At 58.1% G+C, this 57671-nt stretch carries 50 protein-coding genes and 1 pseudogene (1 of these 51 only partly in view); 38 read left to right on the top strand and 13 right to left on the bottom strand.

From position 1 onward, the window contains the following. Window positions 1-110 precede the first annotated feature (110 nt). From ffh to rplS, 5 genes are all read left to right on the top strand, one after another. Window positions 111-1484, top strand: a complete 1374-nt coding sequence (gene ffh / locus WF513_RS12965) for a signal recognition particle protein (RefSeq protein WP_339079799.1) — start codon at window positions 111-113, stop codon at window positions 1482-1484. Window positions 1485-1734: 250 nt separating this feature from the next. Next, window positions 1735-1986, top strand: a complete 252-nt coding sequence (rpsP, locus tag WF513_RS12960; RefSeq protein ID WP_090239277.1) for a 30S ribosomal protein S16 — start codon at window positions 1735-1737, stop codon at window positions 1984-1986. Between the two features lie 5 nt (window positions 1987-1991). After that, a complete protein-coding gene (rimM, locus tag WF513_RS12955) occupies window positions 1992-2528 on the top strand; it encodes a ribosome maturation factor RimM (protein WP_339079798.1) in 537 nt (178 codons plus the stop codon). A 5-nt stretch (window positions 2529-2533) separates the two neighbouring features. Next, window positions 2534-3286 carry a tRNA (guanosine(37)-N1)-methyltransferase TrmD gene (gene trmD / locus WF513_RS12950; RefSeq protein WP_339079797.1) on the top strand — a complete coding sequence of 251 codons (753 nt, stop codon included), beginning with the start codon at window positions 2534-2536 and terminating at the stop codon, window positions 3284-3286. 40 nt (window positions 3287-3326) lie between these two features. Further along, window positions 3327-3677, top strand: a complete 351-nt coding sequence (gene rplS, locus WF513_RS12945; RefSeq protein ID WP_339079796.1) for a 50S ribosomal protein L19 — start codon at window positions 3327-3329, stop codon at window positions 3675-3677. Between the two features lie 177 nt (window positions 3678-3854). Here the strand turns inward: rplS and WF513_RS12940 are convergent, their stop codons facing one another. Further along, entirely contained in the window at window positions 3855-5669 is a 1815-nt protein-coding gene (locus WF513_RS12940; protein ID WP_339079795.1) for a sodium:proton antiporter, read from the bottom strand. Window positions 5670-5755: 86 nt separating this feature from the next. On the opposite strand from WF513_RS12940, the gene xerD reads away from it, so the two are divergent. The 4 genes from xerD (at window position 5756) to thrC (ending at window position 10378) form a co-directional block, all read left to right on the top strand. Next, complete coding sequence (xerD, locus tag WF513_RS12935) at window positions 5756-6652, top strand: site-specific tyrosine recombinase XerD (RefSeq protein ID WP_339079794.1); 897 nt, start codon at window positions 5756-5758, stop codon at window positions 6650-6652. 93 nt (window positions 6653-6745) lie between these two features. After that, complete coding sequence (dsbC, locus tag WF513_RS12930; protein WP_339079793.1) at window positions 6746-7471, top strand: bifunctional protein-disulfide isomerase/oxidoreductase DsbC; 726 nt, start codon at window positions 6746-6748, stop codon at window positions 7469-7471. A gap of 110 nt (window positions 7472-7581) precedes the next feature. Then, window positions 7582-8886: a homoserine dehydrogenase gene (locus tag WF513_RS12925; RefSeq protein WP_339079792.1), complete on the top strand. Its 1305-nt coding sequence runs from the start codon at window positions 7582-7584 to the stop codon at window positions 8884-8886. Window positions 8887-8953: 67 nt separating this feature from the next. Beyond that, window positions 8954-10378 carry a threonine synthase gene (gene thrC / locus WF513_RS12920; RefSeq protein WP_339079791.1) on the top strand — a complete coding sequence of 475 codons (1425 nt, stop codon included), beginning with the start codon at window positions 8954-8956 and terminating at the stop codon, window positions 10376-10378. A 67-nt stretch (window positions 10379-10445) separates the two neighbouring features. On the opposite strand, the gene WF513_RS12915 is transcribed toward thrC, so the two are convergent. Next, entirely contained in the window at window positions 10446-11642 is a 1197-nt protein-coding gene (locus tag WF513_RS12915) for a CaiB/BaiF CoA-transferase family protein (RefSeq protein ID WP_339079790.1), read from the bottom strand. A gap of 186 nt (window positions 11643-11828) precedes the next feature. Between WF513_RS12915 and gtfA the strand changes: the two genes are divergently transcribed. From gtfA to WF513_RS12855, 12 genes are all read left to right on the top strand, one after another. Further along, window positions 11829-13271 (top strand): sucrose phosphorylase, encoded by a 1443-nt coding sequence (gene gtfA / locus WF513_RS12910; protein ID WP_339079789.1) that lies wholly within the window; start codon window positions 11829-11831, stop codon window positions 13269-13271. Window positions 13272-13422: 151 nt separating this feature from the next. Beyond that, window positions 13423-13845: a hypothetical protein gene (locus tag WF513_RS12905; RefSeq protein ID WP_339079788.1), complete on the top strand. Its 423-nt coding sequence runs from the start codon at window positions 13423-13425 to the stop codon at window positions 13843-13845. Then, the gene (locus WF513_RS12900; RefSeq protein WP_339079787.1) at window positions 13811-14611 is read left to right on the top strand and encodes a GGDEF domain-containing protein; all 801 of its coding nucleotides are present in this window, start codon (window positions 13811-13813) and stop codon (window positions 14609-14611) included. The genes WF513_RS12905 and WF513_RS12900 overlap by 35 nt, the downstream gene beginning before the upstream one ends. Window positions 14612-14646: 35 nt before the next feature. Next, a complete protein-coding gene (locus WF513_RS12895) occupies window positions 14647-15186 on the top strand; it encodes a YaeQ family protein (protein WP_339079786.1) in 540 nt (179 codons plus the stop codon). Window positions 15187-15365: 179 nt separating this feature from the next. Then, window positions 15366-17078 (top strand): single-stranded-DNA-specific exonuclease RecJ, encoded by a 1713-nt coding sequence (recJ, locus tag WF513_RS12890; RefSeq protein ID WP_339079785.1) that lies wholly within the window; start codon window positions 15366-15368, stop codon window positions 17076-17078. A gap of 218 nt (window positions 17079-17296) precedes the next feature. After that, window positions 17297-18046, top strand: coding sequence for a tellurite resistance TerB family protein (locus WF513_RS12885; protein ID WP_339079784.1), 750 nt, complete (start codon window positions 17297-17299; stop codon window positions 18044-18046). A 173-nt stretch (window positions 18047-18219) separates the two neighbouring features. Then, window positions 18220-19315, top strand: a protein-coding gene (gene prfB / locus WF513_RS12880; RefSeq protein ID WP_339079783.1) for a peptide chain release factor 2 whose coding sequence is annotated in 2 segments (ribosomal slippage) — window positions 18220-18291 and window positions 18293-19315 — 1095 coding nt in all. Because the reading frame shifts where the segments join, the coding sequence is not laid out codon by codon here. Window positions 19316-19471: 156 nt separating this feature from the next. After that, window positions 19472-20974, top strand: coding sequence for a lysine--tRNA ligase (lysS, locus tag WF513_RS12875; protein ID WP_339079782.1), 1503 nt, complete (start codon window positions 19472-19474; stop codon window positions 20972-20974). A gap of 266 nt (window positions 20975-21240) precedes the next feature. Continuing rightward, a complete protein-coding gene (locus WF513_RS12870) occupies window positions 21241-21792 on the top strand; it encodes a hypothetical protein (RefSeq protein ID WP_339079781.1) in 552 nt (183 codons plus the stop codon). Window positions 21793-21809: 17 nt separating this feature from the next. Next, window positions 21810-23105, top strand: coding sequence for a flavohemoglobin expression-modulating QEGLA motif protein (locus tag WF513_RS12865; RefSeq protein ID WP_339079780.1), 1296 nt, complete (start codon window positions 21810-21812; stop codon window positions 23103-23105). Between the two features lie 100 nt (window positions 23106-23205). Continuing rightward, window positions 23206-23952, top strand: a complete 747-nt coding sequence (locus WF513_RS12860; RefSeq protein ID WP_339079779.1) for a TIGR00266 family protein — start codon at window positions 23206-23208, stop codon at window positions 23950-23952. Between the two features lie 107 nt (window positions 23953-24059). Further along, entirely contained in the window at window positions 24060-24365 is a 306-nt protein-coding gene (locus WF513_RS12855) for a hypothetical protein (RefSeq protein ID WP_339079778.1), read from the top strand. Between the two features lie 3 nt (window positions 24366-24368). On the opposite strand, the gene WF513_RS12850 is transcribed toward WF513_RS12855, so the two are convergent. Then, entirely contained in the window at window positions 24369-24710 is a 342-nt protein-coding gene (locus WF513_RS12850) for a pilin assembly protein (RefSeq protein ID WP_339079777.1), read from the bottom strand. A gap of 156 nt (window positions 24711-24866) precedes the next feature. Between WF513_RS12850 and ppc the strand changes: the two genes are divergently transcribed. The 6 genes from ppc (at window position 24867) to WF513_RS12820 (ending at window position 31238) form a co-directional block, all read left to right on the top strand. Continuing rightward, entirely contained in the window at window positions 24867-27503 is a 2637-nt protein-coding gene (ppc, locus tag WF513_RS12845; protein WP_339079776.1) for a phosphoenolpyruvate carboxylase, read from the top strand. 245 nt (window positions 27504-27748) lie between these two features. Next, window positions 27749-28396, top strand: a complete 648-nt coding sequence (adk, locus tag WF513_RS12840; protein ID WP_339079775.1) for an adenylate kinase — start codon at window positions 27749-27751, stop codon at window positions 28394-28396. An 83-nt stretch (window positions 28397-28479) separates the two neighbouring features. Beyond that, window positions 28480-29160 carry a tRNA (adenosine(37)-N6)-threonylcarbamoyltransferase complex dimerization subunit type 1 TsaB gene (gene tsaB, locus WF513_RS12835; protein WP_339079774.1) on the top strand — a complete coding sequence of 227 codons (681 nt, stop codon included), beginning with the start codon at window positions 28480-28482 and terminating at the stop codon, window positions 29158-29160. A gap of 134 nt (window positions 29161-29294) precedes the next feature. After that, window positions 29295-29636, top strand: coding sequence for a hypothetical protein (locus WF513_RS12830; RefSeq protein WP_339079773.1), 342 nt, complete (start codon window positions 29295-29297; stop codon window positions 29634-29636). Between the two features lie 37 nt (window positions 29637-29673). Further along, the gene (locus WF513_RS12825) at window positions 29674-30534 is read left to right on the top strand and encodes a DUF72 domain-containing protein (RefSeq protein ID WP_339079772.1); all 861 of its coding nucleotides are present in this window, start codon (window positions 29674-29676) and stop codon (window positions 30532-30534) included. An 11-nt stretch (window positions 30535-30545) separates the two neighbouring features. Beyond that, a complete protein-coding gene (locus WF513_RS12820; RefSeq protein ID WP_339079771.1) occupies window positions 30546-31238 on the top strand; it encodes an extensin family protein in 693 nt (230 codons plus the stop codon). A 72-nt stretch (window positions 31239-31310) separates the two neighbouring features. Here WF513_RS12820 and WF513_RS12815 read toward each other — a convergent pair whose 3' ends face one another. Beyond that, window positions 31311-32075, bottom strand: coding sequence for a hypothetical protein (locus WF513_RS12815; protein ID WP_339079770.1), 765 nt, complete (start codon window positions 32073-32075; stop codon window positions 31311-31313). 106 nt (window positions 32076-32181) lie between these two features. Between WF513_RS12815 and WF513_RS12810 the strand changes: the two genes are divergently transcribed. Beyond that, entirely contained in the window at window positions 32182-32976 is a 795-nt protein-coding gene (locus tag WF513_RS12810; RefSeq protein WP_339079769.1) for a class I SAM-dependent methyltransferase, read from the top strand. A 115-nt stretch (window positions 32977-33091) separates the two neighbouring features. On the opposite strand, the gene WF513_RS12805 is transcribed toward WF513_RS12810, so the two are convergent. Further along, window positions 33092-33730: a TetR/AcrR family transcriptional regulator gene (locus WF513_RS12805; protein ID WP_339079768.1), complete on the bottom strand. Its 639-nt coding sequence runs from the start codon at window positions 33728-33730 to the stop codon at window positions 33092-33094. 90 nt (window positions 33731-33820) lie between these two features. On the opposite strand from WF513_RS12805, the gene WF513_RS12800 reads away from it, so the two are divergent. Both WF513_RS12800 and WF513_RS12795 read left to right on the top strand, forming a co-directional pair. After that, complete coding sequence (locus tag WF513_RS12800; RefSeq protein WP_339079767.1) at window positions 33821-34942, top strand: efflux RND transporter periplasmic adaptor subunit; 1122 nt, start codon at window positions 33821-33823, stop codon at window positions 34940-34942. Window positions 34943-34947: 5 nt separating this feature from the next. Then, window positions 34948-38028: an efflux RND transporter permease subunit gene (locus WF513_RS12795; protein ID WP_339079766.1), complete on the top strand. Its 3081-nt coding sequence runs from the start codon at window positions 34948-34950 to the stop codon at window positions 38026-38028. A gap of 67 nt (window positions 38029-38095) precedes the next feature. Here WF513_RS12795 and WF513_RS12790 read toward each other — a convergent pair whose 3' ends face one another. Further along, window positions 38096-38773 carry a DUF4197 domain-containing protein gene (locus WF513_RS12790; protein ID WP_339079765.1) on the bottom strand — a complete coding sequence of 226 codons (678 nt, stop codon included), beginning with the start codon at window positions 38771-38773 and terminating at the stop codon, window positions 38096-38098. A gap of 382 nt (window positions 38774-39155) precedes the next feature. Between WF513_RS12790 and WF513_RS12785 the strand changes: the two genes are divergently transcribed. Continuing rightward, window positions 39156-41162, top strand: a complete 2007-nt coding sequence (locus WF513_RS12785; RefSeq protein WP_339079764.1) for a methyl-accepting chemotaxis protein — start codon at window positions 39156-39158, stop codon at window positions 41160-41162. 228 nt (window positions 41163-41390) lie between these two features. On the opposite strand, the gene plsB is transcribed toward WF513_RS12785, so the two are convergent. Continuing rightward, window positions 41391-43874, bottom strand: coding sequence for a glycerol-3-phosphate 1-O-acyltransferase PlsB (plsB, locus tag WF513_RS12780; RefSeq protein ID WP_339079763.1), 2484 nt, complete (start codon window positions 43872-43874; stop codon window positions 41391-41393). Between the two features lie 318 nt (window positions 43875-44192). Between plsB and WF513_RS12775 the strand changes: the two genes are divergently transcribed. Both WF513_RS12775 and WF513_RS12770 read left to right on the top strand, forming a co-directional pair. Continuing rightward, window positions 44193-45530 carry a porin gene (locus tag WF513_RS12775; RefSeq protein ID WP_339079762.1) on the top strand — a complete coding sequence of 446 codons (1338 nt, stop codon included), beginning with the start codon at window positions 44193-44195 and terminating at the stop codon, window positions 45528-45530. 191 nt (window positions 45531-45721) lie between these two features. Beyond that, a complete protein-coding gene (locus tag WF513_RS12770) occupies window positions 45722-46849 on the top strand; it encodes a GNAT family N-acetyltransferase (protein WP_339079761.1) in 1128 nt (375 codons plus the stop codon). 31 nt (window positions 46850-46880) lie between these two features. Here the strand turns inward: WF513_RS12770 and WF513_RS12765 are convergent, their stop codons facing one another. Genes WF513_RS12765 through WF513_RS12755 form a run of 3 tightly spaced genes read right to left on the bottom strand, consistent with a single transcriptional unit; the run spans window position 46881 to window position 49193 of the window. Next, window positions 46881-47435, bottom strand: coding sequence for a peptidylprolyl isomerase (locus WF513_RS12765; protein WP_339079760.1), 555 nt, complete (start codon window positions 47433-47435; stop codon window positions 46881-46883). Window positions 47436-47440: 5 nt separating this feature from the next. Beyond that, the gene (locus WF513_RS12760) at window positions 47441-48253 is read right to left on the bottom strand and encodes an alpha/beta hydrolase (protein WP_339079759.1); all 813 of its coding nucleotides are present in this window, start codon (window positions 48251-48253) and stop codon (window positions 47441-47443) included. Window positions 48254-48266: 13 nt separating this feature from the next. After that, complete coding sequence (locus WF513_RS12755; RefSeq protein ID WP_339079758.1) at window positions 48267-49193, bottom strand: LysR family transcriptional regulator; 927 nt, start codon at window positions 49191-49193, stop codon at window positions 48267-48269. A gap of 72 nt (window positions 49194-49265) precedes the next feature. On the opposite strand from WF513_RS12755, the gene WF513_RS12750 reads away from it, so the two are divergent. Together WF513_RS12750 and rarD are read left to right on the top strand one after the other, a co-directional pair. After that, window positions 49266-49580 (top strand): 3-phosphoglycerate kinase, encoded by a 315-nt coding sequence (locus WF513_RS12750; protein ID WP_339079757.1) that lies wholly within the window; start codon window positions 49266-49268, stop codon window positions 49578-49580. 373 nt (window positions 49581-49953) lie between these two features. Then, complete coding sequence (gene rarD / locus WF513_RS12745) at window positions 49954-50850, top strand: EamA family transporter RarD (RefSeq protein ID WP_339079756.1); 897 nt, start codon at window positions 49954-49956, stop codon at window positions 50848-50850. 10 nt (window positions 50851-50860) lie between these two features. Here the strand turns inward: rarD and WF513_RS12740 are convergent, their stop codons facing one another. Next, window positions 50861-51514: a 7-cyano-7-deazaguanine/7-aminomethyl-7-deazaguanine transporter gene (locus WF513_RS12740; RefSeq protein WP_339079755.1), complete on the bottom strand. Its 654-nt coding sequence runs from the start codon at window positions 51512-51514 to the stop codon at window positions 50861-50863. A 264-nt stretch (window positions 51515-51778) separates the two neighbouring features. On the opposite strand from WF513_RS12740, the gene WF513_RS12735 reads away from it, so the two are divergent. Further along, complete coding sequence (locus WF513_RS12735) at window positions 51779-53131, top strand: DEAD/DEAH box helicase (protein WP_339079754.1); 1353 nt, start codon at window positions 51779-51781, stop codon at window positions 53129-53131. Between the two features lie 239 nt (window positions 53132-53370). Beyond that, window positions 53371-53652 (top strand): annotated as a pseudogene (locus WF513_RS12730) (DUF1294 domain-containing protein); the annotation flags it as partial. A 41-nt stretch (window positions 53653-53693) separates the two neighbouring features. Here the strand turns inward: WF513_RS12730 and WF513_RS12725 are convergent. Beyond that, window positions 53694-54674 (bottom strand): zinc-dependent alcohol dehydrogenase family protein, encoded by a 981-nt coding sequence (locus WF513_RS12725; RefSeq protein ID WP_339079753.1) that lies wholly within the window; start codon window positions 54672-54674, stop codon window positions 53694-53696. Window positions 54675-54834: 160 nt separating this feature from the next. Between WF513_RS12725 and WF513_RS12720 the strand changes: the two genes are divergently transcribed. Continuing rightward, a complete protein-coding gene (locus tag WF513_RS12720; protein ID WP_339079752.1) occupies window positions 54835-55557 on the top strand; it encodes a transporter substrate-binding domain-containing protein in 723 nt (240 codons plus the stop codon). A 10-nt stretch (window positions 55558-55567) separates the two neighbouring features. On the opposite strand, the gene WF513_RS12715 is transcribed toward WF513_RS12720, so the two are convergent. After that, on the bottom strand, window positions 55568-57671 hold the 3' portion of the coding sequence (locus WF513_RS12715) for an LTA synthase family protein (RefSeq protein ID WP_339079751.1). Its footprint extends 119 nt past the window's final position; 2104 of the gene's 2223 nt are visible here — the last part of the coding sequence; its start codon lies off the right edge, out of view — the gene reads right to left on this strand; the stop codon is at window positions 55568-55570.

Raw genomic sequence — 57671 nt, 5'->3', positions numbered from 1 at the left:
GGCTCCAGCGCGGTGGCGATGAAACGTCACCAGGCCCGACTAGTCTTCGTTATAATCGGTGGCCTGTTGCAAGCCCACCCTCGGCTCGTTAGAGCCTGAAAGGAACGCGCATGTTCGAAAATCTGACTGACCGCCTCTCGCAGACCCTGCGAAACGTCACTGGCAAAGCCAAGCTGAGCGAAGACAACATCAAGGACACCCTGCGCGAAGTGCGCATGGCTTTGCTTGAAGCCGACGTGGCCTTGCCGGTGGTCAAAGACTTCGTCAATAAAGTCAAAGACCGTGCGGTCGGCACCGAGGTGTCGAAGAGCCTGACCCCGGGCCAAGCCTTCGTAAAAATCGTCCGCGCCGAACTTGAAGAGCTGATGGGTGCGGCCAACGAAGATTTAGCGCTGAATGCCGTGCCGCCGGCCGTGGTGTTGATGGCGGGTCTGCAGGGCGCAGGCAAGACCACGACCGTCGCCAAGCTGGCGCGCTTCCTCAAAGAGCGTAAGAAAAAGACCGTTATGGTAGTTTCGGCCGACGTTTATCGTCCGGCGGCGATCAAACAGTTGGAAACGTTGGCCAGCGACATTGGCGTGACTTTCTTTCCGTCCGATCTTAGCCAGAAACCGGTGGATATCGCCGTAGCGGCCATTAAAGAAGCCAAACTCAAATTTATTGATGTAGTCATCGTCGACACCGCCGGTCGCTTGGCGATCGACGCTGAAATGATGGCGGAAATCCAAGCACTGCACGCCGCGATCAACCCAGTAGAAACCCTGTTCGTGGTCGATGCGATGACCGGCCAGGACGCGGCTAACACGGCCAAAGCTTTTAATGATGCGCTGCCACTAACCGGCGTGGTGCTGACCAAGGTTGACGGTGATGCCCGTGGCGGCGCGGCGTTATCGGTGCGCGCCATTACCGGTAAGCCGATCAAGTTTATCGGCATGGGTGAGAAAACGGAGGCGCTGGAGCCGTTCCACCCGGACCGTATTGCCTCGCGCATCCTTGGCATGGGCGATGTGCTCAGTCTGATCGAGCAGGCTGAGCAAACCCTTGACCGGGAAAAAGCTGACAAGCTCACCAAGAAGCTGAAGAAGGGTAAGGGTTTTGACCTTGAGGACTTCCGTGATCAGCTGCAGCAAATGAAGAACATGGGCGGCCTCGGCGGCCTGATGGATAAGCTGCCGCAAATGGGCGGGGTTAATCTGGCGCAGATGGGCAGTGCTCAGGGCGCCGCTGAGAAACAATTTAAGCAGATGGAGGCGATCATCAATTCCATGACGCCCCAAGAGCGCCGTGACCCGGAAATCATCAGCGGTTCGCGTAAGCGGCGTATCGCCATGGGTTCTGGCACTCAAGTGCAGGACATTGGCCGCTTAATTAAGCAGCACAAGCAAATGCAAAAAATGATGAAGAAATTCACGGCCAAAGGCGGCATGGCTAAAATGATGCGCGGCATGGGCGGGATGATGCCGGGCGGTATGCCAAAGATGTAAGGACTGCGCGTCGGCAGCGATGCTGGCGCATGCCCGGTGAAAGGCCGGGACTTACGTTAAACCTGCCTGTTATGGGCGCTGACTGACCGGCTCGTACAACGGTTTTCTCGCCAGTCTTGATTGCGCAGCCTATTCGCCAGAAAAAGCCATTTGCAAAAATCCGGATATTCCTTAGAATATGCGGCCTTTCGGGCACCTACGCCCGCTGTGCATTTAGATTTGCAGCACCGACTACAGGAATTTCGTCCACATGCTAACCATTCGTCTTGCCCTTGGCGGCTCCAAAAAGCGCCCATTCTACAAAATCAACGTGACCGACAGCCGTAACCCACGCGACGGTTCGCACAAAGAAGAGATCGGTTTCTTCAACCCGATCGCTCGTGGTCAGGAAGTTCGCCTGTCCGTGAAGCAAGATCGCCTGGCCCATTGGCTGAGCGTTGGCGCGCAGCCTTCTGATCGTGTTGCTCAGTTGTTGAAGGACGCTGCTAAGGCTGCGGCCTGAGCAATATGAGCGCGACGCCTGCTTCTACCGATGACTTGATCGTTATCGGCAAGATTTACTCTGTACATGGCGTTCGCGGTGAAGTGAAGGTGTATTCCTTTACTGACCCTGTTGCAAACCTGCTGCAGTACAAGTCCTGGACGCTTAGGCGCGAAGGCAGTGTTAAGCAGGTAGAGCTGGTCAGCGGACGCGGGAATGACAAATTCCTGGTCGCGAAGCTCAAGGGTCTTGATGACCGTGAAGAAGCGCGTCTTCTCGCCGGTTTTGAGATCTGTGTGCCGCGCAACCTGTTCCCTGAACTAACCAGCGGCGAGTACTACTGGTACCAGTTGGAAGGTCTCAAGGTGTTCGACCAGGCAGGGCAATTGCTCGGCAAGATTGATCACCTGCTTGAAACCGGTGCCAACGATGTGATGGTGGTTAAACCTTGCACCGACAGCTTGGATGATCGTGAGCGCCTGTTGCCCTATACCGAGCAATGCGTGTTGTCGATTGACCTGAGTGCTGGCGAAATGCGGGTCGACTGGGATGCGGACTTCTAAGCCTGATGTCAAATCTGCGCGTTGAAGTCATTACGCTGTTCCCGGAAATGTTTGCCGCCATCAGCGAATACGGCATTACCAGCCGCGCTGTGAAACAGGGTTTATTGCAACTGACCTGTTGGAACCCGCGAAGCTACACCACTGACCGTCACCACACTGTGGATGATCGGCCCTTTGGCGGTGGCCCCGGCATGGTGATGAAGATCAAGCCGCTTGAGGATGCTTTGCTCGATGCTAAGCACGCCGCAGGTGAAAACGCGAAGGTGATTTACCTCTCGCCGCAAGGTCGCCCGCTGACGCAGTCAGCAGTACGCGAACTGGCAACTGTTGAGGCGTTAATCCTCATCGCCGGTCGCTACGAAGGCATCGATGAGCGCTTTATTGAAGCGTACGTCGATGAAGAGTGGTCGATTGGGGACTACGTCCTGTCCGGCGGTGAGCTGCCGGCCATGGTGCTAATCGACGCGGTAACGCGCCTGTTGCCTGGTGCATTGGGTCATGCAAATTCGGCCGAAGAGGACTCCTTTACGGATGGCCTACTCGACTGCCCGCACTACACCCGCCCGGAGGTGTATGCGGATAAACGTGTTCCTGAGGTGCTGCTAGGCGGCAACCACGAACACATCCGGCGCTGGCGTTTGCAGCAGTCCCTAGGTCGGACTCACGAACGCCGCGCTGATCTTCTGGAAAGCCGCTCGCTTTCTGGAGAAGAGAAAAAGCTGCTGGAGGAATACGTCCGCCAGCGGGACGATAATTAATGTATCGATGACGGGCCAAGGCCAGTCTTAGGAGCGCAGTATGACCAATAAAATTATTCAGCAGATCGAAGCTGAGCAGATGGGCAAAGTGATCCCGCCTTTTGCACCGGGCGACACCATCATCGTCCAGGTTAAAGTGAAAGAAGGTGACCGTCAGCGTCTGCAGGCGTTCGAAGGTGTTGTTATCGCCAAGCGTAACCGTGGTCTGAACAGTGCGTTCACTGTTCGTAAGATCTCCAATGGTGTTGGCGTTGAGCGTACCTTCCAGACTTACAGCCCGCTGGTTGAAAGCCTGGCCGTTAAGCGTCGCGGTGATGTGCGTAAAGCCAAGCTTTACTACCTGCGTGACCTGTCCGGTAAAGCAGCGCGCATCAAGGAAAAACTGGGCTAAGCCTCAGCTTTCCATCAAAAAGCAGCCTTCGGGCTGCTTTTTGCGTTTCTGCGGTCAGTGTTTTGCAGGCTCTGCGCCATGGCCAGGACAGGCTGCTTAACTGGTCGGCGCTGCTCAGGGCAATGCCGCAGCCCTTTACGCGTCGGCGCGCGTAAAAGGCGGCTGTCATGTGTCGGTCTACTCGCGAGCGCTTTCCTGCTCCTCTTCAATCAGTGCAACCAGCGTCCAGTCGGGGCCGGGCAGCATGTCAAACGGTTGGGTGGCGATATGTATCCAGCCGTTTGGCTCACACGCGAGCAACACTACCGCTCGCTCGCCATGCAGGTTTTGATAGGCCTGCCAGTCAAATGTACTGGTAAGGGTGGTGGTGCGAACTTCAGCGCTTTTACTCAAGCGGCTGGCAAATTGCGGAAAGCTCAGCGCTTGGCTGCCCAAAGGGCGGCCGCGCACGGTATCGCGGCTGCGGTGTTTATCGCTGCGTCGGCTGTCAGTGCCGCTGGGCAAGGTAAAGCGGCGGTTGGCGGCAAAGTCGTGACGAAAGTGCATACACGCCAAGGCATTCAACTCACTGGAAGGTGACAACGCCAGCAAATGGCCGAGGCCGACTAAGTCCAAGTGAGCTTCGGCATCTTGTGACGTGGGGTTGCCAAAGTAGGTCGGAAGTTTCTTCATGCGTGCAGTGCTGATGTTTTCCCAGCTGGAATCGCACAGCAACACGCGGTTGCCGAGGTCTTGCAGGGCCGTGCCGATCGCGCGTGCCACAGGATTAGCGCCGATGATAAGAAAACCACTGGGTGAAGGTTCCGCCACGTTCAGCAATTTAGCCAGCGGGCGTGCGGTGGCGCTTTGCAAGACCACAGTGCCGATAATCACAGCGAAGGTCAGCGGCACCAGTAATTCTGCGCCGGCATAGCCGAGTTCGCTGAGGCGGATGGCGAAAATCGCCGAGACGGCGGCGGCCACAATGCCCCGTGGTGAAATCCAAGCCAGCAGTGCGCGTTCGCGCCAGCTGAGGTTGGAACCAAAGGTGGACAACGCCACGTTGAGCGGCCGCGCCACAAACTGGATGATCAGCAGCAATACCAACACCGCCGGGCCAAGGGCGATTAGGGCGTTTAGATCGAGTCGCGCAGCCAGCAGAATAAACAAGCCGGAGATGAGCAGAACGCTGAGGTTTTCCTTGAAGTGCAGAATATGCCGCACATCCACGCCCTTCATATTGGCCAGCCACATGCCCATCAACGTCACCGCGAGCAGGCCGGACTCATGCATGATGGCGTTAGAGGCAATAAACGCCCCCAGCACGGTGGCCAGCACGGCAAGGTTGTGCAGGTAGTCCGGCAACCACTGGCGTTTTAAAACCTGGCCTAACCCCCAGCCTGCGGCAATACCTAGCAGGCTGCCGCAGGCGATGACGCCGGCGAAGGTGCCCATGCTGCTCTGCCAACCGTTGCCTTCACTGCTGGTGATAATGAAGCTGTACACGACCACGGCGAGCAGCGCGCCAATGGGGTCGATCACGATGCCTTCCCAGCGCAGGATGTTGGCGATCGAGGCTTTGGGTCGGACCACGCGCAGCATCGGCACGATCACCGTTGGCCCGGTGACCAGTGTCAGGGTGCCCAGCAGCAGCGCCATCTCCCAGCTAAAGCCAAGCAGGTAGTGCGTGCTGACCGCGATCACTGCCCATGTAGCCAGTGCGCCGATCGTTACCATGCGCCGGACTACGGTGCCAATTTCACGCCATTCGGATAGGTGAAGGGTCAGGCTGCCTTCGAACAAAATCAGCGCAACGGCCATCGATACCAGCGGGAAAAACAAGTCACCAAACAGCGCTTGCGGGTCAAGCCAGCCCAAAATGGGCCCGGCAAGGATGCCGGCGATCAACAAAAATAAAATAGCCGGTAACCGTAAACGCCAAGCCAGCCACTGGCAGGCGAGGGCGCTGGCGCCGATAGCGGCAAAGGCCAAAAGAATCTGTTGCTCGTTCATCAAGGGTCCTTGTCAGTCTGTGCCCTGGCTCTGTGTGGCCAAGCTGTGAAAGACTAACCCGCTTTAAGCCACCGCCATAGTTCAGCATGCCCGCCATCGACCACCCTCTGATTGATCGTTTTGTGGAAGCCTTGTGGTTGGAAAAAGGCCTCTCAGCCCATACGCGCTCGGCTTATCGCAGTGACTTGGCGCTGTTTAATGGCTGGTTGCAGGCCCGCGATGTGCAGTTGCCGGATGCCGGTCGTGAGTTGATTTTGGATCACCTCGCTTGGCGCATGAATGAGGGCTATAAAGCGCGCTCTACGGCGCGATTGCTCTCGGGCTTCCGTGGCTTTTACCGCTTTCTTTTGCGTGAGCAGCTGATCAACCGAGACCCGACGCTGCAGATCGATTTACCGCAGCTGGGTCGGCCTTTACCTAAGTCGCTGTCCGAGGCCGATGTTGAGGCTTTGCTGGCGGCTCCAGAGTTGGACGACCCCATTGGTCTGCGTGATCGCGCCATGTTTGAGGTGCTGTATGCCTGCGGCCTGCGCGTCAGCGAGCTGATTGGCTTGACCCTCGAGCAGGTGAACTTGCGTCAGGGTGTGCTGCGGGTGTTCGGCAAAGGCAGCAAGGAGCGTTTGGTGCCGCTGGGGGAGGAGGCCATTGCTTGGATTGAGCGTTACAGCAAAGAGGCGCGACCTTTTTTGCTCGATGGCAAACCCAGTGATGTGCTGTTCCCCAGTTTGCGTGGCGAGCAGATGACCCGGCAGACGTTTTGGTACCGCATCAAGCACCAAGCCAAAGTCGCCGGGATCGCCAAGAGCTTATCGCCGCATACGTTGCGCCACGCCTTCGCCACGCATTTGCTCAACCATGGCGCTGATTTACGCGTGGTGCAGATGCTTTTGGGGCACAGTGATCTCTCCACCACGCAGATCTACACCCATGTGGCCCGCGCGCGGTTGCAAGAACTGCATGCCAAGCACCACCCGCGAGGCTGAGCGCGCCGTCTGACCTGACGTGGTCGGTGAGTACGGGCTTCTATGGTAGGCTGCGCCACTCTCTCGTTTGATCGCCTTTTGTCAGGAGTTTGTATGCGCTGTAACCGCATTGTTGTCGCGTTGGCCCTTGGCTTGATCAGCAGCGTGGGCGTTGCTGCCGATGCCGACCAGGCTATTCGTAACTCCCTCAAGGCTATTGATCCAGCGTTGCCGATTGAGGCCATTGCTGAAAGCCCAATGCCGGGTGTTTATCAGGTCGAATTGGCCGGTGGCCGCCAGTTGTACACCAGCGCCGACGGCCAGTTTTTGCTTCAGGGCTACCTGTTTCAAGTCAAGAACGGCAAGCCGGTGAATTTGACTGAAGCGGCGCAGACTCGCGGCGTGGTCAAACTTATGAATGCCATCCCTGCCTCGGAAATGGTGGTGTTCGCGCCCAAGCAGCCGAAAACCCATATCACCGTATTCACCGACACCGATTGTGGCTATTGCCAGAAGCTGCACAGCGAAGTGCCTGAGCTGAATCGCTTGGGGGTTGAGGTGCGTTACTTAGCCTTCCCGCGTCAAGGCCTGGACAGTACAGCGGCTAAAGAGTTGTCCAATGTCTGGTGTGCGAAAGACCAACAGGACGCCATGAACCGGGCGAAAAGTCGTCAGGGCGTGGCGGATGTGCAGTGCGACAGCCCGGTTGCTAAGCAATACGCCTTAGGGCAAATGATCGGCGTTAGCGGCACGCCGGCCATCGTCTTGGCCAACGGCACCATCATTCCAGGCTACCAGCCGGCTGCGCAGTTGGCGAAAATCGCCCTTGAGTCCAAGTGATCTAAGCCTTACACCTGATTGACTAATAAACAGCCGCTTCGTATGGTGCGGCTCTTTTCTACGGCCGGGCTTGCTCCGGCCGTTTTACGCATGCAGATGGGGAGTTCAGTGTGAAACCGGTGAAAGTAGGCATCTGTGGGCTAGGTACCGTCGGTGGCGGTACGTTGAATGTACTCAAGCGCAATGCCGAAGAAATTGCTCGGCGTGCCGGGCGTGGTATTGAAGTCGCCCAGATCGCTATTCGCTCGCCCAAGCCGCAATACGATACGACCGGTATCAGCCTGACCAGCGACGTTTTCGAGTTGGTGAACAACCCCGAGATCGATATCGTTATCGAACTAATTGGCGGCTACACCTTGGCCAAGGAGCTGGTACTCAAGGCCATCGATAATGGCAAGCACGTGGTCACCGCCAACAAAGCGCTGATCGCCGTGCACGGCGATGAAATTTTCGCCAAGGCCCGCGAGAAGGGCGTGATTGTCGCCTTTGAAGCCGCTGTGGCTGGCGGCATCCCAGTGATCAAGGCGATTCGTGAAGGTTTGGCCGCCAACCGGATTAACTGGCTGGCCGGCATCATCAACGGCACCGGCAACTTTATTCTCAGTGAAATGCGTGAGAAGGGCCGTACCTTCGATGACGTGTTAGCTGAAGCGCAGGCGCTGGGCTATGCCGAGGCCGACCCGACCTTCGATGTAGAAGGCATCGACGCGGCGCATAAGCTGACTATTTTGGCCTCCATCGCCTTCGGTATTCCGCTGCAATTCGACAAGGCGTACACCGAGGGCATCACTCAGCTGACCACCGCTGATGTGAACTACGCCGAAGCGTTGGGTTACCGCATCAAGCACCTAGGCGTGGCGCGTCGCACCGAGGCGGGCATTGAGTTGCGTGTGCACCCGACGCTGATTCCGGCTGATCGCCTGATCGCCAACGTCAACGGTGTGATGAACGCGGTGATGGTCAATGGTGACGCTGCCGGCAGCACCTTGTATTACGGTGCGGGCGCGGGCATGGAGCCGACGGCATCCTCGGTCATCGCTGACCTGGTTGACGTGACGCGTGCGCTGACGGCCGATCCGACCAACCGCGTGCCGCATCTGGCCTTCCAGCCGGATTCGCTGTCCGATCACCCGATTTTGCCGATTGACGCCTGCGAGAGCGCCTATTACTTGCGCATCCAAGCTAAGGATCATCCCGGCGTGCTGGCCCAAGTGGCGAGTATCCTTTCGGCCGGCGGGATCAATATCGAGTCGATCATGCAGAAAGAGGTTGAGGAGCAGGACGGCCTCGTGCCGATGATCTTGGTCACCCATCGCGTGGTCGAAGCGCAAATCAATAAGGCGATCAGCGCCCTTGAAGCGCTTGAAGATGTGGTCGGCAGTGTTGTGCGTATCCGCGTCGAGCAGCTCAACTAATCCGCCTCCGGCCGCAGATGCAGCAGGCAGCTGCGGCTCTTAAAGATTCAACCGAAGGTTTGCCCCTATGCGCTATATCAGTACCCGTGGTCAGGCACCGGCCCTGAATTTCGAAGACGTGCTGCTGGCCGGTTTGGCCAGCGATGGCGGCCTCTATGTGCCGGAAAACCTGCCGCGCTTCACTCAAGAAGAAATCGCCTCTTGGGCCGGCCTGCCGTACCACGAACTGGCCTTTCGAGTGATGCGCCCATTCGTCACCGGTAGCATTGCGGATGTCGACTTCAAGCGCATTCTCGAAGAGACCTATTGCTCGTCAGAGAACGGCGTGTTTGCCCACGGTGCTATCGCGCCATTGCGCCAGCTGAACGGCAATGAGTGGGTGTTGGAGCTCTTCCACGGCCCCACTCTAGCCTTTAAAGACTTTGCCCTGCAGTTGCTCGGTCGGCTGCTTGACCACGTGCTGGCCAAGCGTAACGAGCGCGTGGTGATCATGGGTGCGACGTCCGGTGATACCGGCTCGGCGGCCATTGAAGGCTGCAAGGCCTGCGATAACGTCGACATCTTTATCATGCACCCGCACAACCGCGTGTCCGAGGTGCAGCGTCGGCAGATGACCACCATCTTCGGCGACAACATCCATAACATCGCCATCGAAGGCAACTTCGATGACTGCCAAGAGATGGTCAAAGACAGCTTCGCTGACCAGAGCTTCCTCAAGGGCACCCGTTTGGTGGCGGTCAACTCGATCAACTGGGCGCGGATCATGGCCCAGATCGTTTACTACTTTCACGCCGCTTTGCAGTTGGGTGGTCCGGCGCGCTCCATCGCGTTCTCGGTGCCGACGGGTAACTTTGGCGACATCTTTGCCGGCTACTTGGCGCGCAACATGGGCCTGCCCATTAGCCAGCTGATCGTCGCGACCAACCGCAACGACATCCTGCACCGCTTTATGAGCGGCAATCAGTATGTCAAAGACACCTTGCACCCGACCCTGACACCGTCCATGGACATCATGGTGTCGTCCAACTTTGAGCGTTTGCTGTTTGACCTGCACGGTCGCAACGGCTTGGCGGTGGGCGAGCTGATGGCGAACTTTAAGCGGGGGGGTGGCTTCAGCATTGAAGAAGACCGCTGGACAGAGACGCGCAAGCTGTTTGATTCGCTGGCCGTGGACGATGCGCAAACCTGCGCAACCATCGTTGAGGTGTTTAATGAGTGCGGTGAGTTGCTCGACCCGCACACCGCGATTGGTGTGCGCGCTGCCCGCGAGTGCCGCCGTAGCCTGGCCACGCCGATGGTGATTTTGGGTACCGCGCACCCGGTCAAGTTTCCTGAAGCCATAGACACGGCCGGCGTCGGCGAAGCGCCCGCGCTGCCCGCGCATTTGGCCGATCTGTTTGAGCGTGATGAGCGTTGTACGGTATTGGCTAACGACCTGAAAACCGTGCAGAACTTTGTGGCGCTTCACGGCAACCGCGGCAAGCCGCTGTAAGCGTTACGGGCAAGGTAACAAGGCCAGTCTCCGCTAGGAGCTGGCCTTTTTCATGGCTTTGTGCTGGCTAGATGGCGCCGAGCGCTTTCAATTCAGCGATTTGCGCATCGCTGTAGCCGAGGGCATTGAGCACCGCTTGGTTGTGTTCACCCAGTTGCGGGCCGACCCAGTCCACGCCGCCCGGCGTTTCGGAGAGTTTGGGCACGATGCCGGGCATCTTGAAGGCTTTGCCGTCAGGCAGCTTGGCCGCCAGCAGCATTTCGCGGGCGAGAAATTGCGGATCGTGGAACATGTCCTCAGCGCTGAAGATCCTGCTGGCGGGCACTTCGGCTTGATTTAAGGCCGCCAGCACCTGCTCCAGTGGCAACGAAGCGACCCAGCGATCGATCACCCCATACAGCTCATCACGGCGTGCGTCGCGACCATCGTTGCTGGCGAGGTCCGGCGCAGCCGCAAGATCATTGCGGCCGATGGCCTGCATAAAGCGTTTGAAGATCGCGTCGCCGTTGGCGCCAATCTGGATGTGCTTGCCGTCGCTGCTGGTGTGGATCGAGGAGGGCGTGATGCCGGGCATGATGTTGCCGCTGCGCTCGCGGATAAAGCCGAATACATCAAATTCCGGCACCATGGACTCCATCATGGCGAAAATCGCCTCATACAGCGCCACATCGACCACTTGGCCGCTGCCGCCATTCACTTCACGGTGGCGCAGCGCCATCAATGCGCCGATTACGCCCCACAGCGCGGCGATCGAGTCACCGATGCTGATACCGGTGCGCACTGGCGGGCGATCGGTAAAACCAGTGATATAACGCAGCCCACCCATGGACTCGCCCACTGCACCAAAGCCCGGCTGCTCCTTCATCGGCCCGGTTTGGCCGAAGCCGGAGAGGCGCACCATCACCAGCTTGGGGTTCAGTGCATGCAGCATTTCCCAGCCCAAGCCGAGCTTTTCCAGGACGCCGGGGCGAAAATTCTCAATGACAATATCCGCCTCGCTCAGCAGTTTTTTCAGCACCTCAAGGCCGGCTTCATGCTTGAGGTTAAGGGTGATCGATTGCTTATTGCGCGCCTGCACAAACCACCACAAGGATGTGCCCTCATAGAGCTTGCGCCACTTACGCAGCGGGTCGCCGCCATCCGGGGACTCTACTTTGATCACCTGTGCGCCGAATTCAGCGCAGATGCGTGCGGCAAAAGGGCCGGCGATTAAGGTGCCCAGCTCGATAACCTTCAAGCCGGCAAGGGGTTTATTCGGGCTCATAGCAGTTCCGGAACGAAAAATATGCCCAAGCCTATGCGATTGCAGGGCCGCAGGGGAAATAGGTACAGGGTATGTCGAAAGCTGCTTAGCCGGTCTTATGCGCTGGCCATGACCGCTAAGCCTGTTAAGGTCGGGGCAACCCTGCTCGTTGCAGTAGGCTGTTGTACCGGCACATGAGGAATGGGCATGGCATTGCGTAACGCAGTTCAGTTAATCACCTACCCGGATCGTTTGGGTGGCAACCTGAGTAAGCTCTTCACCTTGCTTGATCAGCACCTTGGCGATGCTATTGGCGGCGTGCATTTGTTGCCCATGTACCCCTCCAATGCGGATGGTGGTTTCTCGCCCTTGACCCATCTAGAGGTTGACCCGCGCTATGGCGACTGGGCCGATGTTGAGCGTATCTCAGCGCGGTTTGATCTCTGTGTTGACTTGGTGATCAGCCACATTGCCGATGAGTCGCCTGAGTTTCTTGATTTTGTCGCCCGTGGCCAGGATTCAGCCTATGCCGACCTGTTTGTGCAGGTCGATACGCTGGGTGAGATCAGCCCGCAAGATTTAGCCAAAATTCATATCCGCAAAGAGAAGGAGCCATTTCGCGATGTGCACGTGGCCAACGGCGAAACCTGCCGGGTGTGGTGCACCTTTACAGAGCGGCAAATTGACCTCAACTATGAATCGCCCCTGACCTATCAGCTGATGGAGCGGTACATGGCCTTTCTCACTGCGCGTGGGGTCAAGCTGTTCCGTTTGGATGCCTTTGGCTACACCACCAAGAAGATTGGTAGCAGCTGCTTTTTGGTTGAGCCGGATGTTTACCGCATCCTCGACTGGTTCCGCGAGACCGGTGAAAAGTATGGAGCCGAGATGCTGCCCGAGGTGCACGACCACATCAGTTATCAGTATGCGATTTCGCGCCGGCAGATGCGGCCCTATGCGTTCGCCCTGCCGCCGCTGGTGTTGCATGCCTTTCTCGCCGGCACTAGCCGCTACCTCAAACAATGGTTGCGCATGTGCCCGCGCAACCAGATCACCGTGCTCGACACCCATGACGGCATCTGCATTCCAGATGTGGAAAGCATGTTGCCAGATGCGGAAATTCGTTTTCTCGTCGACGAGGTATCAACCCGCAGCGCCGACCCGATCATGCGCCGTTCGGCGGTCAGCGTGCACAGCGTCGGTGCGATCTATCAGCTCACTTGCACCTTCTATGAAGCGCTGCTGCGCAATGACGAGGCCTATATCGCAGCCCGCGCCATCCAATTTTTCACCCCCGGTATTCCTCAGGTTTATTACGTGGGGCTGCTGGCCGGTTGTAATGATTTTGAGCTGTGCGCCGCTACTCGCGAAGCACGTGATGTGAATCGGCACTACTACACCGTGGAGGAGGCCGAAACCGCCTTGCAGAAACCGCTGGTGCAGCGCTTGCTACAGCTGATGCGCTTACGCAACAGCCATCCCGCGTTTGATGGGCGTTTTGAGTTGAATCAGTCGTGTGAAAGCAGCGTCGCCATGGCGTGGCGCCATGGCGAGCATTATTGCCGGCTGCATGTTGATCTAAGCACCTGTCAGGCGATCATCGATTACCGCGACCCTGAGACCGGCAGCGAGCGACAAATACGCTGTTGAGCCCGCTGCCGGCCGGCTCAGTCAGGTTAAGCGATTGCGTGTGATGCCCGGCAGAAACCATTTTTATACCTGCCGATTCATGGTTTTTCGTTCTTCAAGGGCATGCAGGCACATTGCTATACTGGCGTTCAAGCGTGCTCGGCGGCATGCAGTGAGCGAACGTATGATTCTGGATATTCCCACCCTAGTGGTTGCCAACACCTTAGTGATGAGCCTGTGCGGCGGCTTGCTGATCTCTACGTGGTGGCGGGGCCGCGTTGAGCGCGCGCTGTTGTGGATGGGCAGCTCACTGTTAATAGGTGCTGCCGGTATTGTGGTAATTGCCTTGCGCGGCATGGGCATCGACGCGCTCTCGATTGTCCTTGGTAACGCGTTGGTGCTGCTCTCAGTGGCTATGTACTGGGCCGGTATGCGCGCATTTGTGGGGCGTCGCGTGTCCTGGGTGGCTGTGTTGGCCGGCGTTTCGCTCTGGTGTTTGTTTTGCCTGTGGCCCGTGTTTTTTTTAGTCACTTTCCCTGCGCTTAACGCTGTTCTGCACCGTGGTACTGCTGTACGTGCTGGCCACGCTGTTTGAGTTGTTGCGTATGCCACGCAAGCAAGGCCTGTCGATTGTCCCGGCCACCTTGTTACTGGGTTGCCACAGCGGGTTTTATCTTATGCGCCTATTGGCTGATTCCGGCTCGCCGCTGAATAACGGCAGCAGCGAATTTTTTGGCTGGGTGTTGATTGAAAGCATGCTGTATTCGGTTGGGGCCGGCTTTATTTCTCTGTCTTTGGTCAAAGAGCGCGCTGAGGTGCATTACCGAGCGGCCTCTTTAACCGATCCGTTAACCGGCATCGGTAACCGCCGCGCCTTTACCCAGGCGGCTGAAGATTTGCTCAGTAGCGTCGCTGAGCAGCCTAAAACACTGGCGCTGCTGGTGTGCGACTTGGACAACTTTAAGCAGATTAATGATCGGCTGGGTCACCCAGCCGGTGATTGGGTGATCCAGTGTTTTGCTGATGCGTTGCGCGACAGCCTAAAACCCCAAGAGGTATTCGGGCGCATTGGTGGCGAAGAGTTTGCGTGCCTGCTGGAGACTGACCAAAACGGCGCTGTAGCGGCTGCTGAAGCGATTCGCTTGGCGTTTAAACAGCGCGTTCAAGAGCAAGGAACCATGAGTGCCAGTATTGGTATTGCCTGCGCGAGCCCGGCGCGTTTGGATTTATCGCGGCTCTTATCGCTGGCTGATGGCGCGCTGTATCAAGCCAAAAATAACGGGCGTGATTGTGTGGTTGTGGCTGATCTGTATGCGCACACTGACGTCAAGAAAACGGAACAGGTGCGGCGTTTCCGTTAGACTGTCAGCCACTTTTTCTGGCGACGACCCGTGTTATGGCTCTGCAAGCAACCACCTACAAAATCGAGCTGAACCTCACCGATATGGACCGCAGCGTTTATGAAAACCTGCGTTTCACTGTGGCCAAGCACCCTTCGGAAACGGAAACGCGTTTGGCGGCGCGCCTGATTGGCTATGCCTTGTTCTATCACGAGCACTTAGCATTCGGCCGCGGCTTGTCGGAAGTAGACGAGCCGGCGTTATGGGAAAAGAGCTTGGATGACCGCGTCCTGCACTGGATCGAAGTCGGCCAGCCAGACAGCGAACGCATGACCTGGTGCTCGCGCCGCACCGAGAAGTTTAGCCTAGTGGCCTACGGCAACCTGCGGGTGTGGCAAACCAAAGAACTGGACCCGGTGCGCAGCCTGAAAAACATCAATGTGGTGGCGTTGGATCAAGATGCCTTAGCCAATCTGGCGTTGGACATGCCGCGCGCGTTGAACTGGAGCGTGATGATCAGCGACGGCGAATTGTTCGTCACCGACGAGCGCGGCCAGCATGAACTGCCGATTGAGTGGTTAGTTGGCGAACGCTAAAGCCCAGCAAATACCTTGTATGCGAGGTGGAAAGCAGGTGCTAAACGTTTTCCTTTAGCCACGTAGCCCGGATGCAATCCGGGAGCCTTTAGGCCCGCATGCTCTGGTCTTCGTATTTACCCCATCGCCATATTCCAATTTCGGCGTAGCGCGTCCGCCTCTCACATTAAAGAATAATCATGCGTATCGAAGCCCGCCCGTTACCCGCCACCCTGCCTGATCTTGGCGCGCTGCCGCCGCTGTTGACTCGCCTGTATGCCGCCCGTGGTGTGCAATCGGCCGCCGAGCTGGATAAAGGCTTGGCGCGTTTGATTCCTTATCAGCAGCTCAAAGGCATGAGCGCGGCCGTCGATTTGCTGGTGCACGGCCTTGAACAGGGTCAGCGCATGCTTATCGTCGGCGACTTCGATGCCGATGGCGCCACCGCCAGCACCGTCGGCGTGCTGGGTTTGCGCATGCTCGGCGCGGCGCATGTTGATTATCTGGTGCCCAACCGGTTTGAGTACGGCTACGGCCTTACGCCTGAAATCGTCGCGGTGGCGCTGCAGCGTGCGCCGCAACTGCTGATTACCGTGGACAACGGCATCTCCAGTGTCGAGGGCGTGGCGGCGGCCAAGGCGGCTGGTTTGACCGTGCTGGTGACTGACCACCATTTGCCCGGTGCCGAGTTGCCTGCGGCGGATGCCATCGTTAATCCCAATCAGCCGGGTTGTGAGTTCCCCAGCAAAGCGCTGGCCGGGGTTGGGGTGATGTTTTATGTGCTGCTGGCCCTGCGCGCGCGGCTGCGCGACATGGGCTGGTTTACCGCGCAGCGCCCCGAGCCGAACCTCGGCGAATTACTCGACCTAGTGGCCTTAGGCAGCGTTGCCGACGTGGTGCCGCTGGATGCCAATAACCGCATTTTGGTGCACCAAGGTTTAGCGCGGATTCGCGCTGGGCGGGCGCGCGCCGGTTTGCGCGCCATTCTCGATGTGGCCGGACGTGATCATCGACGCATCACCTCAACAGACTTGGGTTTTATCATCGGGCCAAGGCTGAATGCCGCCGGCAGGCTGGATGACATGGCCCTCGGTATCGAGTGTTTGCTCTGCGAAGACGATGCGCTGGCCCGCGACATGGCCGTGCAACTCGATCAGCTTAATCAAGACCGCAAAGCCATTGAGCAGGGTATGCAGCGCGAGGCGTTGGCTCAACTTAAGGATTTGCCGTTGGAAGATATGCCCTTTGGTTTGTGCCTGTTTGAGGCCGATTGGCACCAAGGCGTGATCGGTATCCTCGCCTCGAGGATGAAAGAGCGTTATCACCGCCCGACCATCGCCTTTGCTGACGCCGGCGGCGGGGTATTGAAGGGTTCGGCGCGCTCAGTACCCGGCTTTCATATTCGTGATGCGCTGGATGCGGTGGCGGCTAAGCACCCGCACTTGATCAGTAAGTTTGGTGGTCATGCCATGGCGGCAGGGTTGTCGCTGCCTGAGGCCTATTTTGCAGATTTTGCCGCCGCCTTCGATGCTGAGGTGCGCCGCCAACTGTGTGAGGATGACCTGACTGGTCGCTTATTGTCTGATGGCGCCTTGTCCATCGAGGAATTCCACCTGCACCTGGCCAAAGAGCTGCGCAATGCCGGGCCTTGGGGTCAGCACTTCCCCGAGCCATTGTTCCATGGTGTCTTTCAGCTGGTGCAGCAGCGCATTGTCGGCGAGCGCCATCTCAAGGTGGTGCTGAAAAGCGAGTGCGGCAGCCTGCAATTGGATGGCATTGCTTTCGGTGTAGACCGCGAAATCTGGCCGAATCCTACCGTACGCTGGGTCGAATTGGCCTACAAGCTGGACGTAAACGAATACCGTGGGCAGGAAACAGTACAGCTGTTAATCGCGCACATCAGCCCGCGCTGACCGACCAGCACCCGCTAGCCGAGGGCTAAACCCTTGACAAGGTGTTATCGCCGCTTCTGCCTGAGCGGGTTTGCCCCGGCTCACGGGCCATAGCGTGCTTCTGCTGGCGGTTATACCGACTGGCAATCTTTCGAAGCACTCTGCGTTAGGTGATAGCAAAGTTCTCTCTCTAGAATCATCAGCCGTGCTAGCACAACCATTTTTAGGGAGAGCGCGACATGATTACCCGTGGATTACTTGATCAGTTATTGAAATCCGGCCAGGACTTGATGCAGCAGAAATCTGCCGGCAGCGCAGCGGGTGGTAAAGCCGGCGGTTTGGCCGCAGGATTGGGCGGTTTACTCGGCAGTGCCGGCAAAAGTGGCCAAGGCGGTAATTTAGGTACTTTGCTAAAAGGCGCAGGTGGTGGTGCTCTCGCCACTGGCGCGCTGGGCTTGCTGCTGGGCAATAAAAGCGCGCGCAAAATGGGCGGTAAAGCACTCACCTACGGCGGCTTAGCGGCGCTTGGCGTTGTAGCTTACAAAGCCTTTAGTAACTGGCAGGCGCAGCAGGCCAGTGCACCGCAAGCGGAGCCGCAAACCCTCGACCGTTTGCCAGCGCCCCAGGTTGAACTCCACAGTCAGGCCATCCTTAAAGCATTGGTCGGTGCGGCCAAAGCCGATGGTCACGTTGATGACCGTGAGCGTCAGTTGATCGAGGGTGAGATCAGTAAGCTGACCCACGATGTTGAGTTGCAGCATTGGCTGCAGGCTGAGTTGAACAAGCCGCTGGACCCCGCCGAAATCGCCCGCGCCGCCAGCACGCCGGAAATGGCCGCCGAGATGTATGTGGCCAGCGTGTTAATGGTTGATGAAGAGCACTTTATGGAACGCGCCTATCTAGAAGAGTTGGCCCGCCAGCTTAAGCTGGACCCAGCGCTTAAAACCGAGCTGGAAACCCAAGTGCGTCAGGAGTTGTTGCTCAGTTGACGCTGATTACAAGGGCGTTGTCGGGCTTCTCTGGGCTAATCAGCGGCGCCCAATCAGTGTATGCGGCCTGCTGCCAATCATCTGCGCTGCTTGATTGCAGGCTGCCAGGTGGCAGGTGACTGCGTTATACTCGCCGGCTTTTCCGAAAGTTTGACCTGCGAGTGCTGCCAGCCATGGAAATCAACCCGATCCTCAATAGCATCAAGGACCTCTCCGAGCGCACCCTGACTATTCGGGGGTATCTTTGACTACGATCACAAGCATGATCGGTTAGTCGAAGTAAACCGCGAGCTGGAAGACCCAAGCGTCTGGAATAATCCCGAATACGCGCAAAATTTGGGCCGCGAGCGCGCGTCGCTGGCGCTGATTGTTGACACCCTCGATGACCTGCACGGCAGCCTGGCTGATTCCCGCGACCTGCTCGACATGGCGGTTGAAGAGGATGACGAAAGCGCCGTGGCTGACGTCTGCAGTGAAATCGAGCGCCTGCGCGATATTCTTGAAAAGCTTGAGTTCCGCCGCATGTTCCGTGGCGAGATGGACCCCAACAACGCCTACCTCGATATCCAAGCCGGCTCCGGTGGCACCGAGGCGCAGGATTGGGCCAACATCCTGCTGCGCATGTACCTGCGCTGGGCCGACAAGCGTGGCTTCGAAGCCACCATCATGGAGCTCTCTGCCGGTGAAGTTGCTGGGATCAAGGGCGCGACCCTGCACATCAAGGGTGAATATGCCTTTGGTTGGTTGCGCACCGAAATCGGCGTGCACCGCCTGGTCCGCAAAAGCCCGTTTGACTCCGGCAACCGCCGCCACACCTCGTTTACCGCCGTGTTTGTCTCGCCGGAAATTGACGACAACATCGAGATCGACATCAACCCCTCGGACCTGCGCATCGACACCTACCGCTCCTCCGGCGCCGGTGGTCAGCACGTAAACACCACAGACTCGGCCGTGCGGATTACCCACGTACCCAGTAACACCGTGGTGTGCTGCCAGAACGAGCGCTCTCAGCACGCCAACAAAGACACCGCGATGAAGATGTTGCGCGCGCGCCTGTATGAGCAAGAAGTGCAAAAACGCAATGCTGCCTCGCAGGTCCTTGAGGACTCCAAGTCGGACATCGGTTGGGGCCATCAAATTCGCTCTTATGTCCTTGACGCTTCACGAATCAAGGACCTGCGCACCAATATTGAACGCAGTGATTGCGACAAAGTGCTCGACGGCGATATCGACGAATATCTGGTAGCGAGCCTCAAACAGGGGCTCTAACAACACGCAATGTAGGTTGGGTCGTCTGCGCTCTGTTGAGCACGGCTTAAACCCAACGAGCGGCGCTGCATTTGCGTAGGAGGCCGGCCTGGTGGCCGGATGTTGGGCATCGCTGCGCCCAGCACCACCCTACGATTATTAGGAAAGACCACGATCATGAGCGACCAACAACTCGACCACCACGAGCTGCAACAGGAAGAAAACAAGCTGATTGCCTTGCGCAAAGAAAAGCTTGCCGCCATCCGTGAGCAGGGCAACCCTTTCCCGAATGATTTTCGTCGTGACAACTACTGCGCCGACCTGCAAAAGCAGTACGCCGAGAAGACCAAGGAAGAGCTGGCTGAAGCCGCGATCCCGGTCAAAGTTGCCGGCCGCATCATGCTCAACCGTGGCTCATTTATGGTGCTGCAGGACATGAGCGGGCGAATCCAGGTCTACGTCAACCGCAAAACTTTGCCTGCCGAAACCCTCGAAGCGGTCAAGCATTGGGACTTGGGCGATATCATCTCTGCCGTCGGCACCCTGGCCCGCTCCGGTAAGGGTGACCTGTACGTGGAAATGACCGAGGTGCGCCTGCTGACCAAGTCGCTGCGCCCGCTGCCGGATAAACACCACGGCCTGAGTGACACCGAGCAGCGCTATCGCCAGCGCTATGTCGACCTGATCGTCAACGAAGATGTGCGCCATACCTTCCGCGTGCGTTCGCAAGTGATTGCGCACATCCGCAGTTTTTTGATGCAGCGCGACTTCCTCGAAGTGGAAACGCCGATGCTGCAGACCATTCCCGGCGGCGCGGCGGCTAAACCGTTCGAGACGCATCACAATGCGCTGGACATGGGTATGTACCTGCGTATCGCGCCCGAGCTGTACCTCAAGCGGCTTGTTGTGGGTGGCTTTGAAAAAGTCTTTGAGATCAACCGTAACTTCCGTAACGAAGGCGTTTCGACCCGGCACAACCCCGAGTTCACCATGCTCGAGTTTTACCAGGCTTACGCCGATTACGAAGACAACATGGACCTCACCGAGGAGTTATTCCGCGAGCTGGCGCAGCTGGTACTTGGCAGCACTGACGTGCCCTACGGTGACAAAGTGTTCCACTTCGGCGAGCCGTTTGTGCGGTTGTCGGTGTTTGATTCGATCCTCAAGTACAACCCTGAGTTGACCGCTGCCGATCTGAACGATATCGACAAAGCCCGCGCCATCGCTAAAAAAGCTGGCGCTAAAGTGCTGGGCTTTGAAGGCTTGGGCAAATTGCAGGTGATGATTTTCGAAGAGCTGGTTGAGCACAAGCTGGAGCAGCCGCACTTTATTACCCAGTACCCGTTTGAAGTCTCGCCGCTGGCGCGCCGCAACGACGAAAACCCCAATGTGACCGACCGCTTTGAGCTGTTTATCGGGGGCCGTGAAATTGCCAATGCCTATTCCGAGCTGAATGACGCAGAAGACCAAGCTGAACGCTTTATGGCGCAGGTGGCTGACAAAGACGCCGGTGATGACGAAGCCATGCACTACGACGCTGATTTCGTGCGCGCGCTGGAATACGGCATGCCGCCCACCGCCGGTGAGGGTATCGGCATCGACCGCTTGGTGATGTTGCTCACCAACTCACCGTCGATTCGCGATGTGATTTTGTTCCCGCACATGCGCCCGCAAGCGTAGTCAATAAAAAGCCACCAGCCGGTGGCTTTTTAATATCTGGGTGTGGCTACGAGGGCGTCTGAGCTTGCAAGCGCTGGCGTACCTTGCCTCTGCAGCGGGCTGCACAATACCAAGCTATTGACGGCTCTTAGTGCGCGCGTGGACTATCAGGTTTTGCTTGAGGGTGTCGATCATCCGGATGGGCAGGGATGTTTGCCGCACTTAACCGCTATAGGTATCCGGCACTGGGCCTGTAACCCGTCTAATCCGTTCACAAGGAGAACTCAATGATTGCTTGGCGCGCACTGCTTGCCGTGTCTTTCCTGTTACTGGGTGGGTGTTTGGTTACGTTCAAAGACCCGATCCCGGCCAACGAGGCCGCCCCCATCCCTCTGCTTGGTGAGTGGTCGCGCCAGAACGAGTGGGGCGAGCAGTCGTACCTGCAAATAACCCGCGCCGGCTCCAATGTCTACAAAGCACAGACCTATGTTGACAGTCTGGATAATCTCGAAAGTGTTGAAGAGTACGGCTTTACCGTGGCCCATCACGGGCGACGCTGGTACTTGTCGGCAGGTTTGCCAAAAAGCCTGGGTGCGAATTTCGCCATTGCCGGCTTTGAGCTGACCACGGGTAATGAGCTGGTAATTTTCAACCTGGATGTCGACCGCATCCTCCAAGAGTTGGAGCAAGGTGTGCTGCAGGGCGAGGCGATTGAGGCGGGAGAAGGCGACGGGGTGTTGATTAGCAGCCCGCTTGAGCAGGTATTCAGCTACCTCGATGACCAGGCCAATTCCGATGTGTTTATTGAAGTCGCGCGCTATCAACGTGCAGGCGATTAGCCGGTCGTGAGGAAAGCATGAACAGTCATACCGGATTAGATGAGTATCAGTTAATTGTGCGAGCGCTGTCCGACCGTTTGGTCGAGGCGCAAACGCCGATTCGGGTGCTGGATGCCGTAAAGTGGGACGACTCGATCCGCACTGAGTTTCTTAAACACAAGGGCAAAAAGCTGCCGGCTGTCGACCGCGCTTACTACGCCAATCGGCCACTGCCCTTTGATGCGGCGGCGAAGAAGCTCGAATTTCAAAATATTGAGCGTGATATCACCCGTCAGCTTGGCCAGTTCAACCCGGTGGGTAAGATCATGCGGCGTATGTGCCGCGAGTACCGCATGGTCATCCGCATGCTTGAAGCGCGCGGCACTGAAGATTTTGGCCTGATCAGCCAAGAGCTGTATGGCGCCGCATCGGATGCGTTCCATGCGGGCGATCCGACCTTGGCTGACTTGGGCCTGATGTTTTCTGATTTTCTCAATAACATCGACAAGCGCGGCGATCTCAAGGATGAGGCTAAAACCTTGACGGCCAAAGAAGCGGTCAATTTGCTGCAAGTGCGCCTTAACAAGGTGTTCGGCGAAGAGGAGAGCACTATCCGCGTGTTCGAATCTGACGGCATTCTCGCCGATGCCGCAGCGGGCGCCGACTACATCAAAATTCGCGCTGACGCGATGTTCAATGAACGCGACGTCAAAGCCTTGGAAGTGCACGAAGGGTTGGTGCATGTGGCGACCACGTTGAATGGTTTAAACCAGCCGGTTTGCACTTTTCTAGCCAAAGGCCCGCCATCCTCGACCGTGACCCAGGAAGGCCTGGCGATCCTAATGGAGGTGATTGCCTTTGCCTCTTACCCGACCCGTTTGCGTAAGCTGACCAACCGCACCCGCGCCATTCATATGGCTGAAGAGGGTGCAGATTTTCTGCAAGTGTTCGACTTTTACCGCGAGCAGGGTTTCAGTCAGGAAGAGAGCTACAGCAACGCCAACCGCGTGTTCCGTGGCTCAACGCCCACTGGCCTGCCTTTCACCAAGGACTTGTCCTACCTGAAAGGCTTCATCATGGTTTACAACTACATTCAACTGGCCGTGCGTAAAGGCAAGCTGGAGCAGATTCCGTTGCTGTTTTGCGGCAAAACCACCCTAGAAGACATGCGTTCCCTGCGCCAGTTGGTCGATGAAGGCTTGGTCGTCGCCCCCAAGTACCTGCCGCCGCAGTTTAGCGATCTCAACTCGCTATCGGCCTGGATGTGCTTCTCCAACTTCCTCAATCACCTGAGTCTGGACCGCATCGAAGCCGACTACGCCAATATCCTCTAGGTGCTACTGCACTCGGTTATGACGCGCCTAGCCCTTTAATAGACGATTCGTAGCCCGGATGAAATCCGGGTTGCTCTTCCCGCATTAACAGGAACTGCGCATGCCCAGCCATCAACTCGATTACGAAATTCTCGGCGCCTCCGCGCAAAGCGTGGAGATCATTCTCGACCCGGGCGAAACGGTGATCGCCGAAGCCGGAGGGATGAATTACATGACCGACGGCATACGCTTTGAAACGCGCATGGGTGATGGCGCGGCCACTGGTGTGCTGGGCAAATTGTGGAGCGCCGGCAAACGCATGCTCACGGGTGAGTCGCTGTTTATGACGCACTTTTCCAATGCCGGCAAAACCCCCGCACGGGTCGCTTTTGCGGCCCCTTATCCCGGCACTGTAGTGCCGATTCAACTGGCTGAGCACGGCGGCACATTAATCTGCCAGAAGGATGCTTTTCTTTGTGCCGCTTACGGCACTGCAGTCGGCATCAGTTTTAACAAGCGCTTGGGCGCAGGCTTCTTCGGCGGTGAGGGCTTTATTCTGCAAAAACTGGAGGGCGACGGCCTGGCCTTTGTGCATGCCGGCGGCACGGTGATCCGCAAGCAGCTGAATAATGAAACCCTGCGCCTGGACACAGGGTGTTTAGTGGCGTTTACCGCCGGTATTGATTACGACATCGCCTTGGCGGGTGGGCTGAAAAGTATGCTATTCGGCGGCGAAGGTGTTCTTTTGGCCACACTCAAGGGCACGGGTACGGTGTGGATACAAAGCTTGCCGTTTTCGCGACTGGCGGAACGTATTTATGCAGCGACCTTTAAAGCTCGCGAGGAAGTGCGGGCTGGTGGTAAATGATGTGGCAATTTGCGCCTTTGCAGGTACGTGGCTTTGTTGCAAGCTGCCTCGCCTGAAGGTCAGTCACCTAATTTTCAATTCCCAATGGTTAAATCTGAGAGCCTGTTATGAGTGAAGTGAACCCCATTGCGCTGATTCTTACCGGTATTGGCAGCATCTGCGCCACAGTGGCCGTGCTCAGCTATTACGGCTATTTGCACATTGCCAAGCCTGAAGATGCCTTGTTGTTGTCCGAATTCACTATGCTCAAGACGGTGCCGGGTGAGGACTACAAAGTCACGCTCAAACCCGCCAGCCAGGTCGCCCAATGCATTGATGGCGTGTTGGTGATGTTTGATCTGGAGCAGAAAGGCCTGAGCGGCGTTTTGGTTGATCAGCGTAAGCAGGCTGTGCGCTGCAGCGACGGTCAGTAAGGCTTAATCTGCACGGCTTTGCTGATCGCTCAGCCGCTGCAGATGCTGGCGCGACAGAGCCAAGAAGCGCGGCGTCAGGCCGACGTCTTCATACAGCGGGTCGCCCTGCTCGTCGGTTGCTACCACCTTGTTGCCCTTAACGTAGGGCAGGCTAGTTTCCAGCTCATCCAACGCTGCACAGAGTAGCTCGCCGAGTAATTCCTCCACGTGATGCTTGGGGTACATCTCTTGCAGCGCCGCTAGGCGTGCAGCTGCTTGCAAGTCGAGATGGATTTGATAGGGCGTGGCGCTCAGCTGCCCCTGAGCATTTTCTTGCCAGTATTGAACCAGCTCGCGAATCTTCATGATGGCCTTGTGTCCGTTCAGTGCCCGCCGCTTCGTCGTCGGGCTTGCCTTATTCAGACTAGTGCTTGAGCCAATAAGTGCGTTAAGGACGTCGCGCACTTGTAAGAAGTTGGCGCGCTGGGCACTCTGGAGGCAGGTTCAGTGGAGGCAATAGTCATGGCAGAAATCGACGCGCGTTTGCGCGAGGACGTCCACCAGCTTGGCGAGCTGTTGGGTGACACCATCAGGTTGCAACACGGAGCCGCCTTTCTCGACAAGATCGAACGTATCCGTAAGGGGGCCAAGGCCTCTCGTCGTGGCTCACCAGACGGTGCGGAGCAACTCAGCGCAACCTTAGACCAGCTGGGCGATGACGAGTTGTTACCGGTGGCGCGGGCGTTTAACCAGTTTCTTAACCTGGCCAATATTGCTGAGCAATACCACCGTGTGCGGCGTCGCGCGCCGGGCGAAGCACCGCCGTTTGAAGACAATATTCTTGCTGAGCTGCTGCAGCGGCTTTCTGCCAATGGGTACAAAGGCGAGGCCTTGGCACGGCAGTTTGGCCGGCTGGATGTTGAGCTGGTGCTGACTGCGCACCCCACTGAAGTGGCGCGGCGCACCCTGATTCAAAAATACGACGCCATGGCCGAACAGCTGGCGGCGGGGGATCACAGTGATCTTTCGCCAGCTGAGCGTGAGCAGGTCAAGCAGCGTCAGCAACGACTGATCGCCGAAGCCTGGCACACCGAGGAAATCCGTCGCAGCCGACCCAGCCCGGTGGATGAAGCCAAATGGGGCTTTGCTGTGATTGAGCATTCGTTGTGGCATGCCATTCCCAATGTGCTGCGCAAGGCCGACCAAGTGTTGCACAGCGCTACCGGGTTGCACCTGGCGCTGGATGCAGCGCCCATTCGTTTTGCCTCCTGGATGGGCGGTGATCGAGATGGCAACCCGAATGTCACCGCCAGCGTGACCCGTGAAGTGCTGCTGTTAGCGCGTTGGATGGCAGCGGATTTGTACCTGCGCGACATCGATCAACTGGCTGCAGAGCTGTCCATGCAGCAGGCCAGCCCGGCGTTATTGGCGCGAGTGGGCGAGAGTGCTGAACCTTATCGCGGCCTGCTCAAGCAACTGCGCGAACGTTTGCGCGCCACCCGCAGTTGGGCCCAGGCCGCCTTGCACGACGATGTGCCTGCACCTTCTGCAGTGCTGCAGGACAACCGAGAATTATTTGAACCGTTGCAGTGTTGTTACCAGTCGCTGCACGACTGCGGCATGGGCGTTATTGCCGATGGCCCACTGCTTGATTGCCTGCGCCGCGCTGCGACCTTCGGGCTGTTTCTTGGGCGTTTAGATGTACGCCAAGACGCCAGCCGGCATGCCGCAGCCATGAGTGAAATCACCGAGTACCTGGGCCTGGGGCGTTACGTCGAGTGGGATGAAGACGCGCGCCTGACGTTTTTACAAAAAGAGCTGGAGAACCGCCGTCCGCTGCTGCCCGGGCACTTTAAGCCCAGCGGCGAAACTGCTGAAGTGCTGGCCACCTGTCGGGAAGTGGCCCGCGCTCCGGCTGCCTCCCTAGGCTCCTACGTGATCTCCATGGCCGGCGCGGCTTCTGATGTGCTGGCGGTGCAACTGCTGCTCAAAGAAGCGGGGTTGCAACGGCCGATTCGCGTTGTGCCGCTGTTTGAAACTCTGGCTGATCTAGACAACGCCGGCCCGGTGATCAGTCGGCTGCTGGCCCTGCGTGGCTACCGTGCCCGCCTGCAAGGGCCGCAGGAAGTGATGATCGGCTATTCCGACTCAGCCAAAGATGCCGGTACCACCGCCGCCGCCTGGGCGCAGTACCGCGCCCAGGAAACGCTGGTCAACGTGTGCCGCGAGCGGGACGTTGAACTGCTGTTGTTCCATGGCCGCGGTGGCACCGTCGGTCGCGGTGGCGGCCCGGCCCATGCCGCCATTCTGTCGCAGCCGCCAGGCTCGGTGATGGGGCGTTTTCGCACCACCGAGCAGGGTGAAATGATTCGCTTCAAATTCGGCCTGCCGGATATCGCTGAGCAAAACCTCAATCTGTACCTGGCCGCAGTGCTTGAAGCCACCTTACTGCCGCCGCCCAGCCCGGAACCGGCCTGGCGCGAGCTGATGGATAAATTGGCCAGTGACGGGGTAAACGCCTACCGCGCCGTGGTGCGCGAACACCCCCAATTCGTGGACTATTTCCGCCAGGCCACGCCAGAACAAGAGCTAGGTCGTTTGCCCTTGGGCAGTCGTCCAGCCAAGCGTCGCGAGGGCGGTGTGGAAAGTTTGCGGGCTATTCCGTGGATTTTTGCCTGGACCCAAACACGTTTGATGCTGCCTGCTTGGTTGGGCTGGGAGGCGGCATTGAACAACGCTCTGCAGCGTGGTGAGGGCGAATTGCTGGGGCAAATGCGCGCGCAGTGGCCATTCTTCCGCACCCGTATCGATATGCTGGAGATGGTCTTGGCCAAGACGGACGAATCCATAGCCAGCTTGTATGACGAACGTTTGGTCGAGCCCGCCTTGCAGCCGCTCGGTGTGCATTTACGCGGCCTATTGTCGCAGGCGGTGACGGCGGTACTGGGTCTGACCGGTCAGTCTCAGCTCCTCGCGCACAGCCCGGAAACCCTGGAGTCGATTAGCGTGCGCAACACCTACTTGGATCCGCTGCACTTGCTCCAAGCCGAACTGCTGGCGCGAGCGCGGCAGCGTGATAGTCAGGCTGGCAGCCCATTGGAGCAGGCATTATTGGTCAGCGTGGCGGGCATCGCCGCTGGTTTACGTAATACCGGCTAGGGCAATGCAAGCGCCTTGCGCCGCACTCGGCAGCACGTACACAGCGCGCGGCCGTTAAGCTTTCTGCCAGGGACGGCTGGAAACGTCTCCGACTTTCGGCGGCTTGTGCGCTATGGATGCGCTGTGTATCTTGAGCGGCCTTTCAGCACCCTGGCTGTTGTTGGCAGCGCTGCTTGAACCATTCTGAGATTGGCCCCATGAGGCGAGTCCGAGCAATTTCTATATAAATTTTGAGGAGCACATCGATGCGCGTGATTTTGCTAGGGGCGCCAGGTGCCGGTAAAGGTACCCAAGCTGGTTTCATCACCAAGAAATTTGGTATTCCGCAAATCTCCACCGGTGACATGCTGCGCGCCGCAGTGAAAGCGGGCACTGAGCTGGGCTTGGTTGCCAAAAGCGTGATGGACAGCGGCGGCTTGGTGTCCGATGACCTGATTATCAATCTGGTTAAAGAGCGCATTACCGAAGCCGATTGTGCCAATGGCTTCCTCTTTGACGGCTTCCCGCGCACTATTCCGCAGGCTGAAGCCTTGAAAGAAGCCGGCGTTATTATCGATAACGTGGTTGAAATCGCCGTTGATGATGAAGAAATTGTCGGTCGTATTGCCGGTCGTCGTGTACATCCGGCATCGGGCCGGGTTTATCACACCGAGCACAACCCGCCGAAAGTTGCCGGCATTGACGATGAAACTGGCGATGAGCTGATTCAGCGCGAAGACGACAAAGAAGCCACTGTGCGCCATCGTCTGTCGGTTTATCACTCACAGACCAAGCCGTTGGTGGACTTCTACCAAAAGCTGGCCGCTGTTGATGGCACGCCGAAATACAGCGCCATCGCCGGCGTAGGTTCGGTTGACGATATCACTGCTAAGGTGCTGGCTGCGCTCAGCTAAGTAACCTTGAGTAGTGCACAGCGGCCCGTTTACGGGCCGTTGGCGTTTATACTGCGTGCCTTTTTAACTCCCGGACACCCACAATGATCACTCTGCTGGCCCTGGATACTGCCACTGAAGCCTGCTCTGTGGCGTTGCTGCATGACGGCCAAGTGCTCAGCCACTACGAAGTGATTCCGCGCCAGCATGCTCAACGCCTGCTGCCGATGATTAAGCAACTGCTGGCAGATGCCGGGGTTTCGTTGTCTGCCCTGGATGCAATTGCTTTTGGCCGTGGCCCCGGTGCCTTTACCGGAGTGCGGATTGCCATTGGTGTGGTCCAGGGCTTGGCCTTCGCCCTCGAGCGCCCGGTGCTGCCGGTGTCTAACTTGGCCGTTTTGGCCCAGCGTAGCCTGCGTGAGCACGGCGCACAGCAAGTGGCGGCGGCCATTGATGCACGCATGGACGAAGTGTACTGGGGGTGTTACCGCGCCGAACAAGGCGAAATGCGCTTGGCTGGTTTAGAAGCCGTATTGCCGCCAGAGCACGCCAGCCTTCCACGTGATGCGTCAGGTGATTGGTTTGCTGCCGGCACCGGTTGGGGCACATTTGCAGCGCGTATCCCGGTTGAAGTCAGCAGGCAGGATGCGGCCATGCTGCCTCATGCTGAAGACCTGCTCAGCTTGGCGCGGTTTGCCTGGGCGCGCGGTGATGCGGTAGCGGCAGACTTGGCGCAGCCGGTTTACCTGCGCGACAAGGTCGCTACACCCAAGGCTCCGATCTAATCAGCCATGGTTTGCCGCGCCTTTGGTCGTGCAGGCTGTAACATGACCCTGCCCTTGATTGCCAAGCCGCGCGGCGAGCGCTAAATTACATCCACTTGTCTTCATCGTTGGCTAACCAAGCTGAGCAGTCATTGATGCGTATCGACGCTTTCACTTCCCCTTATTCGCCAGACCGCAGCGCCCGCCCGGGCACTGCGGTTATGCCATTTCGCGACGCGCAGCGCGAGATTGAAGCCCGTCGTGAGCAGCCAACAGCACCCGCCACTAGCCAAAGCTTTGAACCCGTTACCCAAACCCGTGAGGTTGCCGCGAGCACGGCCAGTGGCAACAGCCTGCCTACCCGCCTGCAAGACCAGCTGTACCAACCCCCACTGAATAACCGCGCCGCGCAGGCGTTAGCCAGCTACAGCTCAACCGCCAGCTTCGCCACCGAGACAGATGCTCAGCAGGTGATGGGCCTCGATCTTTACGCTTAAACTCTGCCGATTCGATTTCTCAACGGTCCTCGGTTAAATGTTGCCTTACTTTCTCGGTTGCCCGTCTTGGAGCGAACCTGCCTGGCGCGGTTCGTTGTACCCAGACAGCAGTCGCAGCAGCGAATTTCTGCCGTTGTATGCGCAGGTGTTCAATGCCGTTGAAGGCAACACCACGTTTTACGCTGCAGCTTCCACTGAAACCGTGGCCCGTTGGGCTGAGCGCATGCCTGCGCACTTTCGCTTTTGCGCCAAACTGCCGCGCGAGATTAGCCACGGTGGCGATCTGCGCGAGCAGTCGAGTGCGGCCGAGGTTTTTCGCCGTTTGTTGGCGCCTCTGGGTGTGCGTGTTACGCCGTTTTGGTTGCAACTGCCAGCCAGCTTCGGTCCGCAGCGTATGGCGGAGCTGGTCAGTTTTATCGAGCATTGGCAGGGGGATGAGTTAGCCGTTGAAGTGCGCCATCCGGCTTTTTTTGCCAAAGGCGACGAGGAGCGCCGCCTTAACCGGCTGCTGCATGAGCGCGGCATTGAACGCATTTGTTTGGATTCACGGGCGTTATTTAGCTGTGTTTCCAGTGCGCCAGCGGTGCTGCATGCACAGGCTAAGAAGCCACGCCTGCCGCTGCGGCCCACGGCGTTTAGTCAGTCACCGCAACTGCGTTTTATTGGCCATCCTGACGTGTTGGCCAATGACCCATTTATGCTGCCGTGGCTGGATAAAGTGGCGGGCTGGATAGAAGAGGGCCGCACCCCCTATGTCTTTTTACACACCGCAGATAATCGCTTGGCGCCGCAACTGGCTCAACGCTTTCATCAGCAATTGATGCAACGCTTGCCAGGCTTGCAAGCGTTGCCAGAAAGGCCGCGCCAGCCTGAGGTCGAGCAATTGGGCTTGCTCTGATAGGCTGCGGCATGACTATTTTTCGTGGTTTTCTAATTTTTTGCCTAGTGCTCATCGGCATACAGTTGGCGCTTTGGCGCGGCTGGTTGGATGTGCCGCCGCGCTGGAACCCTTGGGCGCTGCTGGATATTCGCGAAACACCGAACTTGCTGACCGGTTTTAAACTGTGGCGGTTACAGGATGATCCGCTGTTATGCCAACAGGCCTTGAGCCGTTCATCACTGCGCTTCACAGCGCTGGCCGACAGCCGCTCGGACGTGGCGTGCCCGCTGAACAATACCCTGCGCGTGCACCGTGCTGGGGTTGCCTTCAGCAGCAGTTTTATCGCCAGTTGTCCGCTGGCGGCGGCCTTTGCGCTGTTCGAACGGCATGATCTGCAGCCGGCCGCCCAAGCGTTGTTTGGTCAGCGAGTGGCGCGGGTCGAGCATGTGGGCAGCTTCGCCTGCCGCACCATCGCCGGCAGTCAAAGGCGCAGCCAGCATGCTGCTGCCAATGCGCTGGATATCATTGGCTTTCGCTTGGCCGATGGTCGGCGCATTAGCGTGCTGCAGGATTGGTCCAAACCTGGCAAGAACGCCGAGTTCCTGCGTCAAGCGCAGCAGGGTGCCTGTCGGCGCTTCAACACCACTCTAGGGCCGGCATACAACGCCGCCCATCGCGATCATTTCCATGTGGACATGGGGCGATGGCGGATGTGCCGCTAGCGTATCTACTGATGCCCTTGGGCTGCGCGCCTCAGTGCCAACCTACAGAGGGTGTTAATGCCGGTGGTCGCGCTAACGCTGCGCCAGCAGCAGGTCAGCCGCTTGCCCGCTACGACCATCAGCAAATTCAAAGCGGCCGAGTTGGGCGATTTGGTCGTAGGCGCCTAGGGCAATCTTCACCTCGCGCGCCTGCAAGTTGATACCGCTGACGCCGGCCTGACTCAGGGATTGGCTGGATTGCCGGCCTTGGGCGTCAAAACGCAGCAAGCTTAAGCGCTCGAAGATGGCATCTTGGCGGCTAATGCGACCGTCGTTGTTGTCATCGTACTTACGCAACTCACTAAAGCCGTTGGCCGCACCATTCTGGTCGCCGAACAACTCGCGGCCATTGTCGATGCGCCCGTTACCGTTACGATCCAGTGCCAGCAGGGCATCGTCACCCGTGGGCACGCTGATTTGGTCGAGCTTGCCGTCGGCATCCAAGTCAAAACGCACGGCGCGGCTGAGGCCGCTGGTGGTAAAGCCGTTGCTGGCTAAATCAAGCACCAAGGGGTCGGTCTGTTGCGGTTCAGTGTTGACGGTTACGTTCAGCTCCAGCCTGCGCTGGGCCGCCAGTTCCTGAAAATCACTGGCCTGAGTGGTAATGGGCAGTGGTTCGCTGGGGGCTTCAGCCGCGCGGCTGATGCTGGCCTCGGCTTCAACTTCATCGGGTAGCAGGGTGCGCCGCAGGATTTGGTAGTCCAGCGAGGCGCGTTTGCCTTCATCGAGGATTTCACTGATTGAACCGCCGCTGGCCGGCGAAGCGGCGCTGCGTGGTGCGGAAATTACATCGAACATGGCGAACTCGTTGCGGCTGGTAGCTGCCGGGTCTGGCAAAATGCCGCTCAGCAATGTTATCGGCTGCTAAAACAGTCAATTGAGTGTCTTTTGAGCATATTTTCTGATGAGTGATGAGCGGCTAATAGCCAGAATTCGAATGCAAGCCTTGGTTCCGCACCTCGCCGAAGCGGCTGCTGGCTGGGCTCGGCGTTTAGGGTTGCCGCTGGAAGGTGACAGCGAGTTCGCTTTGCAATTAGGCGAGGACGGATTACAGCTGGTTGAGCTTGGGCCGCACGCGCCGGGGCCGGTGCGGGTGGACTTTGTCGAAGGCGCGGTGGCGCACCGGCGCTTATTCGGTGGCGGCACTGGGCAGATGATTGCCAAGGCGGTTGGCGTGCAGGCCGGGGTGCGTCCGCGGGTGCTGGATGCCACCGCTGGACTGGGGCGTGATGCGTTTGTGTTGGCCAGCCTGGGCTGTGAGATGACCTTGATAGAGCGCCAGCCGCTGGTTGCCGCGTTGCTCGAAGATGGCTTAGCGCGCGCGGCGCTAAATCGCGAGGTAGCGGCCATTACGGCGCACATGCAGTTGCTGACGGGTAATGCCATCGAGTTGATGCGCGCTTGGCAGGGCGAGCCACCGCAGGTGATCTACCTTGACCCGATGTTCCCGCACCGCGACAAGAGCGCACTGGTGAAAAAAGAGATGCGCTTATTCCGACCTTTTGTCGGCGATGACCTGGACGCCCCGGCATTGCTGGAGGCGGCGCTGCAACTGGCCACGCACCGGGTGGTGGTAAAGCGCCCGCGCAAGGCTCCGTTGATTGAAGGGGCCAAACCCGGCTATGCCTTGGAGGGCAAATCCAGCCGTTATGACATCTACCCGAAAAAGAAGCTGCAAGCAGCCGGTGAACAGGTTTAGGCCGTTTATTTAAGGCAGCACGATCATGGTGTCGGATCGCTTGGCTTGCGTATAACCTCAGCCCACTGCGCAGCCTTGCGCTGATTTTGGCGCGGTTAACGCCCACCCACGTGGCCTAATCAGCGCGAAACGCACGCAAGAAAACCTCCACCGCATCACGAACGTAAGCTTCAGCTTCAACCCCTGTTAGCGCTTCGCCGCAGCCGATCAGCAGGCGAAAATTGACCCCGCCCTTGATCAGGCAGAAGAACTGATCGGCGGCGCTCAACGGGTCGGCGATGCGCAGTTGTCCGCACTGATCCGCGCGGCGCAGCAATTCTTCCAGACCGTGCAGCACGCGCTGCGGGCCAGCTTCATAAAAGGTCTTGGATAGCGTGGAATCTTGCGCCGCTAGGCTCACCATCAGCCGGTGCAACTCCACCGACTCGCGGCTGTTGATCAGCTCATAGAAGCCATGGCCGATGTTGAGCAGCACCTGCGCCACCGGCACGTCATCGCTAAGCTCAAACAACAACTCGGGCAATTGCTCTTCGCATTTGGACTTCACCGCCTCGGCAAACAGCTTCTCTTTGTCAGTGAAATGGCTGTACACCGTGAGCTTGGAAACCCCGGCTTCAGCGGCAATTGCATCCATGCTACTGCCGTCATAGCCATTGCTGAGAAACAGGGTCTTCGCCGCTTCCAAAATGGCTTTACGCTTGAGCAAGTCTTTCGGGCGGCCGGGGCCACTGCTGGGCAACACTTTGTTTGGCATAAGTCGCTTTTAATACTGGACTAGTGAGTTTGCTATTTTTACTATACTCGCCAGTATAAATATTCAAAAGCCTCATAAAGGTTAGTCATCATGTTTCCTCGTGCCCTGTTTGTTGCTTTGCCCGCTAGCCTTGTTCTGTTGCTCGCTGCTTGCGGTGATGGTGAGCCCGCTGCGGTTGCCATCCGCCCAGCAATGGTGGTGCAGCCGCAGTTAGCCGGCGAGCTGGTGGATGCCTACCCCGGCGAGGTCCGCGCGCGGCTTGAGCCAGAGCTGGCCTTTCGCATTGGCGGCAAAGTAGCCAAGCGTTTAGTCGATGTCGGTGCGCGGGTGAAGAAGGATCAGCCATTGGCCGAACTGGACCCGCAAGACGTGCGCTTGCAGCTAGAAGCCATCCGCGCTCAAGTGTCCTCGGCGCAAGCCAACTTGCAGTTGGTGCGCGCCGAGCGTGACCGCTACAAAATCCTGCTGGCGCGCAATCTGGTCAGCCGCTCGCAGTATGACAATGCGGAAAACACCTACCGCTCTGGCGAAGCACGGGTCAAACAGGTGCGTGCTGAATTTAATGTGGCCAATAATCAGGCCGGTTATGCGGTGTTGCGCGCCTCCCAAGATGGCGTAGTGGCTCGGCGCATGGTCGAAGTGGGGCAGGTTGTAGCCGCTGGGCAAACGGTATTCACGTTGGCCGCTGACGGCGAGCGCGAGGTGCTGATTAACCTGCCAGAGCAGGCCTTTGAACGCTTTAAAGTCGGCCAGGATGTGGCTGTTGAGCTGTGGTCCCAGCCCGATCAACGCTTCCCCGGTCGTATCCGTGAAATGTCGCCCTCTGCAGACCCGCAGTCGCGCACGTTCGCCGCCCGCGTCGCATTTACTGAAGGCAAGGTGCCTGCTGAGTTAGGCCAAAGCGCTCGGGTGTATATCGCCCATAACGGTGAAGTGCCACTGGCTGTGCCGCTGTCGGCGCTTTCTGCCGAGAAAGACCAGCCCTACGTCTGGGTGGTCGACCCGAAAGAGTCAACCCTCAAGCGCACGGATGTGCGCATTGGCGCTTATGGCGAAAAAACCGTGCCGGTGCTCGAAGGCCTAGAGGCCAGTGATTGGGTCGTGGCGGCGGGTGGCCAAGTGCTGCGTGAAGGGCAAAAAGTTCGTCCGGTAGACCACGACAATCGTGTGGTCGATCTGACAGCCAAGGCCACATCCGCGGTTAAGGAGTAAATCTGATGGATTTCAACTTATCCGCTTGGGCACTGCGCAACCGTCAGATCGTGCTTTATCTCATGCTGTTGTTGGCGGTAGTCGGTGCCATTTCCTACTCCAAATTAGGCCAGAGTGAAGATCCGCCCTTTACCTTTAAAGCCATGGTGGTACGCACTAACTGGCCGGGAGCGAGCGCCGAAGAGGTGTCGCGCCAGGTCACTGAGCGCATTGAAAAGAAGCTGATGGAGACGGGCGAGTACGACAAGATCATCTCGTTCTCGCGGCCCGGTGAGTCTCAGGTGACATTTGTTGCCCGTGATTCCATGCATTCGGCAGATATTCCCGACCTGTTCTACCAGGTTCGCAAAAAGGTCAGCGACATTCGCCACACCTTGCCCCAAGGGATTCAGGGGCCGTTTTATAACGATGAATTCGGCACTACGTTCGGCAATATCTATGCACTGACCGGTGCAGGTTTCGACTACGCCGTGCTCAAGGACTACGCCGACCGCATCCAGCTGCAGCTGCAGCGCGTTAAGGACGTCGGTAAGGTCGACTTGGTTGGCCTGCAAGACGAGAAAGTGTGGATCGAGCTGTCCAACACCAAGCTGGCCACCCTCGGCCTGCCACTGGCGGCTGTGCAGCAGGCTTTGGAAGAACAAAATGCCGTGGCGGCTGCAGGTTTCTTTGAAACCAGCAGCGACCGTGTGCAGCTGCGCGTCACTGGGCGTTTTGAGACGGTTGATGAAATCCGTAACTTTCCCATCCGTGTAGCTGACCGGACCTTCCGCATCTCCGATGTGGCTGAGGTCAAACGCGGCTTCAATGATCCCCCCGCACCCCGCATGCGCTTTATGGGGGAGGATGCCATCGGCTTGACGGTCTCGATGAAGACCGGCGGCGACATCCTGGTCCTTGGTGACGCGCTGGAAGGCGAGTTTGCTCGGTTGCAGGAAACCCTGCCGGCCGGTATGCAGTTGAGCAAAGTGTCTGATCAGCCCGCTGCGGTGAAAACCGGGGTGGGCGAGTTTGTCCGGGTGCTCACCGAGGCGGTGATCATCGTGCTGCTGGTGAGTTTCTTCTCCCTCGGCCTGCGCACAGGCTTGGTGGTGGCGCTGTCGATTCCGCTGGTGCTGGCGATGACGTTTGCTGCCATGTACTACCTCGGTATCGGCCTGCACAAAATTTCCCTTGGCGCGCTGGTGCTGGCGCTGGGCTTGATGGTGGATGACGCGATCATTGCCGTGGAGATGATGGCCATCAAGATGGAGCAGGGCTATGACCGGGTCAAAGCGGCCAGTTACGCCTGGACCAGCACGGCCTTCCCCATGCTCACCGGTACGCTGATCACTGCGGCGGGCTTCCTTCCCATTGCCACGGCGCAGTCCGGTACCGGCGAATACACCCGCTCAATTTTCCAGGTGGTGGCCATTGCTCTAGTTGTGTCGTGGCTGGCGGCCGTGGTGTTCGTGCCGTATCTGGGTGCCAAACTGCTGCCGGATTTGGCCAAGTTGCACGCCGCCAAACACGGTGGCAGTGCGGGTGGGCACGATCCCTATGGCACGCCGTTTTACCAGCGTGTGCGCACGGCGGTGGAATGGTGCGTGCGCCGGCGCAAGACGGTGATCCTGCTGACTGTCGCCTTGTTTGTCGCTTCTATTGTGTTGTTCCGCTTTGTGCCGCAGCAGTTCTTCCCGGCGTCCGGGCGGTTGGAATTGATGGTTGATCTCAAACTCAGCGAAGGCTCATCCCTGGCGGCCACTGAAGAGCAAGCCAAGCGACTGGAACAAATGCTCAGTGGCTATGAAGGCATAGACAATTTTGTCGCCTACGTGGGCACCGGCTCGCCGCGCTTTTACCTGCCCCTGGACCAGCAATTGCCGGCTGCTAGCGTGGCGCAGTTCGTGGTGCTGGCAAAAAGCATTGAAGACCGCGAGAAGATCCGTACCTGGCTGATTGAGGTGCTGCACGACGAGTTCCCGACGCTGCGCACGCGCATCTCACGGTTAGAAAACGGCCCACCCGTAGGCTACCCCGTGCAGTTCCGCGTCTCTGGCGAGCACATCGATGAAGTTCGCCAACTGGCCCGGCAAGTCGCCGGTAAAGTGCGCGAGAACCCGCATGTGAGCAACGTGCACTTGGATTGGGAAGAACCGAGCAAAGTCGTGCGCCTGAATATCGATCAAGAGCGTGCCCGCGCTCTTGGCGTCAGTACCGCCGACCTCTCGCGCTTTCTGCAAAGCTCACTGACCGGCTCGCCTGTCAGTCAGTACCGCGAAGGCAACGAGCTGATTGAGATTCTCCTGCGTGGCACCCTCAGTGAACGTCAGGAGCTGAGCCTGCTGCCCAGTCTGGCCGTGCCAACTGACAGCGGTAAGAGCGTCGCGTTGTCGCAGATCGCTACCTTAGAGTACGGTTTTGAGGAAGGCATCATCTGGCATCGCAACCGCCTGCCGACGGTCACCGTGCGTGCTGACGTGTACGGCAAGGAACAGCCAGCCAGCTTGGTCAAGCAAATCCTGCCGACCCTTGAGTCGGTGCGTGCGCAGCTGCCAGACGGCTATCAGCTTGATGTTGGTGGCACGGTGGAGGACTCCAGCCGTGGGCAGAAGTCAGTCAACGCCGGTGTACCACTGTTTATCGTGGTGGTGCTGACCTTGCTGATGCTGCAGCTTAAGAGCTTCTCGCGTTCGGCCATGGTGTTCCTCACCGCGCCGCTGGGGCTGATCGGCGTGACCCTGTTCCTGCTGATTTTCCGTCAGCCGTTTGGCTTTGTGGCCATGCTTGGCACCATCGCCCTGTCGGGGATGATCATGCGTAACTCGGTGATTCTGGTTGATCAGATTGAACAGGACATCGCCTCCGGCATGGACCGCTGGCACGCGATTATCGAAGCCACCGTGCGACGCTTCCGGCCTATCGTGCTGACCGCTTTGGCGGCGGTGCTGGCGATGATCCCGTTGTCGCGCAGCGTGTTCTTCGGACCGATGGCCGTGGCCATCATGGGCGGCTTGATCGTCGCTACGGCGCTGACTCTGCTGTTCCTGCCGGCGCTGTATGCAGCCTGGTTCCGGGTCAAGGAAACGGAGCGTCAGCCGGGGTGAATAGGCGGTTGATGATGTGAAAAAGCCAGACCCTCGGGTCTGGCTTTTTTACGTCTAACAATACCGCTTACAACGCGCCAAACACCTTCTTGGCCAAGCTGGTGGCGGCACCGGCTGGGTTCTGGCGGATGCTGGCTTCTTGCTCGGCGATCATGCTGAACAGGCCGTCCAGCGCTTGTTCGGTCACGTAGTTTTCGATGTTGGCGCTTTTCGCGTCGATCACCCCGAAGCTCGCGGCTTGGCCGGCGAAGCTGTTGTATTGCTTGGCTAAGCCGACTTGGTCGGTAGCTTGTTTGACAATGGGCAGGAACTTAGTGCGGATCTGTTCGCGACTGGTTTTGTTCAGGTACTGGGTGGCCGAATCCTGCGGGCCGCTGAGGATGCTTTTGGCGTCCTGCACGGTCATCTTCTTCACTGAGTCCAATAGCAGTGCTTGGGCTTGCGGCACAGCAGCTTCGGCAGCTTTGTTCATGCTCGCTTCAAGCTGATCAACCTGGGCGCCCATACCCATCATTTTCATAGTTTTTGCGGCTTTGCCGAGGTTGCCCGGCAGTTCGATGCGCACCTCAGGGTTGTTGCTAAAACCACCGGGTTTACCCAGTTGCTGCACCGCCACTTTTGCCCCTTGGCTGAGGGCATCTTTAAGGCCACCGCTGGCGTCGCTTTGAGTCAGGTCGGCGAGGGACAGGGCGAAGACGCTGCTGGACAGGGCAACGCCAGCGGCCAGAGACATTAAACGAAACATGGTGGGCATCCTTGGAGGTCTGGAAGACGATTGCTGGAGCTTAACGGACTCCGGCGCGCTGGCAAATGCTTAGGTAAGTGCCGCATGAAGCCGACTCTGGCCTTAAACCTTAGTGATTTGCGTAAATCGTTACCGGGTTGGCGGTGTCATCACATGCAGCAACGTGCGTCCACACCTGTCACATACCGTTAAGTCATGCAGCGTATGCGCAGAGGGAAGCAACGCGTAGGGGCAGATTCATCTATAACTCTAGCCCAGCAGTTTTCGTTAAGGCGCAGCTTTGCTGATGCGTTATCTGACTACGCGGATAAAACCGAGAGCGGTTTAGGCGCTGTTCTTGCAGTGCATCCAACGACCCTCTTCAAGCAGTAGGAGTAATTGCATGGCTTTAGTTCCGGTTCGATTGTCGCAGCGTTTGACCTTGGGCAGTATTTTGCTGCTGATTCTTACGGCGCTGGCAGTATTTGCGGTAATGGCCCTGCGCGGTCAGCCGCGCGTGGTGGCGGCCAGTGGTGAGCTGATTGAGCAAACGGGCAGTGCCATCGTGCGTCAGTTGGGATTACAGCTGGCCGGGATTGAAGGGGTGACGGCGAGCCTGGCGCACCTTTCTGAAGTGCTGCCGCTGGATGAAACGCTGTACCTCAATACGCTGCCCAATGTGATTGATAACCAGGGCGATAAAGCCATCGCCGGCGGCGGTGTCTGGCCCGAACCGAATGCCTTTGCCGAAGGGGTAACGCGCCGCAGTTTTTTCTGGGCCCGCGGTGGTGATGGACGCCTGGCGTACTCGGATGATTACAACGCTGCCGGCGGTCCGGGCTATCAAAATGATGCGTGGTACACCGGGGGACGCAACAGTCCTGCAGGGCGCTGCTTGTGGTCGGAGGCCTATCAGGATGCAGTGACCGGTGTGCCGATGGTTACCTGCAGTGTGCCTTATCAGCTTGCCGGGCGCTTTGCCGGAGTGGCTACCTTGGACCTGTTGCTGGACGATCTGGCGCGCTTTCTCACCGATCAAGGCAAGGTTACCGATGGCTACGCGTTTGCCCTCGATCAGGCGGGCAATGTGCTGCACTTTCCCGGTATAGCCGGTGCCAAAGGTAGCAAGATGCTCAAATTTGCCGACCTAGCGCAGCAGCAAAGTTGGCTAGAGCCGGTTCAAAAGGCGCTCGCTAGCAGCAGTTCGGGTGCCATTCTCAACCTCGACTTAGAGCACGACGAGCAGCTCAAGCAGGCTAGCCGCGTCAGTCTGTTTGTAATGCCTGACACGGGTTGGGTCATTGGTTTGGTGACCCCGTATGAGCGCGTTACCGGTCTGGCTTGGGCGCTAACCTGGGATATTTTGTTGTTTCTGATTCCGCTGTTGGCGGTATTGCTGGCGCTGGCCTGGCTGGCTGGGCGCAAGCTGATTACTCAGCTGGAAGAAACTACTGCGCAAATCGACTCTTTGGGTCGTGGCTCGGCTAGTCGTGATTTGCAATTGAGTGTGGAGCGTGAGGATGAGATCGGTGCGTTGCGCCATGCGGTCAATCGCTATGCCGGACAATTACGCACCATGCTCCAGCGCATTGCTGATGAGGCCGATCATTTGCAGGCTGAAGCCGCTCAGCTGGGTAGCCTGAGCAGCACCCTGGCCGGGCGCGCCGAGCAACAACGCCAGGAAAACACCCAGTTGGCGGCGGCGATTACCGAGATGTCTTCCAGTGCACAGGAAGTGGCGCAAAACACCAATGACTGCGCCACGACCGCCCAAAATTCATTGTCGGTGGTGCAGGAAGGCCAGCAAAAGGTGGCCTCCAACAGCGCCGCTATTCAGACGCTCTCAGCCGAAATGGCCGAAGCCGCAGCGGTAATCGGTCGGCTGGAAAAGGACAGCCAGCAGGTCGGTGCGGTGCTGGATGTGATCAAGGCGATTTCCGAACAAACCAACTTGCTCGCGTTAAATGCGGCCATTGAGGCTGCGCGGGCAGGAGAACAGGGCCGCGGCTTTGCCGTGGTCGCCGATGAGGTGCGTACCCTGGCCGGTAGAACCCAGACATCGGCCAATGAGATCAGCACCATGATCAGCGCTCTGCAGCAGGCTTCACGCCAGGCGGTGCAGGCGATGCAGGCGGGCGAGGCGCGCACCGAACATGCTGTGGTCGAAGCCGAGGGGGCGGCCACGGCACTGTCCAGTACGGTGCAGAGTTTCGATGATATTTCTCAGCGGGCCCAGCAGATCGCCGTCGCCGCGCAGCAACAAAGCCACGTCACCCAGGAGATCAACGAGCTTGCCGTGCGTATTCACAGCATCAGCGAAGAAAACGCCCGCGACGCTAAGGCGCTGGACGAGGTCAGTACTGCGATGCAGGCGTTGTCATCCCGCTTGATTGACCTAAGCCGCAGTTAGCGGCTTGGGTGCTGTAATTTGCGGCGCACCATCTGCGTATAGGCTGGCGGTTTGAGTGCATGGCGTTCACCGCTTACCTAGCTGAGCCAGCGTCCGCCACGCTCAGCCCTGGCCGCTAGCAGGCGCTGGGCCTCGGCTTCAGCGCGGGCACGATTGGCCTGGTGAAACGTCGCGTGCGGCGGCGTGGGTTGTTCGTTACTTTCACTCATCTCTGAGGGCAGGGCCGGTTTACACCGCCTCGGCTACTGCCTCGTTGCGATCCAAGGCCACTTGGCGAATCGACAGGCGAATCTCCGCCGGTAGTACGCGCTTGGCGGCGCCTTCAGCCAATTCACTGAGCAACGGGTGATGGCTGAGCTTGCCGGCTTCGTCCTGGCGCAGCACGCCCTGGTCAAGCAAGCTCTGGATAAAGTGGCGGAACAGGCTTTTGTCGAAAAACTCCGGGGCGTTGAGGCCATGCAGGATTGACAGGCGCTGGGCCATGACGGTGCAAAGGTCTTCCAATTCTTCAGCGCTGATGGCGTTCTGCCCGGCATTCAGCAGCAGGGCAGTGGCCATGTAGAAGCGCTGCAGGGTTTGCACAATGGCGCGTGCCAGCAGCGTCAGTAGCACGAACTCACGAGAACTGGGGGCGGGGCGCACATAAGTGTCACCTTCTAAGGTCAGCAACCCTTGCTCGACAAAGGCCACTAACCATTGATCGATCACCGCGTCTAGCTCATCCAGACTCCAGCGGATAAATAGCTCGGATTGCAGGTAAGGGTAGAGGGCGCGGGTAAAGCGCAGGATCTGCTCGCGGCTCATCCGCGCGCTGCTTTGGAAGAAGCTGGCAAGCAGCGCCGGTAGGGCGAAGATGTGCAGCACGTTGTTGCGGTAGTAGGTCATCAGAACGGCGTTGTGCTCGTCCAGATAAAGAATCTTGCCGAGGGCATCTTTTTGTTCGGCGAGTAAGTCCATTTTCTGCACGTATTCAATCAGCGCCTGGCCGTTGCCGTCCGGCAGGGTGGTGTGCGGCGAATACGGTACGCTGCGCAGCAGACTCAAATACAGGTCGAGCACCCGTGCCAGTGCGCGGTCATCCAGCGCCAGCTTGCTGGTAGAGAGTAGCGCTAATGCCACTAGATTGACGGGGTTAATCGCCGCTGCTTCGTTGAGGTGCTGGGCTACGCGTTCGCCAAGGTTGCTGGTGGCCTCATTCAGCCACGTGGGGCGGAACTGCGTGCCGTAGTCCTGCGTGCGCCAATCGGGCTGCTCACTGTCGAGAAACTCAGCCAGCTTGATCGGCTCGCCAAAGTTGACCCAGACATGGCCAAAGCGCTGCTTAAGGGCGCCGATGACCTTAAAGATATCGAAGATTGATTCTTTCTTCTTGCTCGCGCCGCGTAACTCACCCAGATAGGTGCGGCCTTCCAGCACGCGCTCATAGCCGATGTACACAGGTACAAACACCACTGGCAGACGATTACTGCGCAGGAAGCTGCGCATCGTAATAGCCAGCATGCCAGTCTTCGGTTGCAGCATGCGTCCGGTACGCGAGCGCCCGCCCTCAACGAAGTACTCCACCGGGAAGCCCTTGCTGAACAGGGTGTGAAGGTATTCGTTGAATACCGAGGTATACAGCGGGTTGCCCTTAAAGGTACGGCGCATAAAAAACGCGCCGCCACGGCGGAGCAGGCTGCCGATAACCGGCATATTCAAGTTAATACCGGCTGCGATATGCGGCGGGGTTAGGCCATTTTTGAACAGCAAGTAGGACAGCAGCAGGTAGTCGATATGGCTGCGGTGGCAGGGCACATAAATCACCTCATGGCCCTGAGCGACCTCTTGCACGCCTTCGATGTGGTTGACCTTGATGCCGTCGTAAATCTTGTTCCAGAACCAGCTCAGCACCAACTCCAAAAAACGGATGGCGGTGTAGGTGTAGTCAGAGGCAATTTCGTTGCCGTAGCGCAACGCTTGGCTTTCAGCTTTTTCCAAGGTGATGCCTTCGCGTTCGGCTTCCTCGGTGATTGCCTGGCGTACCTGTGGGCCATTCACCAAGCCTTTAACCAGGTTGCGGCGGTGCGAAACATCCGGGCCAATCACCGCTGCTTTCTGGTTGCGAAAGTGCACCCGTAGGATGCGTTGGACCATGCGCAGGGTGCGCTCATGGCCTTTATCTTGCTCGATCAGCTCACGCATTTGGATCGGCGTGGAGAACTGCACGCGGGTTTTACGGCCCAGAATCAGGATGCTGACCAGGCGGCGCAAACGCCCAGTCACCGCCCAGCTGTCGGCAAATAGCAGCTTCCATGGGCTGGTTTCATGATCCGGTGACTGCCCCCAAAACACGCTGACCGGAATGATCTGCGCATCGTCCACCGCATGCTGACTGAGGGCGCTGACCAAGCGTTGCAGGGTCGGCGAAATACCGCGTTTGTCCTGTCGGCCCAGCCAGTCTGGCTCTGGCGTGAGGTAGAAGAACGCCGCAGGCTCCTGCAAATTACCCACCGATACTGGCAGTATCGGCCGCGGTAAACCCGCTTTGCGGCACTCCACATCGACCACGGCCAGATCACTCAGCGACGGCTGCTGCAGCACATAAAATACCGGCGTGCTGCGGTCCAGTTTGAGGGTAAAGGCAGACTGGTTGATGGTCTCCGAGCGCACCCAAAGGTACAGCAGACGGCGCAGGGTGCTAAACACAAGACGGCGAAGCGGGGATCGGGTCATACGGAGTCTGCAGGCTTGAAAGCGAGCATCTGCTCGGGGCGCGTAGTGTGCCGGATCAGCTGGTCGGCGGCAAAAATCTTCGACGCATCAGCACGCTGCATGTTCTCGGCGCAGCCTGCTGTGCAGGTGTAAAAGCCCGACAGGCAGTTCGTGTCGAAGCGGCTTATAGGTATTGGAAGTAAAAAGTTCCGTTGTAATCAAACATTAATATATCAGCAGCGGTGCTGAAATATTCCGACGCCAAGATTCCCCTCAACACAAACGAGCCCAAGTGCTCAGGTGTTTTCAACACTTAAACGTCTATTAGAGGAATCTTCGATGATCCGTACGCACAGCTTTCGTGGAGTAATGGCCGGCTTCGCTACCAGCGCTCTGGCTCTGGCCGTTTCTACCCAGGCTTTCGCCGGTACTGTCACCACTGACGGTACCGATCTCGTGATCAAAACTAAGGGTGGCCTGGAAGTCGCCACAACCGATAAAGAATTCAGCTTCAAGCTGGGTGGCAAGCTGCAGTGGGATGCCACTAACTTTGACGGCCTGCAGGCGGCCGATCAGAACAACCCGTTCGATGACACCTTCAATACCTATATCCGCCGCGGTGAAATCGGTCTGGAAGGTGTCGCGTATAAGGACTGGGGCTGGGGCTTGCGCCTGAGCTATGACGGCTCTGCCGATGGCGCAGAAACTGCCGTTGACCGCGCTTATATCACTTACACCGGTTTGGATATTGCCGATATCACCGTAGGTCGTTTCGGTGTTGACTATGGTCTGGAAGGCACCACCAGCTCGTCGTGGATCACTGCCATCGAGCGTCCGTTCATGTACGACTTCCTCCACGGTGACGAAGACGCACAGTTTGGTTTGAACGTTAAGCACTCTGGCGATAACTACGGCCTGATGGCTCAGGTTGCCACCTACGATGACAGTGACAACAACAACAACTTCGAGACCGATGGTAACGACGAGCTATTTGGTTACACGTTGCGTGCTCATTGGGCTCCGTACATGAACGGCACTGACGTTGTTCACTTGGCCGCCAACTACCATGACAGCAGCTCGGACGATGACCGTGCGCGTGCCCGTACCCGTATGGGTATTCGCAGCGACAACGACTTCCGCCTGACATTCGGTGATGTGCGCGTAGCTGATCAAGACAGCGAATGGGTACTGGAATCGGGGGCTCAGTTCGGTGGCCTGCGTGGTCAGGCTGAATACTTTCAGCGCAGCATTAGCGGTGAGAACCTTGTTGGTGCTGATTCCGGTGTGGATATGAGCGGTTACACCGCACAGGTTTCCTACATGATCGGCGCTGCTCGTGGCTACAAAGGCAGCGACGGCAAGTGGGACAAACCGACTGATATGAAAGGCACCTGGGAAGTATTCGCTCGCTACGAAAGCACTACGATTGACTCCGATGCGACCGCCATTCCAGGCAACCTGGGTCTGGCCGGTATCGTGGCTGCGGATGCCAGCGATGAGTTTGAAGCCAGTGCCATGGTGGTCGGCGTCAACTACTTCGCCACGCCCGCTGTACGCATGAGCTTGAACTACATCGATTACCAAGTAGACAACATCGACACTACCCGTCAGGTCGGTGGCGAGAATGTGCAGGACGACGGCAAAGCCATCGTCGGCCGCTTGCAATACGTGTTCTAAGCACCATCGCTTCAACGTTGCTCCTCCCTTTGCGCCCCGCTTAATGCGGGGCTTTTTTATAGGGGAGTCTTAGGCTGCTGACCACAACGCCAGCGAGGCTCACTTGCTGCAACAGCTCGTCTGCGGGTTAGCCAGCGCTGCGAGGCGGGTTGCGGCTATAGTGCAGCCTTGCCTGACTCGCCGAGCTGCCGATGTTGCCGACCTACCTGAATTCCATCCATGAAGTTTCCGCCAGTCAGTGGGATGACCTGCTGACGCAGGCGCAGCCATTCTTACGTCACGCGTTTCTCGCCACTTTGGAAGACAGCGGCAGCATCGGCGGGCGCACGGGATGGCAGCCTCGCCATGCGGTTTTGCTCGGTGAGCAAGGCCAACTGTTGGCGGCCATGCCCAGTTACGTAAAAAGTCATTCCTACGGCGAGTTCGTGTTCGACCATGGTTGGGCGGATGCCTGCCACCGCGCCGGTATCGACTATTACCCCAAGTTGCTGGGGGCTATTCCCTTTTCTCCGGTAACCGGTCAGCGCCTGCTCGGCACGCCATCGGCCGCTGGGCAATTGCTCGATGAAATAACCAGCAGCCTGGCGCAACAAGGGCTGTCGAGCCTGCATATGAACTTCACCACCGAGACCGAGAATGCGTTGCTGCAGGGTCGCGAGGGTTGGTTGCAGCGCATGGGGTGCCAGTTCCACTGGCGCAATCGCGGCTACCGGGATTTCCAAGATTTTCTCGACGCGCTCAGTTCGCGCAAACGCAAACAGATGCGCAAAGAACGTGAGCAAGTGGCGGGGCAGGGCATTGAGTTTGAGTGGCGTGAGGGTCATCAGCTCAGCGAGTTGGAATGGGATTTTGTCTACCTGTGTTACGCCAATACCTACCACGTGCGTGGCCAATCACCTTACCTAACCCGCGCCTTCTTTAGCCTGCTGGCTGAGCGCATGCCCGAGATGATTCGCGTGGTGTTCGCCCATCAGGCCGGCAGACCCGTGGCGATGGCGTTTAGTTTGCTCGGTGTAGACAGCTTATATGGGCGTTACTGGGGCTGTTTGGCGGAGTTCGATCGTCTGCATTTCGAGACGTGTTTCTACCAAGGTATGGACTATGCCATTGGCAGGGGCCTGCAACGCTTTGATGCCGGCGCTCAGGGCGAGCACAAGCTGATTCGCGGTTTTGAGCCGGTCATTACCCACTCCTGGCATTACCTCTGTCACCCCGGCCTGCGGGCGGCCGTGGCCAACTTCCTCGATGAAGAGCAGCTGGGCGTGCAGCGCTATGCCGAGCACGCCCGTGGTTTGCTGCCGTATCGTGTGGCTGAGTAGCCGGCGCCCAGCTACCCAATCATAAGTGACGTTACAGGCGTTTGGCGGCGGTGATCAGTACGGGTTCGCGCGGCACGTTTTGGTTGCCGCCACTGTTGGCCGTCGGAACTTGGGCGATCTTATCGACCACCTCCATGCCACGAGTGACCTGACCAAATACGGCGTAACCGAAATCACGCGAGCCGTGATCGAGGAAGGCGTTGTCCTTGTGGTTGATAAAAAACTGGCTGGTGGCGGAGTCACGTACCTGGGTGCGGGCCATGGCCAGGGTGCCACGGACGTTATGTAGGCCGTTGTCGGCTTCGTTTTTGATCGGTGCTTGGGTGTCTTTCTGTTGCATGTCGGCATCAAAACCGCCGCCCTGCACCATAAAGCCCGGAATCACCCGGTGGAACTGGGTGCCGGCATAGTAGCCACTGTCGACGTAGGCGAGGAAGTTGGCGGTGCTGATCGGCGCTTTCTCGGCGTTCAATTCGATTTCGATTTCACCAAGGCTGGTGGTCAGCAGCACTTTCGGATTTTCTGCCGCCAGCAGGCTGCCGGCAAACAACACGGAGCAAGCGGCGAGGGTGAGTGTTTTAAGCATGCGGATTAGTCCTTTTTGGCAGTGGTTGCGGCCTGTTCGACTTCACCGAGGAAGGCCAGCAGGCTGCTGTTGAAGTGTTCGGGTTGGTCCAGCGGTGTGGCGTGGCGTGAATCTTCGATCACCAGCAGGCGTGCATTGGGCATTTCATCTACATACGCCTGCTTCTGCGCCACCGGGGTGTAGTCGCGATCGGCTGTGATCACCAAGGTCGGACAGCTTATCCGCGCGAGGCGTTCGCGCACGCCCCAACCGATAATCGCATCCAAGCTGGCCAAGTAAGCACGCTTGTCGTTCTGCGGCCAGCGCTGGAGGATTTTCTGCCGCAGCTCGGCCTGCTCGGGTTTGGGGAATAGCAATTTGCCTAGGGCCTTGGCGATGGTGTCGAGGCTCAACAAGCGCGACAGGCTCCAACGCTTAGCGATCTCAATATAGTCGCGCGCGCTCTTGGCTTTGACCTCGGGGCCGCTGTTGACGATGCACAAGCTCTTGAGCAGTTCAGGGCGATCAACGCCGAGCTGGAAGCCAATCATGCCGCCCATGGAAATGCCCACTAAATGCACAGGTGGCAATGTTAAGTGCTCGATCAGCGCCGCCACATCATCGGCAAAGCCCTTGATGCTGTAAGGCTCGCGGGGTTTATCCGAGCGGCCATGGCCACGCACATCCAAGGCGATCACCCGGTAGTGGCGGGCCAGTTCGGGGATCTGGTATTCCCAGTCGCGGGTGCTTGAGCCCAGGCCATGAATCAGCAGCACGGGGGCGCCGTGGCCGTATTCTTCGTAATGCAGCTGGCAGCCATCGTTATCAAAAAATGACATCTACAAATTCCTCTCAAGCCGAGGGCAGGGGCGCAGTCAGAGCTGCATTTAAGGGCACGGCATCGAAGCGTTGAATCAGATCAACCAAAATCTGTGTAGCCGGGCCTAGGGGTTTGTTTTTGTTTGAATAGAGGTAGAAGAGCGGGTTGCGGCTACCGCCCTGATCCAGCAACAAGGGTTTAAGTGAGCCGGCCATTAGCTCGCGCTCGATCAGGTGGCGCGGTAACCAGGCAAAGCCCAGCCCGCTGCTGACGAAGGTGGCCGCTGTGGCAAGGCTGCCGACCGTCCAGCGTTGTTCTGCGCCCAGCCAGCCGACATCCTTTGGCTGTTGACGGCCCGAGTCACGGATGACCACCTGCATTTGGGTTTCTAGGTCCTCTGCGGTCACGACCCGCTGCAGACGGTGCAGTGGGTGGTCGGGGTGGGCCACGGCGATAAATTCCACAGTGTGCAATTCGGTACCCAGAGAACCTAGGATGTTCAGGCTACTTATCGCCAGATCAGCAGTGCCTTCATTAATGACGTCTTCAACGCCAGACAGCACCTCTTCGCGCAGGCGTACCCGGCAGCCGCGGCTTTGCGGCATAAACGCCGTCAAGGCGCGCACCAATCGTGCATTGGGGTAGGCCGCATCGACCACTAGGCGCACTTCAGCTTCCCAACCTTGCTCCATGTGGTGGGCAAGGTCTTCAAGTTGGCTGGCCTGTTTGACCAGTTGCCGGGAGCGGCGCAGCAACACATCACCGGCTTCGGTGAGCACAGCCTTGCGCCCGTCGATACGCAGCAGCGGCACCCCGAGTTGCTCTTGCATGCGCGCGACGGTGTAACTGACCGAAGATTGCGAGCGGTGCAGCACATCGGCGGCTTGAGCAAAACCATCGTTATCGACCACGGCCTGCAGGGTGCGCCATTGTTCAAGGGTGACGCGCGGGGCTTTCATATTGACGTCCTGTGGTGCAAATACCGACTCAATCAACCTAGACTGACAACCTTTTTGCCGGAGACTGCCCTGATGAAAACACTATGTTGCGCACTACTGGCCTGCTTGCCGCTGACTGCCATGGCCTTCCCGATCGAGATTGAGAAGCAGCTCAATGGCGCCGAAGTGTCGGCCAGCACCCAAGAAATCGACCACAACATGGCCGCTGTGCAGCTGTACAACTACGGCCGGGCCGACGCCAAGTGCACCGCCGTATTTCGCAGTGGTCCGGAGGCTCCGCGTACCCGTCGGGTCAGCTTGGCCGCCGGTGAAAGCAGCAACATGACGCACAAATCCACCCGCAGCATTATCAAGTTACGCATCACGCTAACCTGCGAATTGACCTAACGCGCAGCAAAATCGAGACTAAGCGCGGAGGCGCGACAAATCAATTTAATAGATAGGTATCCGTTAAATATTTGTTTATTTGATCTACTTATTCTTATCTCAGTGCCGTTTTCGCTCAATAGCACCTTGTTGCAACAAGCAGAGGTGGCAAACCGTGTAGGGCTTTGCCACCCGTGGCTGCCGCCAGAGCCAGCCGCGCGCGACATCACCCCATTGCATCTTTATCGCTTGGCAGGCAGCTGGAGCATGCAGTAACGCCGGCTTGCCGGGCTTTATAGACATTGAGCGGGTAAGGTCGGCTCCTGCCGAATAGCGGTTGGGTCTCAATTCCAGGGCCGACGAAATCTTAAGGCTGAATCAATTAGGTGATGTGATGCAACTGTCTGGGCGCGGTGTGGCGCTGTCGATGATCGCCTCGGTACTGTTTGCCTTGGTGCCCGGCTATGTGCAGCTATTGGCGCCGCTGGATGGCTTGCAGGTGTTTGCCCAGCGGGTGCTCTGGTCGTTGCCGGCAGTGCTATTGCTGGTGACGTTGTCGCGGCAATGGCCCCTGTTGTTTGCCGCCTGTGGTCGTCTGCGTCGTGAGCCTTTGCTATTGGCCAGCCTGCCATTGGCGGCGCTGTTGATGGGCATCCAGTGGGCGCTGTTTGTCTGGGCGCCGCTGTCCGGGCGCACGTTGGAGGTGGCGCTGGGCTATTTCCTCCTGCCGCTGGCTATGGTGCTGGCTGGTCGGGTGTTTTATGGCGAGCGGCTGCGGCCCTTGCAGCGTATGGCGGTGTTCTGCGCGTTACTCGGGGTGGCCCATGAGCTGTGGCTGACGCAAGCGTTTTCCTGGGTGGTGATGGTCATAGTGTTGGGTTATCCGCCGTATTTCATGCTGCGGCGTTGGATGCGCCTGGATGCATTGTCTGGGTTCGTTTTGGAAATGCTGGTGATCGCCCCCGTGGCGGTCTACGTGGTGCTGCAGTGGGGGCCGCCGGCGCTGTTCAGCCAGATGCCACAATTGTGGTGGTTGTTACCTGGCTTAGGCGTGCTGAGTGCAATTGCGTTTGCCGCAATGATGGCCTCCAGCCGGCTGCTGCCGCTGGGGCTGTTTGGCATCCTCAGTTACGTTGAACCAGTGCTGTTGTTTCTGGTGGCGCTGCTGTTTCTCGGTGAACAGTTCAATAGTGCGCAGTGGCTGACGTATCTGCCGATCTGGCTGGCCGTGCTGCTGGTGGGTTGGGACAGCGCGCGCCTGCTGATCAAGCAGGCACGGCAGCGGGTCTAGAGCCCCATGCTCAAATGGTTGCGCGGTCGCGCCCGGCTAACAGGCGCAAAATCGTATTGAGTAACACGCCATAAAGCGGCACGAACAACAGCAGGCTGACGCACAGCTTGACTCCGTAATCGACGGTAGCGATCTCCACCCAATGTTCGGCCATAAAAGGATTGCTGCTGTTCCAGAACGCCACTGAGAAGAACACAAAGGTGTCCAGTAAGTTGCCGAAGATGGTCGACACGGTCGGCGCAACCCACCACAGCGACAGGCGCCGCAAGCGGTCGAATACTTGGATGTCGAGCACTTGCCCGAGCGCATAGGCGAGAAAGCTGGCCACAGAGATACGCAGGACAAATTCGTTAAACGCCAGCAATGCCTCGAAGCCGCGGAAGCTGGCTTCTTGGAATAACACCGAGACAATGTAGGAAATCAGCAGGGCCGGCAGCATCACTTGGGCGATCACCAAGCGCGCTGTGCGTTTGCCAAGTAGGCGCACGGTCAGGTCGGTGGCCAGAAAAATAAATGGGAAGCTGAATGCACCCCAGGTGGTGTGCCAGCCGAACAGGGTGATCGGCAGCTGTACCAAGTAATTGCTGGCAATGATGATGAGGATATGAAACATCACCAACGCCACGAGCGCCATGCGCTGGCGCTGCGGAGAGATCAGGGGCATAACAGGACCTTTTTACTGGATGGGGTTAGGGAACCCATGCCGTTCGGGATTGAACAGCGGCGCGCATTCTACCGGTGCAGGGCGGCGCTTGAGTAGCGGGCTGACCGCAGGCGTCGGCCTGTGCTTAGGATAAGGGCCTATTTAGCAGCCTTTTATCGGCACGCGCGCGAGGCTGCAGACGCCATTGGCCAGGCCGTTCGGGCTTTTAGCCGGCTAAACCGGTAATCTATGCAGCTGTTTGCTGATTTTTCTCGAGGTATACCCGTGTTTTCCCAATTCGCCCTGCATGAACGCCTGCTCAAAGCCGTGGCCGAGCTTAAATTTGTCGAGCCAACCCCGGTGCAGTTGGCGGCCATACCGCTGGCGCTACAAGGGAAAGACCTGCGGGTAACTGCGCAAACCGGCAGCGGTAAGACGGCAGCTTTTGTCCTGCCAATGCTTAACCGCCTGCTCGGCGACGGCGCCTCTTCACCGCGCATGAGCGTGCGCGCGATGATTCTGTTGCCGACCCGCGAGCTGGCGCAACAGACCCTTAAAGAAGTCGAGCGCTTTGCCCAATTCACCTTCCTCAAAGCTGGCCTGATTACCGGTGGTGAAGACTTCAAGGTGCAGGCCGCCATGCTGCGTCGGGTAGATATCCTGATCGGCACGCCGGGTCGCCTGATTGAACACGCCAACGCCGGCAACCTGCTGCTCGATGAAGTGGAAGTGCTGGTGCTGGATGAAGCCGACCGCATGCTCGACATGGGATTTAGCGATGACGTGCAGCGTTTGTCTGAGCTGTGCAATGCCGAGCGGCAAACCCTGTTGTTCTCCGCGACCAGTGGCGGCGCCGGGTTGCGTGAGGTGGTTGGCAAGGTGCTGAAAGAGCCTGAGCATTTGCAGGTCAACAAGGTTAACCAGCTCAATGAGGGCACTCGTCAGCAGATCATCACCGCTGACCACAATCACCACAAAGAGCGTCTGGTTGATTGGCTGTTAGCCAATGAAACCTTCGAAAAAGCCATTATCTTCACCAACACCCGGGTGCAGGCCGACCGCCTGTACGGCAAGTTGGTGGCCAAGGAATACAAGGTCTTTGTGCTGCACGGCGAGAAGGACCAGAAGGACCGTAAGCTGGCCATCGACCGCCTTAAGCAGGGTGCGGTGAAAATTCTGGTGGCCACCGATGTGGCCGCCCGCGGTCTGGATGTTGATGGGCTGGATCTGGTGATCAACTTCGATATGCCGCGCTCAGGCGATGAATACGTGCACCGCATTGGCCGTACCGGCCGCGCGGGCGCCGAAGGCTTGGCTATTTCGCTGATCTGTCACAACGACTGGGCGCTGATGTCGAGCATCGAGCGTTACCTCAAGCAGCGTTTTGAGCGGCGCAACATCAAGGATATTAAAGGCATCTACCAAGGCCCGAAAAACCTTAAAGCCTCAGGCAAAGCCGTAGGCCCTAAGAAGAAGAAAATCGATCCGAAAACCGGTAAGAAGATTGTTGCGAAGAAGCCGGCAGCCAAGGCGCCAAGCAAGCGCAACACTATCAATAAGCCTAAGGCGGACGCACCGATATTAGTCAGCCAAGATGGCTTAGCTCCGTTGAAGCGCCGTACCCCAACGACTGAGTAACACTTATGCAGCGTTGGTTCTGTGCGCTGGCTGCGCTGCCTGTGATCAGCCACGCTCAAAGCGTGGTGCACACCTGTGTGCAGGCTGATGGTGTGCGGCTATTCACCGATCAGCCCTGCGGCATGACGCAGGGCAATCTGGCCTTAAGTGTCAGCGCTTACGCCGGCTATCCAACTCGTTTGCAGGACGTTGCACCGTTCTGGCATGAACAGGTGCAGCCTCTATTAGTGGGTATCCATCTGTTGCCGCTGCTGGCGGCAATCTATGGGCTGATGAGCTTGATCTGTTTTGCCGCGTATTACCGCGACAAGCAGTTCGCCATAAAAAAGCAGCAACGTACGCCCGAGGCGCGCTTGCATCTGTATGAGGTGTTGGGCGGCTGGCCAGGCGGTTTGCTGGCGCAACGCTTGATCCGCCATAAAAACCGCAAACTGAGCTACCAATTGGTGTTCTGGTTGATTGTCTTGCTGCACGCCGCGTTGGCGGGCCTGCTGCTGTGGCTGATAAATCTGCCGGCCTAGGCTGAACGACGGCGGGTGGTCCGCCGTCGTTGTCCGCAAGCTTACTTCGGTACGATCAGGATCTTGCCATCGCGCTCACCGCTGGCGGCGGCCGCTACGGCTTGTTTGATCTCGCTAACGTCATAGGTGGCGGCAACACGGGTGTGCAGTTTGCCGCTGGCGATCAGCTGCACCAGCTCGCCAAACACTTTCATTTGCTCAGCCTGATTGGCGTTCTGGAACCATTTGGCCAGCCAAAAACCACGCAAGCTGACATCACGGAAAACGAACGAAGACGGCGATACTTGGCATGGCTGGCGGCTCATCATGCCGTAGTTAACCAACACGCCGCCGTCGCACAGGCTGGCCGCTAAATGGTCGGTGGCTTCACCGCCCACCGCATCAATGCCAAGGCGCACAGCTGCGCCGCCCGTGGCTGCGCGCACGCGCTTGGCCAGATCCGGGCCATCGACCAGCACCACATCACCGCCTTCAGCTTCAACGCCTGCAACAGCTGACTCACGGCGCACTACGTTGATGGTCTTAAAGCCACGCAGTTTCGCCAGTTGGATCAAGTAGCTACCCACCCCTGAGTTAGCCGCGTTCTGGATCACCCATTCGCCAGCCTTGAGCTCAACGAATTGGCTGAGCAGCAGGGAGGCGGTGGGTGGGTTGACTGTCAGCATCGCCAGTTGCTGTGGGTCGGCTTCCGGCAGAGGGATGAGCTTGTTGGCAGGTGCATTCAAATGGCTGACCCATGTGCCGCTGCCTACGGGCAGTAGGACCATTTGGCCGACTTTCAGATTTTTGACTTCAGCGCCCAGCGCCTCAACACGGCCAACCCCTTCATTGCCGCCAATAGCTGGCAGCGGCGGCAACATGCCGTATTCGCCAGTGAGGGTCAGTACATCGGAGGGGTTAATCGGTGCGGCCAGTACTTTAATGCGAACGTGGCCTGCAGCCGGCTCGGGCAATTGCAGGTCGACGGCGGCAATCACTTCGTGAGGTTGCGGGCCGCGATGTTGATATTCAGCTTTAAGCATATTAACGCTCCAAGAATGCATTGACTGGTTTGGGTGAGGAGAGTCTATCCCTGTAAGCGGGCGGTTCGACTAATTCGGCTTAATCGATCTCAGTGATAGGAACGTGCAGTGCGAGAGCATAGCCAGCTATGCTGACCACCGATTTAACGTGAGTGTTGCCATGAAGTGGTTGTGGGTCTGGTGTTTGTTGTTATGCAGCGTGGCGGTATCAGCGCAAAGCCTGCGGGTTGGTTTTGGTTCGCATAAGCCGCCCTATATCTTCGAGAATGAAGCCCGCGGGCTTGAGTACGACATCGTGATGGCTGCCGCTAAACGCGGCGGTTTGGAGCCGGTGGCGTATTACGCGCCCATGGAGCGCCTGAACCGGATGCTCAGTAAGGACCAAATTGACGTTATGGCCACCACCAATGAGAGCAGTGGCGGGGCCATTTATTATTCGGATACCTATATTCGCTACCAAAATGTCGCCGTGGCCTTGCGCTCGCGAAACCTGGATATCCAGCGCATCAGCGACCTGGCGCGCTACTCGGTAAACGCCTTTCAACGTGCGCGGTTACTGCTGGGTAACGAATATCAGGCCATGACTGAAGCGAACCCGCGTTACCGCGAAGAAGCCTTCCAGATTGCCCGTAATCGCATGCTCTATAGTGGTCGGGTGGATGTGGTGGTGACTGATATGCGCATCCTGCGTTACTTCAATCGCGAGGTGTATACGCAGGTTGATGTGACCCAGGCATTGATCCTGTATCCGATTTTTGCAGCCACCGATTACAAACTCGGTTGCCGCCAACAGGCCGATTGCGTGCGCTTCAATCAGGGCTTAGCGGCAATTCGCCTGAGCGGCGAGTACACGGCTATCGAGCGCCGTTACGCGATGCACTGACGGTAATTGGTTATGGCATCGGAACGATTTCGTCGAGAGTTTCCTGCGTGGCCAGGAGTTTTGCCTCGGTCGGCAGCGGCGTGCTGCTAACGCTGAAATCAACAATCTCGATGGCACCCTGGCCTTGGCCAAGTAGGTGGAAAGAAAATGCTTTGCGCGCGGCTGGGTTGTCGAAGGTAAAGCTGATCTCGACCGGTTTGTCGCGGGTCAACAATGGCAGCGCGGGGATCGGCAAGTCGACGTTGCGGTCGTATTCCTTGGTCTTCAATTGCAGCGTGGCTCCGCGCTTATCCATGCTCAGGGCGCGGATTTTCAGGGTCACAGTAGTCTGCGTGTCTTCGCCCAAGGTCAGGTACTGCGCGCCCACCAAATTATCCGCCCAGTCATCACTGGTGCTGGGTTTGAGTTTGATCGGCCGCTTGCTGGCGAACTGATAGCGCTGTTCGGCCTCGCCACTGCTCAATGATTGGTCGAGTAAGCTCGCGCGCTGGCCAACTAGGCGCGCCGGCTGACCGGTAAAACGTCCTAAATAGCGCGCGGTGTCGGCGATAAAGCCGGGGCTGGCATAGCGCCGACAAACACTCTGGAAGTCGCATTCGGTCAGCGTGCCTTTGCCGTCATGTTGGCGCAGCAGGCCATTGGTATACGAGATAATCTCCCGGCCGCTGGCGTAGTCACGCAGCAGCGATCGTCCAGCAATGGTGCTCGGTACGGGGAAGGCGAAGTAGTCAAGCACCGAAGCGGTCAGGTCAACATGGCCGTAGACCCCCTTTTTCAGTGCTGGCAGTTGCGCCTGCTCGGGCGCCAATAGCAGGTTGAAGCCCCAAGCTGAAGCCAGGCGCACGTTTTCCAGCCCATGGGATTCATCCGAGGTGACGATCACCAAGGTGTCTTTCATTACGCCCTGTTTTTCCAGCGCCGTTAGGAAGTCGGCGACGGCGTCATCCAAATAGGCAATGGCTGCCAGCTTGGCGTTGGGGTGCCGGTCTAGGTAGTCCTGTGGGGCTGAATAGGGCTGGTGAGTGCCTACGGTCAGTAAGGTCAGCATCCACGGTTGGCGCTTACTGCGCAGTTGCTTGACGTAGCCCAGTGCCCCTTCGAAATAAGCCTTGTCGTCCATGCCCCAAGGGAATTCGATATAGGGCTTATTGGTAAACCAGTCACGGCCGTGGGTCTTGTCAAAGCCCATCTGCGGCATGATTTGGTCTTTGGCCATAAAGCGCAGCCCGGCACCTTGCAGAAAGTGGGTGCTCAGGCCACGTTCACGCAATTGCGCGGGTAGGCACTGCTCGCTGCGAGCGGGGTTATTGAGTAGTTCGACGCCCTTCGGCGTGCCGGAGTCGAGTTTGTTGTAGTCGCCACAGAGCATGGCGTAGAGCCCGCGAATGGTCTGATGGCCGTGCAGCACATAATCGGTGGTGAGCATGCCGCGCTCGGCCCACTGGCTCAGGCGTGGCATCGGGTCTTCGTCGTAGCGGCTGCCGATGGCTTGGCGACTGGCTTGCAGGTACGCCCCGGTGACACCTTCAAGGGTAATGATCAGTACGTTACGGGCGCTGCCGGCCTGCTTGAGCAGTGGCGTGCCATTTAAGTCGAGTTGGTTAAGGCCGCTGATATCAGGTGGGCTGCTCGGTTCATCCCCGGCCAGCCAGTCGGCCAGGTGTTGTTGGCCACTGCTGGTGCTTTCCGCCAGCAGTTTATGCGGCAGATTGAACTGCAGCCATTGGTCTGCCTCGCTGGGTTTAAACTGCTGACCGACGCTGTGCACTGCAAACAGTGACAGCGGCAGCAGCAGCCAAGCCCGCGCAAGAGGCGCGCTGCGCCGAGGCCTCTGCCAAGCGTGCAGCCCCAGGTAGAGTGCAGCTAGAACCGTCATGGCCAGGCCCAGCAGGGGCTGACTCAAACCGCCGCCTTGGGTTGAATGGCTGACGAACTGGGCGTCACTCAAGAACTGTAAATCGCCGGGCTCGGGCATGCGCCCCACAGCATTGACCAGTTCTGCGGTACTCAAGGTAAAGATGCCCCACACCAAGAGGAGGGGCGCACTCAACCACCAAGAGCGTTGATGCAGGACAACCAGCAGCAGGCTGCCAATTGCCAGATCAGACAGATAG

It is taken from the genome of Pseudomonas sp. TMP9 (assembly GCF_037943105.1).
In the GTDB taxonomy this organism is placed as follows: domain Bacteria; phylum Pseudomonadota; class Gammaproteobacteria; order Pseudomonadales; family Pseudomonadaceae; genus Aquipseudomonas.
The sequence above is the reverse complement of the archived record's forward strand: the minus strand, read 5'-3'. Positions and strand labels throughout refer to the sequence as shown.

What these genes read in the sequence shown, in the direction of transcription:
- WF513_RS12810 (WP_339079769.1), top strand. Translation starts at nt 32,182, where the DNA reads ATGAGTGATGAGCGGCTAATAGCCAGAATTCGAATGCAAGCCTTGGTT.
- ffh (WP_339079799.1), top strand. Translation starts at nt 111, where the DNA reads ATGTTCGAAAATCTGACTGACCGCCTCTCGCAGACCCTGCGAAACGTC.
- tsaB (WP_339079774.1), top strand. Translation starts at nt 28,480, where the DNA reads ATGATCACTCTGCTGGCCCTGGATACTGCCACTGAAGCCTGCTCTGTG.
- WF513_RS12805 (WP_339079768.1), bottom strand. Translation starts at nt 33,730, where the DNA reads ATGCCAAACAAAGTGTTGCCCAGCAGTGGCCCCGGCCGCCCGAAAGAC.
- dsbC (WP_339079793.1), top strand. Translation starts at nt 6,746, where the DNA reads ATGCGCTGTAACCGCATTGTTGTCGCGTTGGCCCTTGGCTTGATCAGC.
- WF513_RS12855 (WP_339079778.1), top strand. Translation starts at nt 24,060, where the DNA reads ATGAGTGAAGTGAACCCCATTGCGCTGATTCTTACCGGTATTGGCAGC.
- WF513_RS12820 (WP_339079771.1), top strand. Translation starts at nt 30,546, where the DNA reads ATGACTATTTTTCGTGGTTTTCTAATTTTTTGCCTAGTGCTCATCGGC.
- rimM (WP_339079798.1), top strand. Translation starts at nt 1,992, where the DNA reads ATGAGCGCGACGCCTGCTTCTACCGATGACTTGATCGTTATCGGCAAG.
- WF513_RS12915 (WP_339079790.1), bottom strand. Translation starts at nt 11,642, where the DNA reads ATGAGCCCGAATAAACCCCTTGCCGGCTTGAAGGTTATCGAGCTGGGC.
- WF513_RS12785 (WP_339079764.1), top strand. Translation starts at nt 39,156, where the DNA reads ATGGCTTTAGTTCCGGTTCGATTGTCGCAGCGTTTGACCTTGGGCAGT.
- WF513_RS12795 (WP_339079766.1), top strand. Translation starts at nt 34,948, where the DNA reads ATGGATTTCAACTTATCCGCTTGGGCACTGCGCAACCGTCAGATCGTG.
- xerD (WP_339079794.1), top strand. Translation starts at nt 5,756, where the DNA reads ATGCCCGCCATCGACCACCCTCTGATTGATCGTTTTGTGGAAGCCTTG.
- lysS (WP_339079782.1), top strand. Translation starts at nt 19,472, where the DNA reads ATGAGCGACCAACAACTCGACCACCACGAGCTGCAACAGGAAGAAAAC.
- thrC (WP_339079791.1), top strand. Translation starts at nt 8,954, where the DNA reads ATGCGCTATATCAGTACCCGTGGTCAGGCACCGGCCCTGAATTTCGAA.
- plsB (WP_339079763.1), bottom strand. Translation starts at nt 43,874, where the DNA reads ATGACCCGATCCCCGCTTCGCCGTCTTGTGTTTAGCACCCTGCGCCGT.
- WF513_RS12895 (WP_339079786.1), top strand. Translation starts at nt 14,647, where the DNA reads ATGGCTCTGCAAGCAACCACCTACAAAATCGAGCTGAACCTCACCGAT.
- trmD (WP_339079797.1), top strand. Translation starts at nt 2,534, where the DNA reads ATGTCAAATCTGCGCGTTGAAGTCATTACGCTGTTCCCGGAAATGTTT.
- WF513_RS12750 (WP_339079757.1), top strand. Translation starts at nt 49,266, where the DNA reads ATGAAAACACTATGTTGCGCACTACTGGCCTGCTTGCCGCTGACTGCC.
- rplS (WP_339079796.1), top strand. Translation starts at nt 3,327, where the DNA reads ATGACCAATAAAATTATTCAGCAGATCGAAGCTGAGCAGATGGGCAAA.
- WF513_RS12775 (WP_339079762.1), top strand. Translation starts at nt 44,193, where the DNA reads ATGATCCGTACGCACAGCTTTCGTGGAGTAATGGCCGGCTTCGCTACC.
- WF513_RS12800 (WP_339079767.1), top strand. Translation starts at nt 33,821, where the DNA reads ATGTTTCCTCGTGCCCTGTTTGTTGCTTTGCCCGCTAGCCTTGTTCTG.
- ppc (WP_339079776.1), top strand. Translation starts at nt 24,867, where the DNA reads ATGGCAGAAATCGACGCGCGTTTGCGCGAGGACGTCCACCAGCTTGGC.
- WF513_RS12740 (WP_339079755.1), bottom strand. Translation starts at nt 51,514, where the DNA reads ATGCCCCTGATCTCTCCGCAGCGCCAGCGCATGGCGCTCGTGGCGTTG.
- WF513_RS12830 (WP_339079773.1), top strand. Translation starts at nt 29,295, where the DNA reads ATGCGTATCGACGCTTTCACTTCCCCTTATTCGCCAGACCGCAGCGCC.
- WF513_RS12755 (WP_339079758.1), bottom strand. Translation starts at nt 49,193, where the DNA reads ATGAAAGCCCCGCGCGTCACCCTTGAACAATGGCGCACCCTGCAGGCC.
- WF513_RS12870 (WP_339079781.1), top strand. Translation starts at nt 21,241, where the DNA reads ATGATTGCTTGGCGCGCACTGCTTGCCGTGTCTTTCCTGTTACTGGGT.
- WF513_RS12770 (WP_339079761.1), top strand. Translation starts at nt 45,722, where the DNA reads ATGTTGCCGACCTACCTGAATTCCATCCATGAAGTTTCCGCCAGTCAG.
- WF513_RS12760 (WP_339079759.1), bottom strand. Translation starts at nt 48,253, where the DNA reads ATGTCATTTTTTGATAACGATGGCTGCCAGCTGCATTACGAAGAATAC.
- WF513_RS12850 (WP_339079777.1), bottom strand. Translation starts at nt 24,710, where the DNA reads ATGAAGATTCGCGAGCTGGTTCAATACTGGCAAGAAAATGCTCAGGGG.
- WF513_RS12940 (WP_339079795.1), bottom strand. Translation starts at nt 5,669, where the DNA reads ATGAACGAGCAACAGATTCTTTTGGCCTTTGCCGCTATCGGCGCCAGC.
- rpsP (WP_090239277.1), top strand. Translation starts at nt 1,735, where the DNA reads ATGCTAACCATTCGTCTTGCCCTTGGCGGCTCCAAAAAGCGCCCATTC.
- WF513_RS12860 (WP_339079779.1), top strand. Translation starts at nt 23,206, where the DNA reads ATGCCCAGCCATCAACTCGATTACGAAATTCTCGGCGCCTCCGCGCAA.
- WF513_RS12790 (WP_339079765.1), bottom strand. Translation starts at nt 38,773, where the DNA reads ATGTTTCGTTTAATGTCTCTGGCCGCTGGCGTTGCCCTGTCCAGCAGC.
- adk (WP_339079775.1), top strand. Translation starts at nt 27,749, where the DNA reads ATGCGCGTGATTTTGCTAGGGGCGCCAGGTGCCGGTAAAGGTACCCAA.
- gtfA (WP_339079789.1), top strand. Translation starts at nt 11,829, where the DNA reads ATGGCATTGCGTAACGCAGTTCAGTTAATCACCTACCCGGATCGTTTG.
- WF513_RS12825 (WP_339079772.1), top strand. Translation starts at nt 29,674, where the DNA reads ATGTTGCCTTACTTTCTCGGTTGCCCGTCTTGGAGCGAACCTGCCTGG.
- WF513_RS12765 (WP_339079760.1), bottom strand. Translation starts at nt 47,435, where the DNA reads ATGCTTAAAACACTCACCCTCGCCGCTTGCTCCGTGTTGTTTGCCGGC.
- WF513_RS12725 (WP_339079753.1), bottom strand. Translation starts at nt 54,674, where the DNA reads ATGCTTAAAGCTGAATATCAACATCGCGGCCCGCAACCTCACGAAGTG.
- WF513_RS12865 (WP_339079780.1), top strand. Translation starts at nt 21,810, where the DNA reads ATGAACAGTCATACCGGATTAGATGAGTATCAGTTAATTGTGCGAGCG.
- WF513_RS12815 (WP_339079770.1), bottom strand. Translation starts at nt 32,075, where the DNA reads ATGTTCGATGTAATTTCCGCACCACGCAGCGCCGCTTCGCCGGCCAGC.
- recJ (WP_339079785.1), top strand. Translation starts at nt 15,366, where the DNA reads ATGCGTATCGAAGCCCGCCCGTTACCCGCCACCCTGCCTGATCTTGGC.
- WF513_RS12885 (WP_339079784.1), top strand. Translation starts at nt 17,297, where the DNA reads ATGATTACCCGTGGATTACTTGATCAGTTATTGAAATCCGGCCAGGAC.
- rarD (WP_339079756.1), top strand. Translation starts at nt 49,954, where the DNA reads ATGCAACTGTCTGGGCGCGGTGTGGCGCTGTCGATGATCGCCTCGGTA.
- WF513_RS12720 (WP_339079752.1), top strand. Translation starts at nt 54,835, where the DNA reads ATGAAGTGGTTGTGGGTCTGGTGTTTGTTGTTATGCAGCGTGGCGGTA.